Source organism: Alicyclobacillus kakegawensis NBRC 103104, from assembly GCF_001552655.1.
GTDB lineage: Bacteria > Bacillota > Bacilli > Alicyclobacillales > Alicyclobacillaceae > Alicyclobacillus_G > Alicyclobacillus_G kakegawensis.
In genome coordinates this window covers 1-54,945 of the sequence record NZ_BCRP01000017.1, presented here as the reverse complement: position 1 = coordinate 54,945, position 54,945 = coordinate 1, and the positions used below count along the sequence as shown (strand labels likewise).

Annotated in this window: 72 protein-coding genes (1 of these 72 only partly in view); 70 read left to right on the top strand and 2 right to left on the bottom strand. The window is 61.8% G+C overall.

Annotated elements, in window-relative coordinates; genetic code table 11:
• The 60 genes from AK2_RS12590 to salA all read left to right on the top strand — a co-directional run.
• On the top strand, window positions 1-167 hold the end of the coding sequence (locus AK2_RS12590) for a PIN/TRAM domain-containing protein (protein ID WP_067934928.1). It extends 934 nt beyond the left edge of the window; 167 of the gene's 1,101 nt are visible here — the last part of the coding sequence; the start codon falls outside the window, past its left edge; the stop codon is at window positions 165-167.
• Between the two features lie 131 nt (window positions 168-298).
• Window positions 299-814, top strand: a complete 516-nt coding sequence (gene ispF, locus AK2_RS12585; protein ID WP_067934926.1) for a 2-C-methyl-D-erythritol 2,4-cyclodiphosphate synthase — start codon at window positions 299-301, stop codon at window positions 812-814.
• Complete coding sequence (gene gltX / locus AK2_RS12580; RefSeq protein ID WP_067934924.1) at window positions 811-2,256, top strand: glutamate--tRNA ligase; 1,446 nt, start codon at window positions 811-813, stop codon at window positions 2,254-2,256. The genes ispF and gltX overlap by 4 nt, the downstream gene beginning before the upstream one ends.
• A gap of 31 nt (window positions 2,257-2,287) precedes the next feature.
• Window positions 2,288-3,712: a cysteine--tRNA ligase gene (gene cysS / locus AK2_RS12575; RefSeq protein ID WP_067934921.1), complete on the top strand. Its 1,425-nt coding sequence runs from the start codon at window positions 2,288-2,290 to the stop codon at window positions 3,710-3,712.
• Complete coding sequence (locus AK2_RS12570) at window positions 3,709-4,110, top strand: Mini-ribonuclease 3 (protein WP_067934965.1); 402 nt, start codon at window positions 3,709-3,711, stop codon at window positions 4,108-4,110. Before cysS ends, AK2_RS12570 begins: the two co-directional genes overlap by 4 nt.
• A complete protein-coding gene (gene rlmB, locus AK2_RS12565; protein WP_067934919.1) occupies window positions 4,110-4,850 on the top strand; it encodes a 23S rRNA (guanosine(2251)-2'-O)-methyltransferase RlmB in 741 nt (246 codons plus the stop codon). The genes AK2_RS12570 and rlmB overlap by 1 nt, the downstream gene beginning before the upstream one ends.
• Window positions 4,822-5,373: an NYN domain-containing protein gene (locus tag AK2_RS12560; RefSeq protein ID WP_067934917.1), complete on the top strand. Its 552-nt coding sequence runs from the start codon at window positions 4,822-4,824 to the stop codon at window positions 5,371-5,373. Before rlmB ends, AK2_RS12560 begins: the two co-directional genes overlap by 29 nt.
• A gap of 75 nt (window positions 5,374-5,448) precedes the next feature.
• On the top strand, window positions 5,449-6,099 hold the full coding sequence (gene sigH / locus AK2_RS12555; RefSeq protein ID WP_083521166.1) for an RNA polymerase sporulation sigma factor SigH: 651 nt from the start codon (window positions 5,449-5,451) through the stop codon (window positions 6,097-6,099).
• A 180-nt stretch (window positions 6,100-6,279) separates the two neighbouring features.
• On the top strand, window positions 6,280-6,429 hold the full coding sequence (gene rpmG, locus AK2_RS12550; RefSeq protein WP_067934915.1) for a 50S ribosomal protein L33: 150 nt from the start codon (window positions 6,280-6,282) through the stop codon (window positions 6,427-6,429).
• An 88-nt stretch (window positions 6,430-6,517) separates the two neighbouring features.
• Window positions 6,518-6,754, top strand: coding sequence for a preprotein translocase subunit SecE (gene secE, locus AK2_RS12545; protein WP_245632899.1), 237 nt, complete (start codon window positions 6,518-6,520; stop codon window positions 6,752-6,754).
• A 93-nt stretch (window positions 6,755-6,847) separates the two neighbouring features.
• On the top strand, window positions 6,848-7,393 hold the full coding sequence (nusG, locus tag AK2_RS12540) for a transcription termination/antitermination protein NusG (protein ID WP_067928183.1): 546 nt from the start codon (window positions 6,848-6,850) through the stop codon (window positions 7,391-7,393).
• 249 nt (window positions 7,394-7,642) lie between these two features.
• The gene (gene rplK / locus AK2_RS12535) at window positions 7,643-8,071 is read left to right on the top strand and encodes a 50S ribosomal protein L11 (protein ID WP_067928180.1); all 429 of its coding nucleotides are present in this window, start codon (window positions 7,643-7,645) and stop codon (window positions 8,069-8,071) included.
• A gap of 139 nt (window positions 8,072-8,210) precedes the next feature.
• The gene (rplA, locus tag AK2_RS12530) at window positions 8,211-8,912 is read left to right on the top strand and encodes a 50S ribosomal protein L1 (protein WP_067934913.1); all 702 of its coding nucleotides are present in this window, start codon (window positions 8,211-8,213) and stop codon (window positions 8,910-8,912) included.
• 269 nt (window positions 8,913-9,181) lie between these two features.
• Window positions 9,182-9,688 carry a 50S ribosomal protein L10 gene (gene rplJ, locus AK2_RS12525; protein WP_067934911.1) on the top strand — a complete coding sequence of 169 codons (507 nt, stop codon included), beginning with the start codon at window positions 9,182-9,184 and terminating at the stop codon, window positions 9,686-9,688.
• A gap of 52 nt (window positions 9,689-9,740) precedes the next feature.
• Window positions 9,741-10,112, top strand: coding sequence for a 50S ribosomal protein L7/L12 (rplL, locus tag AK2_RS12520; RefSeq protein WP_067934908.1), 372 nt, complete (start codon window positions 9,741-9,743; stop codon window positions 10,110-10,112).
• Between the two features lie 136 nt (window positions 10,113-10,248).
• Complete coding sequence (locus AK2_RS12515; protein ID WP_067934958.1) at window positions 10,249-10,845, top strand: class I SAM-dependent methyltransferase; 597 nt, start codon at window positions 10,249-10,251, stop codon at window positions 10,843-10,845.
• A gap of 195 nt (window positions 10,846-11,040) precedes the next feature.
• Window positions 11,041-14,571, top strand: a complete 3,531-nt coding sequence (gene rpoB, locus AK2_RS12510; RefSeq protein ID WP_067934906.1) for a DNA-directed RNA polymerase subunit beta — start codon at window positions 11,041-11,043, stop codon at window positions 14,569-14,571.
• Between the two features lie 87 nt (window positions 14,572-14,658).
• Complete coding sequence (gene rpoC / locus AK2_RS12505; RefSeq protein WP_067934904.1) at window positions 14,659-18,288, top strand: DNA-directed RNA polymerase subunit beta'; 3,630 nt, start codon at window positions 14,659-14,661, stop codon at window positions 18,286-18,288.
• Between the two features lie 134 nt (window positions 18,289-18,422).
• Window positions 18,423-18,674 carry a ribosomal L7Ae/L30e/S12e/Gadd45 family protein gene (locus AK2_RS12500; RefSeq protein WP_067934901.1) on the top strand — a complete coding sequence of 84 codons (252 nt, stop codon included), beginning with the start codon at window positions 18,423-18,425 and terminating at the stop codon, window positions 18,672-18,674.
• 147 nt (window positions 18,675-18,821) lie between these two features.
• A complete protein-coding gene (gene rpsL / locus AK2_RS12495) occupies window positions 18,822-19,235 on the top strand; it encodes a 30S ribosomal protein S12 (protein WP_067934899.1) in 414 nt (137 codons plus the stop codon).
• 116 nt (window positions 19,236-19,351) lie between these two features.
• The gene (rpsG, locus tag AK2_RS12490) at window positions 19,352-19,822 is read left to right on the top strand and encodes a 30S ribosomal protein S7 (RefSeq protein WP_067934897.1); all 471 of its coding nucleotides are present in this window, start codon (window positions 19,352-19,354) and stop codon (window positions 19,820-19,822) included.
• A gap of 51 nt (window positions 19,823-19,873) precedes the next feature.
• Window positions 19,874-21,949 (top strand): elongation factor G, encoded by a 2,076-nt coding sequence (gene fusA, locus AK2_RS12485; protein ID WP_067934895.1) that lies wholly within the window; start codon window positions 19,874-19,876, stop codon window positions 21,947-21,949.
• A 19-nt stretch (window positions 21,950-21,968) separates the two neighbouring features.
• Complete coding sequence (gene tuf, locus AK2_RS12480; RefSeq protein ID WP_067934893.1) at window positions 21,969-23,156, top strand: elongation factor Tu; 1,188 nt, start codon at window positions 21,969-21,971, stop codon at window positions 23,154-23,156.
• A gap of 280 nt (window positions 23,157-23,436) precedes the next feature.
• A complete protein-coding gene (rpsJ, locus tag AK2_RS12475; RefSeq protein ID WP_026962531.1) occupies window positions 23,437-23,745 on the top strand; it encodes a 30S ribosomal protein S10 in 309 nt (102 codons plus the stop codon).
• A 102-nt stretch (window positions 23,746-23,847) separates the two neighbouring features.
• A complete protein-coding gene (gene rplC, locus AK2_RS12470; RefSeq protein WP_067934888.1) occupies window positions 23,848-24,480 on the top strand; it encodes a 50S ribosomal protein L3 in 633 nt (210 codons plus the stop codon).
• Window positions 24,481-24,501: 21 nt separating this feature from the next.
• Window positions 24,502-25,122 carry a 50S ribosomal protein L4 gene (gene rplD / locus AK2_RS12465; RefSeq protein WP_067934886.1) on the top strand — a complete coding sequence of 207 codons (621 nt, stop codon included), beginning with the start codon at window positions 24,502-24,504 and terminating at the stop codon, window positions 25,120-25,122.
• The gene (gene rplW, locus AK2_RS12460; protein ID WP_067934884.1) at window positions 25,122-25,412 is read left to right on the top strand and encodes a 50S ribosomal protein L23; all 291 of its coding nucleotides are present in this window, start codon (window positions 25,122-25,124) and stop codon (window positions 25,410-25,412) included. Before rplD ends, rplW begins: the two co-directional genes overlap by 1 nt.
• A 36-nt stretch (window positions 25,413-25,448) precedes the next feature.
• Window positions 25,449-26,279: a 50S ribosomal protein L2 gene (gene rplB / locus AK2_RS12455; RefSeq protein WP_067934881.1), complete on the top strand. Its 831-nt coding sequence runs from the start codon at window positions 25,449-25,451 to the stop codon at window positions 26,277-26,279.
• A gap of 83 nt (window positions 26,280-26,362) precedes the next feature.
• Window positions 26,363-26,644, top strand: coding sequence for a 30S ribosomal protein S19 (gene rpsS, locus AK2_RS12450; RefSeq protein ID WP_026962536.1), 282 nt, complete (start codon window positions 26,363-26,365; stop codon window positions 26,642-26,644).
• Between the two features lie 25 nt (window positions 26,645-26,669).
• Entirely contained in the window at window positions 26,670-27,020 is a 351-nt protein-coding gene (gene rplV / locus AK2_RS12445; protein WP_067928130.1) for a 50S ribosomal protein L22, read from the top strand.
• A 6-nt stretch (window positions 27,021-27,026) separates the two neighbouring features.
• Window positions 27,027-27,689: a 30S ribosomal protein S3 gene (gene rpsC / locus AK2_RS12440; protein ID WP_067928127.1), complete on the top strand. Its 663-nt coding sequence runs from the start codon at window positions 27,027-27,029 to the stop codon at window positions 27,687-27,689.
• A gap of 2 nt (window positions 27,690-27,691) precedes the next feature.
• Window positions 27,692-28,129, top strand: a complete 438-nt coding sequence (gene rplP / locus AK2_RS12435) for a 50S ribosomal protein L16 (protein ID WP_067928124.1) — start codon at window positions 27,692-27,694, stop codon at window positions 28,127-28,129.
• Window positions 28,116-28,313: a 50S ribosomal protein L29 gene (rpmC, locus tag AK2_RS12430; RefSeq protein WP_067934879.1), complete on the top strand. Its 198-nt coding sequence runs from the start codon at window positions 28,116-28,118 to the stop codon at window positions 28,311-28,313. The genes rplP and rpmC overlap by 14 nt, the downstream gene beginning before the upstream one ends.
• A 19-nt stretch (window positions 28,314-28,332) precedes the next feature.
• Window positions 28,333-28,593, top strand: coding sequence for a 30S ribosomal protein S17 (rpsQ, locus tag AK2_RS12425; RefSeq protein ID WP_067934877.1), 261 nt, complete (start codon window positions 28,333-28,335; stop codon window positions 28,591-28,593).
• Between the two features lie 30 nt (window positions 28,594-28,623).
• The gene (gene rplN, locus AK2_RS12420; protein WP_067928115.1) at window positions 28,624-28,992 is read left to right on the top strand and encodes a 50S ribosomal protein L14; all 369 of its coding nucleotides are present in this window, start codon (window positions 28,624-28,626) and stop codon (window positions 28,990-28,992) included.
• A gap of 29 nt (window positions 28,993-29,021) precedes the next feature.
• A complete protein-coding gene (gene rplX / locus AK2_RS12415) occupies window positions 29,022-29,342 on the top strand; it encodes a 50S ribosomal protein L24 (protein ID WP_083521165.1) in 321 nt (106 codons plus the stop codon).
• 26 nt (window positions 29,343-29,368) lie between these two features.
• Window positions 29,369-29,911, top strand: a complete 543-nt coding sequence (rplE, locus tag AK2_RS12410; protein ID WP_067934875.1) for a 50S ribosomal protein L5 — start codon at window positions 29,369-29,371, stop codon at window positions 29,909-29,911.
• Window positions 29,912-29,940: 29 nt separating this feature from the next.
• Entirely contained in the window at window positions 29,941-30,126 is a 186-nt protein-coding gene (locus tag AK2_RS12405) for a type Z 30S ribosomal protein S14 (RefSeq protein WP_026962545.1), read from the top strand.
• A 20-nt stretch (window positions 30,127-30,146) separates the two neighbouring features.
• Complete coding sequence (gene rpsH, locus AK2_RS12400; RefSeq protein ID WP_067934873.1) at window positions 30,147-30,545, top strand: 30S ribosomal protein S8; 399 nt, start codon at window positions 30,147-30,149, stop codon at window positions 30,543-30,545.
• A gap of 22 nt (window positions 30,546-30,567) precedes the next feature.
• Window positions 30,568-31,107, top strand: a complete 540-nt coding sequence (gene rplF / locus AK2_RS12395) for a 50S ribosomal protein L6 (protein ID WP_067934871.1) — start codon at window positions 30,568-30,570, stop codon at window positions 31,105-31,107.
• Between the two features lie 29 nt (window positions 31,108-31,136).
• Entirely contained in the window at window positions 31,137-31,505 is a 369-nt protein-coding gene (gene rplR / locus AK2_RS12390; RefSeq protein WP_067934869.1) for a 50S ribosomal protein L18, read from the top strand.
• Between the two features lie 19 nt (window positions 31,506-31,524).
• Window positions 31,525-32,022 (top strand): 30S ribosomal protein S5, encoded by a 498-nt coding sequence (rpsE, locus tag AK2_RS12385; RefSeq protein ID WP_067934866.1) that lies wholly within the window; start codon window positions 31,525-31,527, stop codon window positions 32,020-32,022.
• 13 nt (window positions 32,023-32,035) lie between these two features.
• The gene (rpmD, locus tag AK2_RS12380) at window positions 32,036-32,230 is read left to right on the top strand and encodes a 50S ribosomal protein L30 (protein ID WP_067928100.1); all 195 of its coding nucleotides are present in this window, start codon (window positions 32,036-32,038) and stop codon (window positions 32,228-32,230) included.
• A 13-nt stretch (window positions 32,231-32,243) separates the two neighbouring features.
• Window positions 32,244-32,687: a 50S ribosomal protein L15 gene (rplO, locus tag AK2_RS12375; protein WP_067934954.1), complete on the top strand. Its 444-nt coding sequence runs from the start codon at window positions 32,244-32,246 to the stop codon at window positions 32,685-32,687.
• A gap of 1 nt (window position 32,688) precedes the next feature.
• Window positions 32,689-33,969 carry a preprotein translocase subunit SecY gene (gene secY / locus AK2_RS12370; protein WP_067934863.1) on the top strand — a complete coding sequence of 427 codons (1,281 nt, stop codon included), beginning with the start codon at window positions 32,689-32,691 and terminating at the stop codon, window positions 33,967-33,969.
• A 24-nt stretch (window positions 33,970-33,993) separates the two neighbouring features.
• Window positions 33,994-34,644, top strand: coding sequence for an adenylate kinase (locus AK2_RS12365; RefSeq protein WP_067934861.1), 651 nt, complete (start codon window positions 33,994-33,996; stop codon window positions 34,642-34,644).
• Between the two features lie 14 nt (window positions 34,645-34,658).
• A complete protein-coding gene (locus AK2_RS12360; protein ID WP_067934858.1) occupies window positions 34,659-34,988 on the top strand; it encodes a KOW domain-containing RNA-binding protein in 330 nt (109 codons plus the stop codon).
• Window positions 34,975-35,193, top strand: coding sequence for a translation initiation factor IF-1 (gene infA / locus AK2_RS12355; protein WP_026962555.1), 219 nt, complete (start codon window positions 34,975-34,977; stop codon window positions 35,191-35,193). Before AK2_RS12360 ends, infA begins: the two co-directional genes overlap by 14 nt.
• A 138-nt stretch (window positions 35,194-35,331) precedes the next feature.
• Window positions 35,332-35,445 (top strand): 50S ribosomal protein L36, encoded by a 114-nt coding sequence (gene rpmJ, locus AK2_RS12350; protein ID WP_007505902.1) that lies wholly within the window; start codon window positions 35,332-35,334, stop codon window positions 35,443-35,445.
• A 153-nt stretch (window positions 35,446-35,598) separates the two neighbouring features.
• Entirely contained in the window at window positions 35,599-35,967 is a 369-nt protein-coding gene (rpsM, locus tag AK2_RS12345) for a 30S ribosomal protein S13 (protein WP_067934855.1), read from the top strand.
• A gap of 19 nt (window positions 35,968-35,986) precedes the next feature.
• Window positions 35,987-36,397 (top strand): 30S ribosomal protein S11, encoded by a 411-nt coding sequence (gene rpsK / locus AK2_RS12340; RefSeq protein WP_067934852.1) that lies wholly within the window; start codon window positions 35,987-35,989, stop codon window positions 36,395-36,397.
• 111 nt (window positions 36,398-36,508) lie between these two features.
• Window positions 36,509-37,138, top strand: a complete 630-nt coding sequence (gene rpsD / locus AK2_RS12335; protein ID WP_067934850.1) for a 30S ribosomal protein S4 — start codon at window positions 36,509-36,511, stop codon at window positions 37,136-37,138.
• Between the two features lie 51 nt (window positions 37,139-37,189).
• Entirely contained in the window at window positions 37,190-38,128 is a 939-nt protein-coding gene (locus tag AK2_RS12330) for a DNA-directed RNA polymerase subunit alpha (protein WP_067934847.1), read from the top strand.
• A 55-nt stretch (window positions 38,129-38,183) separates the two neighbouring features.
• Window positions 38,184-38,543, top strand: a complete 360-nt coding sequence (gene rplQ / locus AK2_RS12325) for a 50S ribosomal protein L17 (protein WP_067934845.1) — start codon at window positions 38,184-38,186, stop codon at window positions 38,541-38,543.
• A 44-nt stretch (window positions 38,544-38,587) separates the two neighbouring features.
• Window positions 38,588-39,349: a tRNA pseudouridine(38-40) synthase TruA gene (truA, locus tag AK2_RS12320; protein ID WP_067934952.1), complete on the top strand. Its 762-nt coding sequence runs from the start codon at window positions 38,588-38,590 to the stop codon at window positions 39,347-39,349.
• Window positions 39,350-39,515: 166 nt separating this feature from the next.
• Window positions 39,516-39,956: a 50S ribosomal protein L13 gene (gene rplM / locus AK2_RS12315; protein WP_067934843.1), complete on the top strand. Its 441-nt coding sequence runs from the start codon at window positions 39,516-39,518 to the stop codon at window positions 39,954-39,956.
• Window positions 39,957-39,978: 22 nt separating this feature from the next.
• The gene (rpsI, locus tag AK2_RS12310; RefSeq protein ID WP_067934841.1) at window positions 39,979-40,371 is read left to right on the top strand and encodes a 30S ribosomal protein S9; all 393 of its coding nucleotides are present in this window, start codon (window positions 39,979-39,981) and stop codon (window positions 40,369-40,371) included.
• A gap of 182 nt (window positions 40,372-40,553) precedes the next feature.
• Complete coding sequence (locus tag AK2_RS12305; protein WP_245632901.1) at window positions 40,554-41,282, top strand: N-acetylmuramoyl-L-alanine amidase; 729 nt, start codon at window positions 40,554-40,556, stop codon at window positions 41,280-41,282.
• Window positions 41,283-41,301: 19 nt separating this feature from the next.
• Window positions 41,302-41,757 carry a hypothetical protein gene (locus tag AK2_RS12300; protein ID WP_067934836.1) on the top strand — a complete coding sequence of 152 codons (456 nt, stop codon included), beginning with the start codon at window positions 41,302-41,304 and terminating at the stop codon, window positions 41,755-41,757.
• A gap of 42 nt (window positions 41,758-41,799) precedes the next feature.
• Window positions 41,800-42,885 carry an iron-sulfur carrier protein/transcriptional regulator SalA gene (gene salA, locus AK2_RS12295; RefSeq protein ID WP_067934834.1) on the top strand — a complete coding sequence of 362 codons (1,086 nt, stop codon included), beginning with the start codon at window positions 41,800-41,802 and terminating at the stop codon, window positions 42,883-42,885.
• Window positions 42,886-42,981: 96 nt separating this feature from the next.
• On the opposite strand, the gene gerD is transcribed toward salA, so the two are convergent.
• Window positions 42,982-43,662 carry a spore germination lipoprotein GerD gene (gerD, locus tag AK2_RS12290; RefSeq protein WP_067934831.1) on the bottom strand — a complete coding sequence of 227 codons (681 nt, stop codon included), beginning with the start codon at window positions 43,660-43,662 and terminating at the stop codon, window positions 42,982-42,984.
• A gap of 165 nt (window positions 43,663-43,827) precedes the next feature.
• On the opposite strand from gerD, the gene AK2_RS12285 reads away from it, so the two are divergent.
• On the top strand, window positions 43,828-44,490 hold the full coding sequence (locus AK2_RS12285) for a KinB-signaling pathway activation protein (RefSeq protein WP_067934828.1): 663 nt from the start codon (window positions 43,828-43,830) through the stop codon (window positions 44,488-44,490).
• Between the two features lie 45 nt (window positions 44,491-44,535).
• On the opposite strand, the gene pdaB is transcribed toward AK2_RS12285, so the two are convergent.
• Complete coding sequence (gene pdaB / locus AK2_RS12280) at window positions 44,536-45,216, bottom strand: polysaccharide deacetylase family sporulation protein PdaB (protein WP_083521168.1); 681 nt, start codon at window positions 45,214-45,216, stop codon at window positions 44,536-44,538.
• Between the two features lie 119 nt (window positions 45,217-45,335).
• Between pdaB and AK2_RS12275 the strand changes: the two genes are divergently transcribed.
• From AK2_RS12275 to AK2_RS12235, 9 genes are all read left to right on the top strand, one after another.
• A complete protein-coding gene (locus AK2_RS12275; protein WP_067934825.1) occupies window positions 45,336-45,962 on the top strand; it encodes a stage II sporulation protein M in 627 nt (208 codons plus the stop codon).
• Between the two features lie 158 nt (window positions 45,963-46,120).
• A complete protein-coding gene (locus tag AK2_RS12270) occupies window positions 46,121-46,795 on the top strand; it encodes an SGNH/GDSL hydrolase family protein (RefSeq protein ID WP_067934823.1) in 675 nt (224 codons plus the stop codon).
• A 107-nt stretch (window positions 46,796-46,902) separates the two neighbouring features.
• Window positions 46,903-47,721, top strand: a complete 819-nt coding sequence (cdaA, locus tag AK2_RS12265) for a diadenylate cyclase CdaA (protein WP_067934820.1) — start codon at window positions 46,903-46,905, stop codon at window positions 47,719-47,721.
• The gene (locus AK2_RS12260; RefSeq protein ID WP_067934818.1) at window positions 47,721-48,911 is read left to right on the top strand and encodes a CdaR family protein; all 1,191 of its coding nucleotides are present in this window, start codon (window positions 47,721-47,723) and stop codon (window positions 48,909-48,911) included. The genes cdaA and AK2_RS12260 overlap by 1 nt, the downstream gene beginning before the upstream one ends.
• A 155-nt stretch (window positions 48,912-49,066) precedes the next feature.
• The gene (gene glmM / locus AK2_RS12255) at window positions 49,067-50,407 is read left to right on the top strand and encodes a phosphoglucosamine mutase (protein WP_067934817.1); all 1,341 of its coding nucleotides are present in this window, start codon (window positions 49,067-49,069) and stop codon (window positions 50,405-50,407) included.
• 293 nt (window positions 50,408-50,700) lie between these two features.
• Window positions 50,701-51,033, top strand: a complete 333-nt coding sequence (locus AK2_RS12250; RefSeq protein ID WP_067934816.1) for a hypothetical protein — start codon at window positions 50,701-50,703, stop codon at window positions 51,031-51,033.
• 8 nt (window positions 51,034-51,041) lie between these two features.
• Window positions 51,042-52,871 carry a glutamine--fructose-6-phosphate transaminase (isomerizing) gene (gene glmS / locus AK2_RS12245; protein WP_067934815.1) on the top strand — a complete coding sequence of 610 codons (1,830 nt, stop codon included), beginning with the start codon at window positions 51,042-51,044 and terminating at the stop codon, window positions 52,869-52,871.
• A 557-nt stretch (window positions 52,872-53,428) separates the two neighbouring features.
• Window positions 53,429-53,749 carry a PadR family transcriptional regulator gene (locus AK2_RS12240; protein WP_067934814.1) on the top strand — a complete coding sequence of 107 codons (321 nt, stop codon included), beginning with the start codon at window positions 53,429-53,431 and terminating at the stop codon, window positions 53,747-53,749.
• Complete coding sequence (locus AK2_RS12235; RefSeq protein ID WP_067934811.1) at window positions 53,749-54,612, top strand: hypothetical protein; 864 nt, start codon at window positions 53,749-53,751, stop codon at window positions 54,610-54,612. Before AK2_RS12240 ends, AK2_RS12235 begins: the two co-directional genes overlap by 1 nt.
• Window positions 54,613-54,945 lie beyond the last annotated feature (333 nt).

Genomic DNA, 54,945 nt, shown 5'->3' with positions numbered 1-54,945 from the left:
AGCACAACCAGGGCGTGGCCTATTTGGACGACGGCACGATGATTGTCATCGAGGGGGGGCGCGAGTACATCGGCGGCCGTGTTGAGGTGCTGGTCACGAGTGTCTTGCAGACCTCGGCCGGGCGGATGATTTTCGCCAAACCGAAGCTGCTGGAAAAGGCGCTGTAGGCGTTTTTCCGGGCCCAGGTTGGTGTGCGGCGGGACAATGTGGTATATAATCAGGTACGTACGCAATGTGGGATGCAGATTGGGACCGGCGCTGTGTGTGCCGGTCCTTTCGTAGGTGAGGAGGCATTCGGGTGCGAATTGGCATCGGTTTTGATGTGCATCCGCTGGTGGAGGAGCGACCGCTCGTCCTCGGTGGCGTGGCCATCCCGTATGAACGCGGCCTGGACGGCCATTCCGACGCGGACGTGGTGCTGCACGCCGTCATGGACGCCATGCTCGGCGCCCTGGCGCTTGGGGACATCGGGCAACACTTTCCCAACACAGACCCGCGCTTTCGCGGTGCCGACAGCCGCCGGCTGGCGCGCGAGGTGTACGGGCAGGTGCGCGAGCGGGGTTACCGGCTGGGCAATCTGGATGTGATGGTGTTGTGCGAGCGCCCCAAGCTGGCTCCCCACATTCCGGCTATGCGGCAGGTCATGGCCGAATTGTTCCAGGTGCAGACGGGGCGCATCAGCGTCAAGGCCACGACGACCGAGCGGTTGGGCTTTGTCGGCCGCGAAGAAGGGATAGCGGCGCAGGCGGTGGCCCTGTTGGAACCCATGCTGGCGGATGGCGGCAGCGACGAGGCGGGGGATGGGGAACGATGACCGTCCGCGTACGCTATGCGCCCAGCCCAACCGGACACTTACATATCGGCGGGGTCCGCACAGCCCTGTTCAACTGGCTGTTTGCCCGCCACCACGGCGGCCAGTTTCTGCTGCGTATCGAGGATACCGATACGGAGCGGCACGTCGAAGGGGCGGAGGCCGAGATGCTGGACGGCTTCCGCTGGTTGGGCATCGATTGGGACGAAGGACCGGACATCGGCGGACCGCACGGTCCCTACCGATGCACCGAACGGTTGCCCAGGTATCAGGCCGCGCTGGCGCGCCTGGTCGAGACGGGCTGGGCGTACCCGTGTTTTTGCACAGCCGAGGAGTTGGAGGCGGACAGGCAAGCGGCGCTGCGCGAAGGGGTGGCCCCGCGTTACAGCGGGCGCTGCCGGCGCCTGCCGGAACGGGAGCGGCAGCGGCGCCTCGATGAAGGCCTGGCGCACACCTGGCGGTTGGCCGTGCCGAGCGGACAGACCTTGACTGTCACCGATGCGATTCGCGGCCGTGTGGAGTTTGCCAGTGATGACTTGGGCGACTTTGTCATTGTCAAGACGAACGGGATGCCGACCTACAACTTCCAGGTGGTCGTGGACGACGCCGAGATGGAGATCACGCACGTTATCCGTGGCGAAGAACACCTCTCCAACACGCCCAGACAGTTGTTGGTGTACCAGGCGCTCGGTTGGCCGGCGCCCGTATTCGCTCACCTGCCCCAGGTGCTCAACGAACACCGGAAGAAATTGAGCAAGCGCGATCCGGACGTGCTCCCGGTTCACGTCTACCGGCAGCAGGGCTACCTGCCGGAGGCGCTGGTCAACTTTCTCGCGTTGCTCGGTTGGTCGCCGGGGGACGAGCAGGAGATCCTGCCGTTGGCGGAGCTTTGCCGGCGCTTTGACCTCGACCGGGTGGGGGCCAGCGGTGCTGTTTTTGACGCGCAGAAGCTGCATTGGATGGCCAATCAGTACTTCAAGTCGGCCGATTTGGACCGGGTGTCAGACCTGATTGCGGCGCGGCTTCGCGAGCGCGGGGTGGCGTATCCGCCCGGCTGTGGCCGCGAGTGGTTAGCCGCGGTGGTGCGGCTCTACCAGGAGCAATTGGCGTGCGCGGACGAATTTGTCGATTTGGCGTCCGGGTTCTTTACGCAGAGGGTCGAACTCTCCGCAGAGGCGGAGGCCGTGCTCGCAGAGGAAAGCGCCAGGGCGGTGGCGCGTCGCTACCTGGAGTTGGTCCAATCCGGAGTGGAGCCTTGGACACCCGAGGGCAGCCACGCCCGTTTTCGCCGCATCCAGGAGGAAATGGGTGTGCGCGGCCGGGGATTGTACATGCCGGTGCGGGCGGCCCTGACCGGCACCGTGCACGGACCGGATTTGCAGCAGACGGTCAGCCTGCTGCCGCGGGAATGGGTGGAGGCACGACTGGCGGACGCACTGGCATAGGATGCTGTCGGGAGTGGGAGGAGGTCAGAATGTGGCGATTTGGCTATATAACAGCCTGACTCGCAACAAGGAGCCGTTGGAGACGCTGGAGCCGGGCAAGGTGAGGTTCTACGCCTGCGGCCCGACCGTATACAACCTGTTTCACATCGGCAATGCGCGGATGTTCGTCGTGTTTGATATGATTCGCCGCTATCTGGAGTACCGCGGGTACGAGGTGCGCTACGTGCAAAACTTCACAGATGTCGACGACCGTATCATCCAGCGCGCCAATGAGCTGGGAATCGGGGTGCGCGAGGTGGCCGACACGTACATCCGGGCCTACTTCGAAGACGCGGAGCGGCTCGGCATCCGCCGCGCCAGCGTGCACCCGCGGGTGACTGAGTGCATTCCCGAGATCATCCGCTTCATTGAGGACCTTGTCGCCAATGGGCACGCGTACGTGGAAGGCGGGGACGTCTACTTTGACACCTCCTCTTTTCCCGAGTACGGCAAGCTGTCGCACCAGTCGATTGACGAAATGCAGGCCGGGTTCCGCATTGAGATCAATGAGCGCAAGAAAAATCCCGCCGACTTCGCGCTCTGGAAGGCGGCCAAGCCGCACGAAGAGTTTTGGGACAGCCCGTGGGGCCCGGGGCGCCCCGGGTGGCACATTGAGTGTTCGGTGATGAACTACATCTATCTGGGGGAGCAGATTGACATTCACGCGGGCGGCCGGGATCTCGTCTTTCCCCACCATGAGAACGAGATCGCCCAGAGCGAGGCTCACAATCACAAGCCGTTTGCCCGCTACTGGCTGCACAACGGAACGCTCAACATCAACGGCGAGAAGATGTCCAAGTCGACCGGCAATTTCATCATGACGCGCGATCTATTGGAGCGCCGGCCGGGCTTGGCCATCCGGTTTTTCCTGCTGTCCGCCCAATACCGTCACCCGCTCAACTACACGGAAGAGGCGATGGACCAGGCGGAGCAGGCGCTGGAGCGCATCCGCCGTTGCCTGCGCAACCTCGACCACCGCGAGCAGGGATTGGCCAATCTGCCGCAGTATCTGGTCGTCAACCTGCCGGACGACGAGGCGGAGGTGGCCGCCCGGGCAGACGCCGTACGCAGCCAGTTCATCCGGGCCATGGACGACGACTTCAACTCGGCCGACGGCATCGCCGCGATTTTTGAGGGCGTCCGCCAGGCCAATCTCTACCTGGAGCAGGACTTGGTCTCATCCGCCGGCATTCGCCACTGGCGGAGGGTGCTCAAGGAACTGCTCGACGTGCTGGGCATAGCGCCTGATTTCGGGCCAGAACTGCTGGAGGCGGACATCGCGGCGCTGCTCGAGGAGAGGCGGGAGGCCCGCGCGCGCCGGGATTTCGCCCGCGCCGACGCTATCCGCGACAAACTGGCCGCCATGGGCGTGGCGATTGAAGATACGCCCCAGGGGACGCGGTGGTACCGGCGGTGAACGCGGACGTTCCGTGGCAGGAGCTGTCCCCCTTGGCGCTCGCCTATTTGGGTGACGCGGTCTGGGAGTTGATGGTGCGCCAGCACGTGATGGGCCGCGGCCGGCGTAAACCCGACGACCTACACAAGGCGGCCGTCCGCTACGTCCGCGCAGATACCCAGGCGCGCTTGGCGGAGGCGCTATGGCCGGAGTTGACGGATATGGAGCAGTCGTTCCTGCGCCGCGGCCGCAACGCCAAGGCCGGGCATGTGCGCAAGAGTGCGGACGCGCTGTCCTATCGCCACAGCACCGGGTTCGAGAGCCTGCTCGGCTACTTGTACGCCAGCGGCCAAGACGAGCGGCTGCACGCCGTATGCGAGCGGGCGCTGGCGCTGACCGATGAATGGGAGGTTGAGTGATGACCACGGACAAGCCGTCCCACCTACTGGCAGGCCGCCGTCCTGTGCTGGAGGCGCTCAAGGCCGGTCGGCCGATTTCCCGAATCGTCGTCGCCGAAGGGGCTGAGGGCGGCAGCCTGCAGGAGATCCTCGCCCGCGCTCGGCGGGCCGGGATTGTCGTGCAGCGGGCGCCCCGCGCGAGCCTGGCCCGTTTGGCAGGCGTCCAGCATCAAGGGGTGGTGGCCTACGCGGCCGCCCACACCTACGCGGAGTTCGACGAGGTACTGGCTCCGCGGCCGGGATCGACGCCGCTTCTGGTGCTGCTCGACGGTGTGGCCGATCCGCACAACCTCGGCGCCATCCTGCGCACAGCGGACGCAACCGGGGTACAGGGGGTGGTGGTCGCCAAGCGCCGCTCCGCTCCCCTGTCTGAAGTGGTGGCCAAAGCGGCAGCGGGGGCGCTTGAGTACGTGCCAGTGGCGCGCGTCAGCAATCTGGTGCAGGCGATGGAGCGGCTGAAGGCGGCCGGCTATTGGCTGGTGGGGACGGATGTGGCCGCGGCAACGGGATACACCCAGGTCGATTACACGGGGCCGACGGCGGTGGTCATCGGGGCGGAAGGCAAGGGGCTCAGTCGGCTGGTCAAGGAGCACTGTGACTACCTTGTGCGCCTGCCGATGCAAGGAAGTGTGCAGAGCCTGAATGCATCGGTCGCGGCGGGGGTGCTCCTGTATGAAGTCGTTCGGCAGCGCCAGGGCTAGCGCCCCTGGCCGGCGACACAGCACCTGCCTGATTGTCGACGGTTACAATGTCCTGGCGCGCCAGGCACAGCAGCCGTTGGGAGCTATTTCTAACCTGGAGGCGAAACGTGACGAGTTGGTCGCGGACCTGTCCGAATACGGGGCGTTTTCCGGGCAGCAGGTGGTGGTCGTGTTTGACGCGGGCCGCACGTCGGACAGGGCGGTGGACGAGCAGCACAGTTGGGGGCGCACTATCTACACCGCTCCTGGGGAGACCGCGGACGAGCGGATTGAGCGGCTGGTTTACGAGTTGCGTGACCAGTTTCACCACATCACGGTGGCGACCTCGGACGCGGCGGAACAGCAGGTCGCCTTCGGCGGGGGAGCCTTGCGCATCAGCGCGGGGGAGCTGCTCAAGCGCCTGCGCGAAGCCAAACAGCAGATTTCCCGCCGGGCGGCCGAGGTGCAGGCGGCTCCTCCGCGTTTGGATGAGGCTTTGAGTGCGGAAGTGGCAAAAAAGCTGGAAGACTGGCGGCGGCAGTAAGTCTAGCGTTGATTCTGCGAGATTACATAATGTATAATGTCCACACATCCAGAGCCGGATTCGGGGTGATTCGCTTTGTCTACGCAGGCGCACACGGGGCCGCTCAAACGCTACGAGGACATGACTGACGAGGAATTGGTCGCGGCCGTCCACCGAGGGGACAATGCAGCCCTGGAGTTTCTTGTCCACAAATACCGCAACTTCGTCCGGGCCAAAGCCCGATCTTACTTCCTCATCGGGGCCGACCGGGAAGACATCGTCCAGGAAGGCATGATAGGCCTGTTTAAGTCTGTGCGCGACTACCGGGAGGACAAGCTGACGTCGTTCAAGGCGTTCGCCGAACTGTGCATCACCCGTCAGATTATCACCGCTATTAAAACTGCGACAAGGCAGAAGCACATCCCTTTGAACTCCTATGTCTCCCTTGACAAGCCCATCTATGACGAGGATTCGGACAGAACGTTGCTGGATGTCCTCTCGACTGTGCGCGTTTCCGACCCGGAGGATATGGTCATTCACCAAGAGGAGTTCGACGCCATTGAGGTCACGATGTCGGAATTGCTCAGCGACTTGGAACGCAAGGTGTTGATGCTGTACTTGGACGGGCGTTCCTATCAGGAAATCGCGGTCGATCTCGATCGGCACGTGAAATCCATCGACAACGCGTTGCAGCGGGTGAAGCGGAAACTGGAAAAGTACCTCGCTTACCGCAATGTCTACGCTTGAGTGAACGGCTGCGCGGGCGAGCATCCACCTGGCGTCCAGCTGTCAGAACCGCTAAATCTGCCCTCTCGTTATGTTGACACTTGTCATCCCCTGTGCTAAGGTATTAAAAGTCTGCCAAGGTTCGTGTCTGCTTTACAGCGGTGCCGCCTGGCAACGTGTCGGCGAGGGAGGTGTCCCAAAGTGCGTGTCGTCATTACCCTGGCTTGCACCGACTGCAAGCAACGCAATTATACGACGGTGAAGAACAAAAAGAACGACCCGGACCGTCTGGAACTCCGGAAGTTTTGCCCATACTGCAAAGGTCACACGGTGCACCGCGAGACCCGCTGAGCGTTCTCGACGGCGCTCCAGTGTTCGGATGGCGGAAGCGGATGCCGCTGCGGGGCGAAGAGCATGTCGGCGAAGAGGGGTCTGACAGGTGGCGGAACAGCACATCACTCCGGAAAACGGAATCCAGCCCAAACGGCGCCGGACCGGCGTCATCTCGTTTTTTGCCGAATCGATTGCGGAACTAAAGCGGGTGCGCTGGCCGCGGCGCAACGAGGTTGTGGTCTACACGGCCGTCGCCTTGGCGACCTGTCTGGTGATGGGGCTGCTGGTCTGGCTCTTTGACATCCTCGTCGGCTGGGCGGCGTCCCGTGTCGGCATCCTCTGAGGGCCAGGCGCCATGTCGGCGGTCTGTGGAGTGCCGCCCGGACGAGTTGGAAACGACTTGGGATAGGGGGGTGCGGGGCGGTCCGCCCTCGCCATGGAGAATCTCGAGAAGCAGTGGTATGTGATTCACACCTACTCGGGTTACGAGAACAAGGTGAAGAATAACCTGGAGAGCCGCGTGCAGACGATGGGCATGGAGGATAAGATCTTCCGCATCGTCGTGCCGACCGAGGACGAGCTGGAGGTCAAGAACGGGAAACGCCGCGTTGTCCAGCGCAAGGTGTTTCCAGGCTACGTCCTGGTCGAGATGATTATGACCGACGACTCTTGGTACGTCGTGCGCAACACGCCGGGCGTCACCGGATTCGTCGGCTCCGCCGGCGGCGGCTCCAAGCCGGTGCCGCTCCTGCCGTCGGAGGTCAACGCCATTTTGGCGCAGATGGGAGCCGTGGAGGTCAAGCCGCGCGTGGATTACGAGATCGGCGAGGCGGTGCGCATCACCCACGGCCCGTTCGCGGACCTCGTGGGCACTGTGGAAGAGATCAACCTGGACCAAGAGAAGCTGCGTGTGCTGGTTTCCATGTTCGGGCGGGACACCCCACTGGAGCTGGATTTCACGCAGGTGGAAAAGCTCGTCTGAGTTCTGCGGACCTACGCTGGACAACTTCCTGGAGCCGAAATTAAGGCAGAAACAGGGTTCGCCCCGCGCACGTGCCGGGACGGCCCGTTCTGTGCTGCGGCACGCGTCAAGGCGCTGCCTGCGGCTGATAGATGTGGACCGTATGAGGGGTTTGCCCCGCTCCGTCACGGGCGGGTGGCCGTTTGGCCGGTCCACGTGGGAGGGCGGACGCCCGCATCACCACAGCATGTGGCAAAGGAGGTGGACAGGTTGCCGAAGAAGATTATCAAAGTTGTCAAGCTGCAGATTCCTGCAGGCAAGGCCACCCCGGCGCCGCCGGTCGGTCCGGCTCTCGGCCAGGCCCAGGTCGGCAACATCATGGGTTTTTGCAAAGAGTTCAATGCGCGTACCGCAGATCAGGTGGGGCTCATCATCCCGGTCGTGCTGTACGTGTATGAAGACCGCTCTTACACGTTCGAGCTGAAGACACCGCCGGCCGCGGTGCTGTTGAAGAAGGCGGCCGGAATTGAGTCCGGATCGTCCGAGCCGAACAAGAAGAAGGTCGCCACGCTCAAGCGCGCGAAAGTGCGCGAGATTGCGGAGCAGAAGATGCCGGACCTGAACGCTGCGTCGGTGGAAGCGGCAATGCGAATGGTCGAGGGCACGGCTCGCAGCATGGGAATTGTGATTGAAGATTGACGGGCAGCCGTCTCAGGCCGCCCCAACAGGCCTGGGGACTGCCCGTTCTCTGGCATAGCGGGCGCGGGGGCATCTCCGCGCGGGTTGGAGTTCCCTTGTGGGAGGTCTTGCACCGCATCACCACATGGAGGTGAAATGGATGGCTCGGAAATCGAAACGGTTCCAAGAGGCAGTCAAACGGGTGGATCGCACGCAAGAGTACGATCCGCGCGAGGCGATTGAGCTGTTGAAGCAGGTCGCCACTGCCAAGTTTGACGAGACGGTGGAGGCTGCGGTCCGGCTCGGCGTGGACCCGAAGAAGCAAGACCAGCAGATCCGTGGCGCCGTGGTCCTGCCGCACGGTACGGGCAAGACGGCGCGCGTGCTGGTGTTCGCCAAGGGCGAGAAGGCCAAGGAGGCCCAGGCTGCGGGTGCCGACTTTGTCGGTGACGACGACCTGATTCAACGGGTCTCCCAGGGGTGGATGGACTTCGATGTGGTCGTCGCGACGCCCGACATGATGGGGTCGGTCGGCCGGTTGGGCCGCATCCTCGGTCCTAAGGGCCTGATGCCGAATCCGAAGACCGGCACGGTTACGTTTGACGTGGCCCGCGCGGTCCAGGAGATCAAAGCCGGTAAGATTGAGTATCGGTTGGATAAGGCCGGGAACATCCACGTCCCGATTGGCAAGGTGTCGTTTGACGTGGAGCAGTTGCTCGGCAACCTGCGCACACTGGTCGACGCCCTGCAGAAGGCCAAGCCGGCCGCGTCGAAGGGGCAGTATTTCCGCAACCTGTCGGTCTCCAGCACGATGGGGCCTGGCATTAGGGTGAGCGTGCAGCGCTTGTCCGGGGCGGAGTAAGTGCGGGATCGGCCCGCGCGCGGGTTTGACCGTCGGGCGGCTGCCCGTTACTATGAGAACCAGGGTATACACAACGACATAACGGATGGACCGTAGACAGCAGGCCCGCTTGGGTGCGGCTAATGAAAGGCGCAGAGCCTTTCACCTGCCGAGGTTCGCGATTCGTTGGCTCCACATGGATGGGAATCGCGCCCTGCGTCTGCGGCGGCGCGTTTTTTATAGCTTGCGGCCGCGGGTCATCCGAATTCAACAAGGGAGGTGGGGTTGTCATGACGACAGTGCGCCAAGAGAAGGAACAGCTGGTGCAGGAGATTGCAGACAAGTTCAGCCGCAGCAAGGCGGTCATCGTGGCCGACTACCGCGGCTTGAACGTGGCCGAGTCGAATGAGCTGCGCAAACAGCTGCGCGAGGCCGGCGTCGAGTTCAAGGTGCTCAAAAACACCATGACGCGCCGGGCTGCCGAGAAGGCTGAGGTGCCGGGCCTGCAGGAGTTCTTCGTCGGGCCGTCGGCGCTCGCCTTCGGTTACGACGATCCGGTCGCGCCCGCGAAGGTGCTGCACGAGTTCGCGCGCAAACACAAGGCGCTGGAGCTGAAAGGCGGGCTGGTCGAGGGCCGCATCATTTCCGCGTCGGAAGTCGAGGGGCTGGCGAATCTGCCGTCCCGCGAAGGGCTGCTGGCGATGCTGCTCAGTGTCATGCAGGCGCCGCTACGCAACCTGGCGTACGCCGTGAAGCAGGTGGCGGAGCAGCAGGGCGGCGAAGCGGCGGCGGAATGAGCCGGCAAGCCGCAACCACCCATCTCTGTATACCAAGGAGGCGCTCAACAAGATGACGAAAGAGGAATTCATCGAAGCCCTGAAGGGCATGACGGTTTTAGAGCTGAACGATTTGGTCAAGGCTATTGAGGATGAGTTCGGCGTGACGGCTGCGGCGCCGGTCGCTGTGGTCGGCGGCCCGGCCGCCGGCGGTGCCGAAGAGGCGGCCGAACAGACCGAGTTCGATGTCATCCTGGCCAACGCCGGCGCGTCGAAGATCGGTGTCATCAAAGTGGTCCGCGAAATTACCGGTCTCGGCCTGAAAGAGGCGAAAGAGCTGGTGGACAACGCGCCGAAGCCGATCAAGGAAAAGGTCTCCAAAGAGGACGCCGAAGCCATCAAGGCGAAGTTGGAAGAGGCCGGGGCGACGGTCGAAATCAAGTAAGTCCGCCCGTCTGTCAATGGCGGTGGATAGGAGTGTGCGCGGTGGGCGTCAGCCGGATTCCCGGCGACGCCCACTCGGCGTCTCGGCCGTGGCGTTTGTCGCTGCGGCTCACTGAGGGGAGACAGGAGTGCTCGCTTTGAACGACCATTATTTTTCGACCCAGCCGAGCAGCCAGCACAGGCACCGCACCATCTCCGTCCGGGCGCGCGGCCAGGCGCTGCACCTGGTCACCGACAGTGGCGTCTTTTCCAAACGCGGTCTCGACTTTGGCACGCGCGTTCTGGTGGAAGCGGCCGTGCTGCCGGAGCACGGGCTGATGGTGGACCTGGGCTGTGGCTACGGGGCGGTGGCGGCAGTGCTGGCAAGGGTGTATCCGAAGACGCGCTGGCTGCTGCTGGATGTCAACCAACGGGCGCTGGATCTGGCGCGGCGCAACCTGGCATTTGCGGCGGACAGGGTCCAGGTGGTGGAGAGCGATGGTTTTGCAGGCGCAAAGGGGGTGCTGGCCGACGCGGTGCTGCTCAATCCGCCGGTGCGCGCCGGCAAGGCGACCGTGTACCGCTTGTTCCGCGAATCTTTTGATCACCTCAGCCAGGGTGGGCAGCTCTGGGTCGTCATTCAGAAGAAGCAGGGGGCTGACAGCGCCCGGGCCGAGCTGGGCCGGACCTTTCCACAGGTCGAGACGGTCGACAAATCGGGCGGATACCACGTGATTTGCTGCACGAAATATTGACATCCAGAATTGGCTATGATAAAGTCTTTTAATGCAAATTCTATCGTATGGACGGGGGATGTGTGACCATCAAACGTATCGACGATAGATGACCATAGATGAATAGCGCAGCGAAGAAAAATGTGGTTCAAAGCAACCTCATTTTATTTTTGTATTGTCTAGGGCATGTTGAAATCGGCATGAGAGGTGACGGCTTTGCGAGGACACATGGTCAAGTATGGGTGGCGCGAACGTCGGTCGTACGCCCGTATTCACGAGGTCTTGGATCTGCCGAATCTGATTGAGATTCAACAGAAGTCCTACCAGTGGTTCCTTGAAGAAGGGCTGCGCGAAATGTTCGCGGACATCTCTCCCATCCAGGATTTTACCGGCAATCTCGTGCTGGAGTTCATCGATTACAGCCTCGGCGAGCCCAAGTACGACGTGGAGGAGTCCAAGGAGCGTGACGTGACCTACGCGGCTCCGCTGCGGGTCAAGGTGCGCCTGCTCAACAAGGAGACGGGCGAGGTCAAGGAGCAGGAAGTGTTCATGGGCGACTTCCCGCTGATGACCGAGACCGGCACCTTCATCATCAACGGCGCCGAACGCGTGATTGTCAGTCAGCTTGTCCGTTCCCCCAGTGTCTATTTTAACAGCAAAATCGACAAAAACGGCAAGCAGACGTTTGCGGCGACCGTCATTCCAAACCGCGGCGCTTGGCTTGAGTTCGAGACCGACGCCAAGGACATCGTCTATGTCCGCATTGACCGCACCCGTAAACTGCCGATTACCGTCCTGCTGCGCGCGCTGGGCCTTGGCACCGACCAGGAGATCATCAACTTCCTCGGCGAGGACGAGTACCTGCGCAACACCCTGGACAAGGATACCACGGATTCGACCGAACGCGCGCTGATTGAAATTTACGAACGATTGCGGCCAGGCGAGCCGCCGACGATGGAGAACGCGCGGGCGCTTCTGGCCTCCCGGTTCTTTGACCCGAAGCGCTACGACTTGGCCAACGTCGGCCGCTACAAGATGAACAAAAAGCTGCACATCAAGAATCGCCTGCTCAACCAACGCTTAGCAGAGACCTTGGTGGACGCGGATACCAATGAAATCATCGCCGAGGCCGGCCAGATTCTCGACCGCCGTACGCTCGACAAGCTGCTGCCGCGCCTGGAGGGCAACGTCGGCCGCGTGCGCCTGCGGGCGACGCCGGAGTTGACCGACGAAGACGAGATCCCGGTGCAGGTGGTGAAGATCTTCGCCCCCAATGAGGACGGGCGCATCCTGCACGTGGTCGGCAACGGAGACGTGCCGAAAAACGTCAAGCACATCACGCCGGCGGATATCCTGTCCGCGGTCAGCTACTTCTTCAATCTGTTGCACGGTGTCGGCACCACCGACGACATCGACCACCTGGGCAACCGCCGCCTGCGCTCGGTCGGCGAGCTGCTGCAAAACCAGTTCCGCATCGGTCTCTCCCGCATGGAGCGGGTGGTGCGCGAGCGGATGTCCATCCAGGACGCCAGCGCCATCACGCCGCAGGCGCTCATCAACATCCGGCCGGTGATTGCGGCGATCAAGGAGTTTTTCGGGTCCAGCCAGCTGTCCCAGTTCATGGACCAGACTAACCCGCTGGCGGAGTTGACGCACAAGCGGCGCCTGTCGGCCCTGGGGCCGGGCGGCCTTACGCGCGAGCGCGCCGGCTATGAGGTGCGCGACGTACACTATTCGCACTATGGCCGCATGTGCCCGATTGAGACGCCGGAGGGGCCGAACATCGGGCTCATCAACTCGCTGTCGACGTACGCGCGGATCAACGAGTACGGGTTCATCGAGACGCCTTATCGCCGGGTCGATCCGGACACCGGCGTGGTCACGGACCACATCGACTACCTCACGGCCGATGAGGAAGAGAACTATGTCATCGCGCAGGCCAACGCGCCGCTGACGGAAGACGGCCGGTTTGCGGCGGACGAAGTGGTGGCCCGGTTCCGCGAGGACGTCATTACGGTGCCCTGGCAACGTGTCGATTATATGGACGTCTCGCCGAAGCAGGTGGTCTCGGTGGCGACGGCGTTGATTCCGTTCCTAGAGAACGACGACGCCAACCGCGCGCTGATGGGCTCCAACATGCAGCGGCAGGCCGTGCCGTTGCTGGTGACCGAGGCGCCGCTGGTCGGCACCGGCATGGAGCACCAGTCAGCCAAAGACTCGGGCGTGTGCGTGGTGGCCCGCCGCGGCGGTGTGGTCGAACGCGTGACGGCGCGCGAGATCTGGGTGCGGACGGAGCACATTGTGGACGGCAAACCGGTCGCCGGCGATTTGGATAAATACAAGCTGCTCAAGTACACGCGGTCCAACCAGAACACCTGCATCAACCAACGCCCAATCGTGCGCGAGGGGCAAAGGGTGGAGGCGGGCGATATCCTGGCGGATGGTCCCGCGACGGAGAATGGCGAACTGGCCCTGGGGCGCAACGTGCTGGTGGCGTTCATGACCTGGGAAGGCTACAACTACGAGGACGCGATCTTGCTGTCCGAGAAGGTGGCCAAGGAAGACATCTACACCTCGATTCACATTGAGGAGTACGAGCTGGAGGCGCGCGACACCAAGCTGGGTCCGGAGGAGATCACGCGCGACATCCCGAACGTCGGCGAGGATGCGCTGAAGAACCTGGACGAGCGCGGCATCATCCGCATTGGCGCCGAGATTCAGGCGGGCGACATCCTGGTCGGCAAGGTGACGCCCAAAGGCGTGACCGAACTGACGGCGGAAGAGCGGTTGTTGCACGCCATCTTCGGCGAGAAGGCGCGGGAGGTGCGCGACACGTCGCTGCGCGTGCCGCACGGCGGCGCCGGCATCGTGGTCGACGTCAAGGTGTTCACGCGCGAGAACGGGGACGAGCTTCCGGCTGGCGTTAACCAGCTGGTGCGGGTCTACATCGCCCAGAAGCGCAAGATCTCTGAAGGCGACAAGATGGCCGGCCGGCATGGGAACAAGGGTGTCGTGGCGCGCATCCTTCCGGAGGAAGACATGCCGTTCCTGGAGGACGGGACCCCGGTCGAAATCGTCCTCAACCCACTGGGCGTGCCCTCGCGCATGAACATCGGGCAGGTGCTGGAAACGCACCTGGGCATGGCGGCCAAGGCGCTCGGTGTGCACATCGCGACCCCGGTGTTCGATGGCGCGACCGCCGAAGACGTGTTCGATACCCTGGAGGAGGCCGGGTTTGCCCGCGACGGCAAGCAGGTGTTGTACGACGGGCGCACGGGTGAACCGTTCGACAACCGGGTCACGGTCGGTTACGTGTACATGCTGAAGCTGGCCCACCTGGTCGACGACAAGATTCACGCCCGCTCCACGGGTCCCTACTCGTTGGTTACGCAGCAGCCGCTCGGCGGCAAGGCCCAGTTTGGCGGGCAGCGTTTCGGCGAGATGGAGGTGTGGGCGCTGGAGGCTTACGGGGCCGCCTACACCCTGCAAGAGATACTCACCGTCAAGTCGGACGACGTGGTGGGCCGCGTGAAGACTTATGAAGCCATTGTCAAGGGCGAGAACGTGCCGGAGCCGGGTGTCCCAGAGTCGTTCAAGGTGCTCATCAAGGAGCTGCAGAGCCTGGGCATGGACGTGAAGATCCTCAGCGAGGACGAGCAGGAGATTGTCATCCGGGAGAGCGATGATGACGAAGACGCGGGTGAAAAGCTGAACCTCAACCTTGAGGTGCGCGAAGTCGGGGACTGACGTAACGCAGGCACCGGCGCGCCTGTCCGGCCGGGCCTGCGGCCGAATGTGCGCAACGACGAGTTTGCCGAAAGGGAGGATTCCCCTTTGTTAGACGTCAACAACTTCGAGTTTATGAAGATTGGTCTCGCCTCGCCGGAGAAGATCCGCTCCTGGTCGCATGGGGAAGTCAAAAAACCGGAGACCATCAACTACCGCACGCTGCGCCCGGAGAAGGAAGGGCTGTTCTGCGAAAAGATCTTCGGTCCCACCAAGGACTGGGAGTGCCACTGTGGCAAGTACAAGCGGGTTCGCTACAAGGGCGTCGTCTGCGACCGCTGCGGCGTCGAAGTGACGCGTTCCAAGGTGCGCCGCGAGCGCATGGGCCACATTGAGTTGGCCGCCCCTGTGTCGCACATCTGGTACTTCAAGGGCATTCCCAGCCGCATGGGCCTGGTGCTCGACATGTCGCCGCGGGCGCTCGAAGAGGTCATCTATTTCGCTTCCTACGTCGTCACCGATCCGGGCGATACCCCGCTGGAGAAGAAGCAGTTGCTCAGCGAGAAGGAGTATCGCTCCTACCGGGACAAATACGGCTACGCCTTTGAAGCCGGCATGGGCGCGGAGGCGATTAAGAAGCTGCTGGTCGAGATTGACCTCGACCGTGAGGTCGAGTCGCTGAAGGAAGAACTGCGCACCGCCCAGGGCCAGCGCCGGAACCGGGCTATCAAACGCCTGGAGGTGCTGGAGGCGTTCCGCAGTTCGGGCAACCGGCCGGAGTGGATGATTCTCGAGGCGCTGCCGGTCATCCCGCCCGACCTGCGGCCGATGGTGCAGCTGGATGGCGGACGGTTTGCCACGTCGGACCTGAACGACCTCTATCGGCGGGTTATCAACCGCAACAACCGGCTGAAGCGGCTGCTGGACCTGGGCGCTCCCGACATCATCGTCCAGAATGAGAAGCGGATGCTGCAGGAGGCGGTCGACGCCCTGATTGACAACGGCCGCCGCGGTCGTCCGGTGACCGGTCCCGGCAACCGCCCGCTCAAGTCGCTCTCGCACATGTTGAAGGGCAAGCAGGGCCGGTTCCGCCAGAATCTGCTCGGTAAGCGCGTCGACTACTCGGGCCGGTCCGTGATCGTCGTGGGACCGGAGCTGCGCATGTTCCAATGCGGCCTGCCGAAGGAAATGGCGCTGGAACTGTTCAAGCCGTTTGTGATGAAGGAACTGGTGGCCCGCGGCCTGGCGCACAACATCAAGAGCGCCAAGCGCAAGGTGGAGCGCGTCTCGCCGGAGGTCTGGGACGTGGTGGAGGACGTCATCAAGGAACACCCCGTTCTCCTCAACCGCGCCCCGACGCTGCACCGCCTGGGCATCCAGGCCTTTGAGCCGGTGCTCGTGGAGGGCCGCGCCATCAAGCTGCACCCGCTCGTGTGCACGGCTTACAACGCCGACTTCGACGGCGACCAGATGGCGGTGCACGTGCCGCTGTCGGCCGAGGCGCAGGCCGAGGCGCGCCTGCTCATGCTGGCTGCGCATAACATCCTGAGCCCAGCCTCCGGCAAGCCGGTTGTCACGCCGACGCAGGATATGGTCCTGGGGCCGTATTACCTGACCATCGAACTGCCCGGCGCCAAGGGTGAGGGCCGTGTCTTCGCGGACCCGGCCGAGGTGCAAATGGCCGTGCAGCAGCGAGAGGTCAGCCTGCACGCCCGGATTGTCCTGCCGGCCGCAAGCCTGGGAAAGGTGTGGCCGGACGAGCGTCAGCGGCAGGCGATGCTGATCACGACGCCCGGGAAGCTGATCTTCAACGAGATCTTCCCGAGCGACTTCCCGTATTTGCACTCGGGCGCCCGGTCCAACCTGATCGACGGGACGCCGGACGAGACGTTCGTCTTCGAAAAGGGCGTGAACCTGCGCGGAGCCGCGGTCCAGAGGCCCATAGCCAAGGCCATCATCAAGAAGGACCTGGGGAACATCCTGGCCGAGTGCTTCCGGCGCTACGGCACCACGACCACGTCGGAGATCCTGGACAAGGTCAAGCGGCTGGGCTTCCACCACTCGACCTTGGCCGGCATCACCATCTCGGTCGCGGACATCATCGTGCCGGAGGAGAAAAAGACCATCATCGCCGAGGCGGACGAGCGCCAGCACAAGCTGGAGGTGCAATACCGCCGCGGTCTGATCACGGACGACGAGAAGTACATCTCCTTCAGCCAGATCTGGACCGAGGCGAAGGAGCGGGTCACCGATACGCTGATGCGGAGCATGCACGAACTGAACCCGATTTACATGATGGCGACATCGGGGGCCCGCGGCAGCACGTCGCAGATCACACAGCTGGCCGGCATGCGCGGCCTGATGGCCAACCCGTCCGGCCGCATCATCGGGCTGCCCATCAAGTCCAATTTCCGCGAAGGACTGACGGTGCTGGAGTATTTCATGTCGACGCACGGTGCCCGCAAGGGCTTGGCCGACACGGCGCTACGCACGGCAGACTCCGGGTACCTCACGCGCCGCCTGGTGGATGTCGCGCAGGACGTCATCGTGCGCGAGGAGGACTGCGGCACCGACAAGGGGCTCAAGGTGATGGAGATCCGCGACGGCCGCGAGGTCATCGAGGAATTGCGGGACCGCCTGGATGGGCGCATTGCCTTCCAGGACGTGTACCATCCGGAGACGGGCGAGAAGCTGGTCGGCAAGAACGAGATGATTGACGCGGAGACCGCCACTCGCATCGAGGAGGCGGGCATCAAGGAGGTCGTCATCCGCTCCGTGCTGACCTGCCGCACCCGCCACGGCGTATGCGTGAAATGCTACGGCCGCAACCTGGCCACCGGCAAAGAAGTCGAGATTGGCGAGTCGGTCGGCATCATCGCGGCTCAGTCCATCGGCGAGCCGGGTACGCAGCTGACGATGCGCACGTTCCACACCGGCGGCGTGGCCGGCGACGACATCACCCAGGGTCTCCCTCGCGTGCAGGAACTGTTTGAGGCCCGCAATCCGAAGGGCCAGGCTGTCATCACCGAGTTTGACGGCAAGGTCGTCGACATCCGCGAGGGCAAGGACAAGCGCGAAATTGAGATTGAGGGCGAAAGCGAGACGAAGGTGTACGCCATTCCGTACGGATCGCGCATTCGCGTCAGTGTCGGTGAGACGCTGGCGGCCGGCGACGAGCTGACCGAAGGCTCGGTCGATCCGAAAGAAATGCTGCGGGTGCGCGGCCTGCAGGGCGTGCAGAACTATCTGCTGCGCGAGGTGCAGCGCGTCTATCGGATGCAGGGCGTGGACATCAACGACAAGCACGTGGAGGTCATGGTGCGGCAGATGCTGCGCAAGGTGCGCATCCTCGACGCGGGCGACACAGACCTGCTGCCCGGGACGTACGTGGACTTGCACGAGTTCGAACAGGCCAACCAAAAGGTTCTGCTGGAGGGCCGCGAGCCGGCCGTCGCCCGCCCGGCCTTGCTCGGCATTACGAAGGCCTCCCTGGAGACCGATTCGTTCCTGTCGGCGGCCTCGTTCCAGGAGACAACCCGGGTGTTGACTGAGGCGGCCATTAAGGGCAAGGTGGACCGGCTGCTCGGCCTGAAGGAGAACGTGATTATCGGCAAACTGATTCCGGCTGGCACCGGCATGGCCCGCTATCGCCGGCTGCGCGTGGAATCGGATGATGACGTGGCGCCGGCAGAATCGATGGAGGAGCAGGAAGCGACCACGGTCTCGGTCAGCGAGTGAGTGAAACGCGGGGCGCGGGCCGCCCCGCGAGTCCGCCTCGACCCGTCCGCCGCTTGTTGACAGCCCGCTTTTTGCGGTGATAGAATCGTTGAGTGTGCCTTGAGCATGGTCGTTATTTTGGGGGAGGCTTTGCCATGTCTCTCGAACGCATACGCCTCGCGAGGAAACGTATCATCGGGACCAACCAGACGACGAAGGCACTCCAGCAGCAACAGGTGGTACAGGTCTTTGTCGCGAAGGATGCGGAAGAACGGGTCACCCGTCCGGTGGTGACGCTGGCCCGTGAACGCGGAATTCCCGTAGAGTGGATTGAATCCATGAAGGAACTCGGCAAGGCTTGCGGTATCGAGGTGGGAGCGGCCACAGCAGCCATCCTCGAAGAGTGAAGAGAGCCTGTGGCTGCGGCTTGCAAAAAGCTTTGCGCCGTGCATCGCAGCGCAGGTGTCTGTCTGCGCGGACACGGACCACCAGGCACTGTGGACATGACAATCGCGTCTCGCGTCGCGGTTGGATCTTTGGAAGGAGGTGCAACGATGCCGACCATCAATCAATTGGTCCGGAAGGGCCGCAAAGTGATGGTGAAGAAATCGACCGCACCGGCGTTGCAGAAGGGGTACAACAGCTTTGAGAAGAAGCTGACCGACCTGCCTTCGCCGCAGAAGCGCGGGGTCTGCACCCGCGTGGGGACGATGACCCCCAAGAAGCCGAACTCGGCCCTGCGGAAGTATGCCCGTGTGCGTTTGACGAATACGTATGAGGTCACAGCCTACATCCCGGGTGAAGGCCACAACCTGCAGGAGCACTCCGTCGTGCTGGTCCGCGGCGGCCGTGTCAAGGACCTGCCGGGCGTGCGCTACCACATCATCCGCGGCGCCCTGGACACGGCAGGCGTCAAAGACCGCCAGCAGGGCCGTTCCAAGTACGGGGCGAAACGCGCCAAGAAGTAAGGAGAAGTCATTCTGATGCAACGCCAACACAGCGGACGGCGCAAGCCGGCGGGGTGGCGGAGTGAGTTGCGCCCTGGTTCGGTTGCGCGCGCAGATTGAGGAAGGGGGGCGCATGCATGCCACGGAAAGGTCCGGTTCCGAAACGGGACGTTATGCCGGATCCTGTTTACGGGAACAAAATGGTCACCCGTCTCATCAACAAAGTGATGGTGGACGGCAAGAAGGGCACAGCCCAGCGCATCGTCTACTCGGCGCTTGAGGGGGTGCGCGAGCGTACCGGGAGAGACCCGATGGAGGTCTTTGAGGAGGCGCTGCGCAACGTGATGCCGGTGCTCGAGGTCAAGGCGCGGCGCGTGGGCGGATCGAACTATCAAGTGCCGGTGGAGGTCCGCCCGGAACGGCGGATCACGCTCGGGCTGCGGTGGCTTGTTCAATACGCCCGCGAGCGTGGCGAGAAGACGATGATTGAACGCCTGCGCAACGAGCTGATGGACGCCGCCAACAACACGGGTGGGGCTGTCAAGAAGAAGGAAGACACGCACCGCATGGCGGAGGCCAACAAGGCGTTCGCACACTATCGTTGGTAAGAGCCTGAACGCCGCAAGCAAGAGAGCACAGAGGCGGAAGGAGGGTGTTCATTGGCTCGGCAGTTTCCTCTGGAAAAGACGCGCAACATCGGCATCATCGCGCACATCGACGCGGGCAAAACGACGACGACGGAGCGCGTGCTTTTCTACACTGGCCGCGTGCACAAGATCGGCGAAGTGCACGAGGGTGCCGCGACCATGGACTGGATGGCCCAGGAACAAGAGCGCGGCATTACGATTACGTCGGCCGCGACGACCTGTCAGTGGCTCGGCCACCGCATCAACATCATTGATACGCCAGGCCACGTAGACTTCACGGTCGAGGTGGAGCGCTCGCTGCGCGTCCTCGACGGAGCCGTCGGGGTGTTTGACGCGAAAGGTGGCGTCGAGCCCCAGTCCGAGACGGTCTGGCGGCAGGCGGACAAGTACCACGTGCCACGCATCGCGTACGTCAACAAGATGGACATCATCGGCGCAAACTTCCTGGATTGCGTCGAACAGATGAGGACGCGGCTGGGTGCCAACGCGGTGCCGATTCAACTGCCGATTGGCGCCGAGGACTCGTTCGTGGGGCTTGTGGACCTGGTCGAGAACCGGGCCATCATCTACACGGATGACCTGGGCACGACCTCGGAGACGCGCGAGATTCCCGATGACATGAAGGAGTTGGCGGCGGAGTACCGCACGAAGCTGATTGAGGCGGTCGCCGAGTTGGATGAGGACCTGATGATGAAGTACCTCGAGGGTGAGGAGATCACCGTCGAGGAGCTGAAGGCGGGTATCCGCAAGGGCACCTGCTCGGTGCAGCTGTTCCCGGTGTTGTGCGGATCGTCCTATCGCAACAAGGGTGTGCAGCCGATGCTTGACGCGGTGGTGGACTATCTCCCCGCGCCGACCGATGTGCCGGCTATCAAGGGGACAACCCCTGACGGAGAACCGGTCGAGCGCCACTCTTCGGACGACGAGCCGTTCGCAGCGTTGGCGTTCAAAATCATGACGGATCCGTTCGTCGGCAAGCTGGCCTTCTTCCGCGTGTACTCGGGCACGCTGGGCAACGGATCGTACGTGCTCAACTCGACGAAAGGCAAGCGGGAACGCATTGGCCGCATCCTGCAGATGCACGCTAACCACCGCGAAGAGATTGACATGGTGTACGCCGGCGATATCGCGGCCGCGGTGGGCCTGAAGGACACGACGACAGGGGACACGCTCTGCGACGAGAAGAATGTCGTCATCCTGGAATCGATGGAGTTCCCGGAGCCGGTCATCAACGTCGCCATCGAGCCGAAGACCAAGGCCGACCAAGACAAGATGGGCCTGGCGCTGGCGAAGCTGGCCGAGGAAGACCCGACGTTCAAGACCTGGACGGACCAGGAGACGGGTCAGACCATCATCGCGGGCATGGGCGAGCTGCACCTGGAGATCATTGTCGACCGTTTGCAGCGGGAGTTCAAAGTCGCCGCCAACGTGGGTCAACCCCAGGTGGCGTACAAGGAAACCATTACCCAGCCGGTCGACCAGGAGGGCAAGTTCGTCCGCCAGTCGGGCGGCCGCGGCCAGTACGGACACGTCAAGATTACTCTCGAGCCGCTGGAGCGCGGCGCGGGCTACGTGTTCGAGAACAAGATTGTCGGCGGCGCCATCCCGAAAGAGTACATCCCTGCGGTCGACGAGGGCATCCGCGAGGCGATGCAGAACGGCGTCCTGGCCGGGTACCCGATGCTCGACATGAAGGTGACGCTCTACGACGGGTCGTATCACGAGGTGGACTCCTCGGAAATGGCGTTCAAGATCGCCGGATCGATGGCGCTCAAAGCAGGCGCCCAGAAGGCGGGGCCCGTACTGCTCGAACCGATCATGCGGGTCGAGGTGACGGTGCCCGAGGAGTACATGGGCGACATTATGGGCGACATCAATTCTCGGCGCGGCCGGGTCGAAGGCATGGAGGCGCGGGCCGGAGCCCAGGTGATTCGCGGGTATGTACCGCTGGCGGAGATGTTTGGGTACTCGACCAGTCTGCGGTCGCGGACCCAAGGCCGCGGTACCTATACTATGGAATTTTCTCGGTACGAGGAAGTTCCGAAGAACATCGCCCAAGAGATCATCGCCAAACACAAAGGCGAATGAGAAAAAGGAGTGAATCTTGATGGCAAAAGAGAAGTTTGACCGCAGCAAGCCCCACGTAAACGTCGGGACGATTGGTCACGTTGACCACGGCAAGACCACGCTTACGGCCGCCATCACGACCATCCAGGCGCAGAAGGGCAAGGCCCAGGCGCAGAAGTACGAGGAGATCGACAAGGCTCCGGAAGAGCGCGAGCGCGGTATCACCATCAACACGGCGCACGTGGAGTACGAGACGGACAAGCGTCACTATGCGCACGTGGACTGCCCTGGCCACGCCGACTACGTGAAGAACATGATCACCGGCGCAGCGCAGATGGACGGCGCCATCCTGGTTGTCTCGGCTGCTGACGGTCCGATGCCGCAGACCCGCGAGCACATTCTCTTGGCCCGTCAGGTGGGTGTGCCGTACATCGTCGTGTTCCTGAACAAGTGCGACATGGTCGATGACGAAGAGTTGCTCGAACTGGTCGAGATGGAAGTCCGCGAGCTGCTGAACGAATATGAGTTCCCTGGCGACGACATCCCGGTCATTCGTGGGTCGGCCCTGAAAGCCCTCGAAGGCGATCCGGAGTACGTCAAGAAGATTGAGGAACTGATGGACGCCATCGACGATTACATCCCGACTCCGGAGCGCGACACGGAGAAGCCGTTCCTCATGCCGGTCGAAGACGTGTTCACCATCACCGGTCGCGGCACGGTGGCCACTGGCCGTGTGGAGCGCGGTGTGCTCAAGGTCGGGGACGAGGTCGAGATTGTCGGCCTCCGCGACGACGCCCTGAAGACGGTCGTCACCGGTGTCGAGATGTTCCGCAAGTTGCTCGACCAGGCGCAGGCCGGCGACAACATCGGCGCCCTGTTGCGTGGTATTGAGCGCAAGGACGTCGAGCGCGGCCAGGTCATTGTGAAGCCTGGCTCCATCAAGCCGCACACGAAGTTCAAGGCTGAGGTGTACGTCCTGACGAAGGAAGAAGGCGGCCGCCACACCCCGTTCTTCAACGGTTACCGCCCGCAGTTCTACTTCCGGACGACGGACGTGACCGGTGTCGTGAACCTGCCGGAAGGCACCGAGATGGTGATGCCTGGTGACAACGTGACGATGGCGGTGGAACTGATTTCGCCTATTGCTCTCGAGGAAGGCACCCGCTTCGCGATTCGCGAAGGCGGCCGCACGGTCGGCGCGGGCGTCGTAAGTTCCATCGAGGCGTAAGAAGACGCACCGCGAACCGGTCGGCCACCGGCCGGGAAGGCGCAAGAAAGAAGGCGAGGGGAGCCCCCTCGCCTTCTTTCCATGCAGGCTTCTCTGCGACGGCTTAGCCTGGCGGCAGGCTGGTCTTGTGTTCCCGGCGGTCCTTTAGTATAATTTCGCATGTTGGTCTCTTACGGCGATGAGGCCGGAGGTTGCCTATGTGCCCATGGCCATATGGGGCACCACTAGGGTTGCTTCGGGGGAGCCAGTCCACGAGATTGGGCGACGAGGGGGGAAACATATGGCGAGGCAGAAAATCCGCATTCGATTGAAGGCGTATGATCACGAAATTCTCGATCAATCGGCCGAGAAGATTGTCGAGACGGCGCGGCGGTCGGGCGCTGGAGTGTCCGGGCCGATTCCGCTGCCGACGGAGAAGCAGGTCATCACGATTCTGCGCGCTCCGCACAAGTATAAGGATTCGCGCGAGCAGTTCGAAATGCGTACGCACAAGCGGCTGATCGACATCCAGAATCCGACGCCGCAGACGGTCGATTCGCTCATGCGTTTGGATCTGCCGTCGGGCGTGGATATCGAGATCAAGCTGTGAGTTGAATCCACGGCGTAAGATGCACAAAATTGGCCTGCGGCATGCGCCGGCGCCTGCGCGCGGTGCGCCGTGGGAGTGGACTTGTTTGTAGGGGGTGCAGACATGAAGGGCATCTTGGGTCGCAAGCTCGGCATGACCCAGGTCTTTGACCAGGAAGGCCGAGTGGTGCCGGTCACCGTGATTGCGGCTGGGCCGTGCATCGTTCTCCAAAAGAAGACGCCCGAGACCGACGGCTACAGCGCCATCCAAATTGGCTATGGCGATAAGAAGCCAAACCGCGCGACCAAACCGGAGCAGGGGCACGCGGCGAAAGCAAACACGGCGCCGAAACGGTACGTCCGCGAGCTGCGCGGCGTCGATGTGGATGCCTATGAGGTCGGGCAGCAGCTGCGCGCGGACGTGTTTAGCGAAGGAGACGTCGTGGACGTCATCGGGGTCTCCAAAGGCAAGGGGTATGCTGGCCCCATCAAACGGCACAATCAGGCGCGTGGACCGATGGCGCACGGCTCCAAGTACCATCGCGGGGTCGGATCGCTGGGTTCGATTGCGCCCAACCGCGTGTTCAAGGGCCAGACCATGGCTGGCCGGATGGGCGGTGAGCGGACGACGGTGCAGAACCTGACGGTGGTGCGCGTGGACGCGGAGCGCAACCTGTTGCTCATCAAGGGTTCCATTCCGGGGCCGAAAAACTCGTTCGTCACGGTGCGCAGTGCTGTCAAGGCGACTACGAAATAACCTTTGAAAGGAGGCAGACCGATGCCGAAGGTGACCGTGTACAACATGGCCGGCGAACAGGTGGGCGAGATCGAGCTGTCGGAGAAAGTGTTCGCTGCGCCGGTGCGCTCGGATTTGATGCACCAAGTTGTGTTGATGTACCTGAACAACGCCCGCCGTGGCACGCACAGCAGCAAGGGGCGCTCGGAAGTGCGGGGCGGTGGCCGCAAGCCGTGGCGTCAAAAGGGAACCGGCCGCGCCCGGCAGGGGAGTATCCGCGCGCCGCAGTGGAAAGGCGGTGGCGTGGTGTTCGGGCCCAAACCGCGCGAATACACCATGAAGCTGCCTAAGAAGGTGCGGCGGGCGGCGTTGTACAGCGCGCTGAGTTCGAAGGTGGGCGAAGGCAAGTTGGTCGTCCTCGACAACCTGGAGCTGCCGGAGATTAAGACGAAACACGTGGTGGCGTTGCTGCAGCGGTTGGAACTGAACAAGCCGCTGATTGTCGACGCGCAGGTCGACGAGAAGGCGTTGCTGTCTGCCCGCAACCTGCCTGACGTGAAGTATATCTCGGCGGGTAGCGTGAACGTGTATGACGTTCTCCGTCACGACCACCTGGTCCTGACCCGTGACGCCGTCGAGAAGGTCCAGGAGGTGTTCGCGTAATGGACCCGAGAGACCTCATCAAGCGTCCGGTCATCACCGAAAAGTCCACCGAGTTGATGGAGCAGAACAAGTATGTGTTCGAGGTGGACAAACGGGCCAACAAGACGGAAATCCGCCAGGCGGTGGAAAAGCTGTTTGGCGTCAAGGTATTGAAGGTCAACACCCTGCGTGTGCCGGGCAAAACCAAGCGGGTGGGGCGTTTCGTCGGCCGCACCCCGGAATGGAAGAAGGCTATCGTGACCTTGCGGCCGGATTCGGAACCGATTCGCATCTTTGGCGAAGAGTCCTGATCCGCGACCAATCGGCAACAGAAGGAGGTTGGAACGGTGGGTATCAAAAAATATCGGCCGACGTCTCCCGGACGCCGCTTTATGTCGGTGTCGACGTTCGAGGAGATCACCACAGACAGGCCGGAGAAATCCCTGTTGGCGCCCTTGAAGAAGCGCGCCGGGCGCAACAACCAGGGCAAAATTACGACCCGCCACCACGGCGGCGGCCACAAGCGCCGCTATCGCATCATCGACTTTCGTCGCAACAAGGACGGGATTCCCGCCAAGGTTGCCACGATTGAATACGATCCGAACCGCAGCGCGCGCATTGCGTTGCTTCACTACGCGGACGGGGAGAAGCGCTACATTGTCGCGCCGCACGGGGTGAAGGTCGGCGACGTGCTGATGAGCGGGCCGGACGCGGATATCCGTCCTGGCAACGCGCTGCCGCTGGCCAATATCCCGGTCGGCACGGTGATTCACAACGTGGAGCTCAAGCCGGGCCGGGGTGCTCAGCTGGTGCGGGCAGCCGGGGCGTCGGCGCAGCTGATGGCCAAGGAAGGCGACTACGCGCACGTCCGTCTGACCTCGGGTGAGGTGCGCCTGATTCGCCTGGAATGCCGGGCCACCGTGGGACAGGTCGGCAACCTGGATCATGAGAACATCCGCATCGGTAAGGCGGGTCGATCCCGCTGGTTGGGCCGGCGCCCGACTGTCCGCGGTGTCGTGATGAACCCGGTCGACCACCCGCACGGTGGTGGTGAAGGCAAGGCGCCCGTCGGCCGTAAGTCGCCCATGTCTCCCTGGGGCAAACCCACTCTCGGCAAAAAGACGCGCAAGAAGAACAAGCCGTCTGACAAGTATATTGTCCGCCGCCGCAAGAAGTAAGGTCCTGGCTTGGCCGTCGACGGCGGCCGGGCGGACTCGGTCATATGGAAAAGACTTCGGCTATGCGGAAAGGAGGCTGCACCTTGGGACGTTCGTTGAAGAAAGGGCCGTTCTGTGACGCGTATCTGCTTAAAAAGGTGGAGGAGCTGAACAAGACCGGCGAAAAGCGGGTGATCAAGACGTGGTCGCGCCGTTCGACCATTTTCCCGCAGTTTGTCGGCCATACCTTCGCCGTTCACGATGGGCGCAAGCACGTGCCTGTGTACATCACGGAAGACATGGTCGGTCACAAGCTGGGCGAGTTCGCCCCCACCCGCACGTTTAAAGGACACGCCGGCGACGACCGCTCGTCTCGCTCGCGTTAACCGGAATTGAAAGGATGGTGACATCATGGAAGCGGCACAGACTCGTGCGCGTGCCAAATACATCCGCATCGCTCCCCGCAAGGTGCGCTTGGTCGTGGACCTGATTCGCGGGAAGCGTGTCGGCGAGGCTTTGGCCATCCTTCGCCTCACCCCGCGCGGCGCCTCGCCGGTGGTGGAGAAAGTGGTGCGTTCGGCCATTGCCAATGCGGAGAACAACCACAATATGGACGTCAATCGTCTCTACATCAAAGAGGCCTATGTCGATCCGGGCCCGACCTTGAAACGGTTCCACCCGCGGGCGCAGGGTCGTGCGTACAGCATCATGAAACGGACCAGCCACATCACGGTCGTGGTGGCCGAGAAAGAGGAGGGATAAGACGGCATGGGTCAAAAGGTGAATCCGGTCGGTTTACGCATTGGCATTATCCGGGACTGGGAATCCAAGTGGTACGCGGATAAGAAAAACTATCAGGATCTGCTGCACGAAGACCTGAAGATTCGCGAGTACATCGCCAAGCGCCTAAAGGACGCGGCGGTGGCCGAGGTTGACATCGAGCGTGCGGCTAACCGCATCAACGTCATCATCCACACCGCGAAGCCGGGCATGGTGATTGGCAAGGGCGGATCGGAAGTGGATGCCCTGCGCAATGCGCTCAGCGCCTTGACCGGCAAGCGGGTGCACATCTCCATCTCCGAGATCAAACAGCCGGATCTGTCTGCCCGTCTGGTGGCGGAAAACATCGCGAGCCAGTTGGAGCGGCGCGTCGCCTTCCGCCGCGCCATGAAGCAGGCCATGCAGCGCTCTCTGCGCGCCGGTGCGAAAGGTGTCCGCGTGCAGGTGTCGGGCCGTTTGGGCGGTGCGGAAATCGCGCGCACGGAGGGCTATTCGGAAGGGACAGTGCCTTTGCACACGCTGCGGGCGGATATTGACTACGCGTTGGCGGAGGCGCATACGACGTACGGGCGGATTGGAGTGAAGGTGTGGATTTACCGCGGCGAAGTGCTGCCCAAGCGCCGCCGGACCACTGAGGAAGGGGGCAACTGACAATGTTGATGCCAAAGCGCGTGAAGCACCGCAAGGAGCACCGCGGCCGCATGAAGGGTGTCTCCAAGGGCGGCAACGAGGTGACTTTCGGCGAGTACGGGCTGCAGGCGCTGGAACCGGCGTGGGTGACCAACCGCCAGATTGAGGCGGCCCGTATCGCGATGACCCGTTACATCCGGCGCGGCGGCAAGGTCTGGATTAAGATCTTCCCGAGCAAGCCGGTGACGCAGAAGCCAGCCGAAACCCGCATGGGCAGCGGCAAGGGCTCGCCGGAGAAGTGGGTCGCGGTGGTGAAGCCGGGCCGGGTGCTGTTTGAACTGGCCGGGGTGAGCGAAGAGGTCGCGCGGGAAGCGATGCGTTTGGCCGCACACAAGCTTCCCATCAAGACGAAGTTCGTCAAGCGCGAAGAAGTGGGTGGTGAAGCGGATGAAAGCCAGTGAGCTGCGCAACTTGTCCACCGAGGAGATTGAGAACAAGGTCAACGAGTTGAAGGACGAACTGTTCAACCTGCGTTTCCAGCTGGCGACCGGCCAGTTGGAGAATCCGATGCGCATCCGCCAGGTCCGCAAAGACATCGCGCGCGCGAAGACGGTTCTCAAAGAACGCGAACTCGGAATCGGTTGATTCGAAAGGGGGATGTCGGATGGAGCGGAACTTTCGCAAGGTGCGCGTAGGCAAAGTGGTCAGCGACAAGATGGACAAGACCATTGTCGTGGCCGTGGAGGAACGCGTCATGCACCCGTTGTACGGCAAGACGGTGCGCCGGACGAAGAAGTTTAAGGCGCACGACGAGAACAACGAGGCGAAGGTAGGCGACGTGGTGCGCATCATGGAGACGCGCCCGCTCTCCAAGGAGAAGCGCTGGCGCTTGGTCGAAATCGTGGAGAAGGCTGTTATCCTGTAAGGATAGTGGTCGCTGGGAGGAGGTCGGACGATGATTCAACCACAGACCCGATTGGTCGTGGCGGACAACACCGGCGCGAAGGAAATCATGTGCTTCCGCGTGCTGGGCGGGTCCAACCGCAAGACGGCGAACGTTGGCGATGTGATTGTCGCTTCTGTGAAGAGCGCAACACCCGGTGGCGTTGTCAAGAAGGGCGACGTGGTCAAGGCTGTGATTGTGCGCAGCAAGCGCGGCCTGCGGCGTCCGGACGGATCGTACATCCGGTTTGACGAGAACGCGGCCGTTATCATCCGGGAAGACAAAAGCCCGCGCGGAACCCGCATTTTCGGACCGGTGGCACGCGAATTGCGCGACCGAGACTTCATGAAAATCATCTCCCTGGCGCCGGAAGTGCTGTGAGCCAGGGGCGCAGGATTGGGGGTGCCAGGATGCCGAAGCTGCACGTGAAGACCGGCGACAAGGTGATTGTCATCGCCGGCAAGGACAAGTCAAAGACGGGCAAGGTGCTCAAGGTGTTCCCGAAACGGGGCCGAGTGCTGGTGGAGGGCGTGAACATCGTCAAGCGTCATACGAAGCCGAACTTCAAGTACCCGGAGGGCGGCATTATTGAGAAGGAGGCGCCGATTCACGTCTCCAACGTGATGCACGTGGATCCCAAGACTGGAGCGCCTACACGCATTGGGCACAAGGTGCTGGAAGACGGGCGCAAGGTGCGTTACGCGAAAAAGTCTGGCGAAGTGATTGACTGAGTAGCCAGGTGAAAGGAGGGACCCCGGTGGCCCGTTTGCAGGAGTACTACAAGAACCACGTGGTCGGCGATTTGATGAAGCAGTTCAACTACAAGTCCATCATGCAAGTCCCGCGGATTGAAAAAGTCGTGGTCAACATGGGACTGGGCGAAGCGGTGCAGAACCCGAAGGTCATCGACGCTGCAGTGGACGACCTGACCCGCATCACCGGGCAGAAGCCGGTTGTCACGCGGGCGAAGAAGTCGATTGCCCAGTTCCGCATCCGCACCGGCATGCCGATTGGCGCCAAGGTGACGCTGCGCGGCGAGCGGATGTACCACTTTCTCGATAAATTGATGAACGTCGCCCTGCCGAGGGTGCGTGACTTCCGCGGCGTGTCCCCGCGCGCGTTTGACGGCCGCGGCAACTACACCCTGGGTCTGCGCGAACAGTTGATCTTCCCGGAGATCGACTACGACAAGGTCGACAAGGTGCGAGGGCTGGAAGTGGTGGTTGTGACCACGGCGAAGACGGACGAAGAGGCGCGGGCGCTGCTGACCGCGATGGGAATGCCGTTTCGACGTTCCTGAGTCAAATTGAACTTGGGAGGATTGATGACGTGGCAAAGAAGTCGATGATTGCCAAGGCCCAGCGCAAGCCGAAGTTCAGCACACGGGCGTACACGCGCTGCCGCATCTGCGGGCGGCCCCACTCGGTGCTGCGCAAGTTTGGCATCTGCCGCATTTGCTTCCGCAACCTGGCCTACAAGGGTCAATTGCCGGGCGTGAAAAAGGCGAGCTGGTAAGAGGAAGGAGGTATTTGACGATGGTGATGACGGACCCAATCGCTGACATGCTGACCCGTATCCGCAACGCCAACGCGGTCGGGCACGACAAAGTTGAAGTCCCGGGTTCCAATCTGAAGCGAGCGGTGGCGGAGATCCTCAAGCGCGAAGGGTACATCCGGGACGCGGAGTTCATCGCGGACGACAAGCAGGGCATCATCCGCCTGTTCCTCAAGTACGGACGCAATCAGGAACGGGTGATCACGGGCCTGAAGCGGATCTCCAAGCCGGGGCGACGGGTGTACGCCTCGCGGGACGAGATTCCTCGCGTGCTGGGCGGCCTCGGCATCGCAATCCTGTCGACTTCCAAGGGCGTTGTGACGGACAAAGAGGCGCGCAAGTTGGGGGTCGGCGGCGAGGTTATCTGTTACATCTGGTAAACTGCAGGACGGAGGTGCAAACATGTCCCGAATTGGCCGGAAACCGATTCAAATCCCGTCCGGTGTGGAGGTCACCTGCCAGGGCCAGGAGGTTGTGGTCAAGGGCCCCAAAGGCACGTTGACCCGGCGCATCCACCCGGACATGAAGGTGGTCGTGGAGAACGGGCAGATTGTCGTCGAGCGCCCGAGCGACAACAAGTTGCACCGCAGCCTCCACGGCACCACGCGCAGCGTCCTGGCCAACATGGTGGAGGGCGTGACGAACGGATACAGCAAGAGCCTGGAACTGGTCGGCGTCGGCTACCGTGCGGCCAAGAGCGGCAACAAGGTGACTCTGTCGCTGGGCTTCTCCCACCCTGTCGTGCTCGATCCGGTCGAGGGCATTGAGATGGATGTGCCCGCGGCGAACAAGCTGGTGATTCGCGGCATCGACAAGGAGCTGGTCGGCGAGTACGCGGCCAAGGTCCGCAGCATCCGCAAGCCGGAGCCGTACAAGGGTAAGGGCATCAAGTACGAGGACGAAGTGATCCGGCGGAAAGTCGGTAAGACTGGTAAGAAGTAAGCGGACGTTCGCAGGAAGGAGGGGCTGGCATGATAAGCAAGGAAGATCGGAATCTGGCTCGCAAACGCCGGCATTTGCGGGTGCGCAAGCGCGTCTCCGGGACCCCGGAGCGTCCCCGTCTGAATGTGTACCGCTCCAACAAGCACATCTATGCCCAAGTCATCGACGACGTGGCCGGCCACACGCTGGTGAGCGCGTCCACGCTCGACCCGGAGCTGCGTGAGCAGGTGCACAACGGCGGCAACGTGCAGGCGGCCGAGAAGGTCGGGAGCCTGGTCGCGAAGCGGGCGCTGGAAAAGGGCATCGAGAGCGTCGTGTTTGACCGCGGCGGCTATCTCTATCACGGACGGGTGCAGGCGCTGGCGGAAGCGGCGCGTGCGGCTGGACTGAAATTCTGAGCGAAAGGAAGGTGTCGTTGTGCGTATAGATCCGAATCAACTGGAACTGTCGGAGAAGCTGGTCACGGTCAATCGCGTGTCCAAGGTGGTCAAGGGCGGCCGTCGCTTCTCGTTCTCCGCTCTGATTGTCGTCGGCGACGGCAACGGACACGTGGGCGCTGGCCTGGGCAAGGCGTCGGAAGTGCCGGAGGCCATCCGCAAGGCGGTGGAAGACGCGAAGAAGAATCTGATCCAGGTGCCGATGAAGGGCACCACCATCCCACATGAGGCGATAGGCCACTTCGGCGCGGCGCGGGTGCTGATTAAGCCGGCTCCGGAAGGCAGCGGTGTGATTGCCGGCGGCCCGGCACGCGCGGTGCTCGAATTGGCAGGCATCAAAGACATCGTCACCAAATCGTTGGGATCGCGCAACCCAATCAACATGGTGCACGCGACGCTGGACGGCCTCATGCAGCTGAAGCGGGTGGAAGAGGTGGCGCGCCTGCGCGGCAAGAGCATCGAAGAAATCCTGGGATAAAGGAGGGTCAGCGATGGCGAACAAACTGGCGATCACCCTCAAACGCAGTCCCATTGGTCGACCGGAGCCGCAGCGCCGCACCGTGCGTGCTCTGGGCTTGCGCAAGGTGAATGAGACGGTTGTGCACGACGACAGCCCGACCATACGCGGTATGGTCGACAAGGTGGTCCATCTGGTGGACGTCAAAGTTGTCGAGTCGAATGGATGAGGAGGTGGCTTACGTGCAGCTTCATGAACTGAAGGGGAACAAAGGCGCGCGCCACAGCCGCAAGCGTGTGGGGCGCGGCAGCAGTTCGGGCATGGGCAAGACCTCGACGCGCGGCCAGAAAGGTCAGTGGGCCCGTTCGGGTGGCGGCGTCCGGCCCGGTTTTGAGGGCGGTCAGACGCCGCTGTTCCGGCGCCTGCCCAAGCGCGGCTTTTCAAACGCCAGGTTCCGCAAGGAGTACGCTATCGTGAACCTGGCGCAGCTGAACGATCTTCCGGAGGGCACCGTGGTCACGCCGGAGTATCTGCAGGAACAGCGGATTGTGCGTGACCTCAAGGACGGACTGAAGGTGCTGGCCAACGGAGACCTGACGGTGAAACTGACGGTGCGGGCGCACGCGTATTCGGCTGCTGCCAAGGCGAAGATTGAAGCGGCAGGCGGCACCGCTGAGGTGATCTGAGTTGCAGACCTTCCTGAACCTGTGGAGGCTCAAGCACCTGCGGCGGCGTATTCTGTTCACTCTGTTCATGATAGCCGTCTATCGGATTGGCACTTACATTCCGGTGCCGGATATGAACACGGCGCTGTTGAACAATCCTAGCAACCAGAACCCGCTGTTCGACCTGTTGAACATGTTTTCGGGCGGTGCCTTTTACCGCTTCTCAATCTTTGCGATGAGCGTGACGCCGTACATCACGGCGTCCATCATCGTGCAGTTGTTGCAGACCGGCGTAATTCCCCGGTTTGAAGAGTGGAGCAAGGAGGGGGAGGCGGGTCGGCGCAAGCTCACGCAGGTGACGCGCTACCTGACCGTAGCGTTGGGTTTGGTGCAGGCCGCAGGGCTGACATTCTCGTTCCACAGGGGAGGCCTGCTTTACGAGGACACTTGGTGGTGGTACATCCTCATCGTCATCGCGCTGACAGCCGGAGACACCCTGTTGATGTGGTTTGGCGAGATGATCACGGAAAAAGGGGTCGGCAATGGCATCTCCATCATCATTTTTGTCAGCATTATCGCGCGTCTTGGCCAGCTTGGCCAGGAGATCTACTCGAACTGGTTCGTCCCCAATCCCGGCGAATGGTTCATGAACGGGCTCAAGGTGCTTCTGCTGGCGGCTGGGGTCGTGTTGATCTTCGGGTTGATCGTGTTTGTGCAACAGGCGGAACGCAAGATTCCGGTGCAGTATGCGAAGCGGGTGGTGGGCCGCACGGTCTATAGCGGCCAACAGACGCACATTCCGCTCAAGGTGAACGCGGCCGGCGTGATCCCGGTCATCTTCGCCAGCTCGTTGCTGATGCTCCCCTATATGGCGGCGACGTTCTTCCAGCACCGGGCGTGGGCGGAATGGGTCATGCGCTACTTGTACCCGAACTCAGGGTGGTTTATCGCGGCGGAGGTCGTGTTCATCATCCTGTTCACGTTCTTCTACACGCACGTCCAGATCAATCCGCAGCAACTGGCCGAACAGCTGCAAAAGCACGCGGGGTACATCCCGGGGGTGCGGCCGGGAGAGGACACGGAGCGGTACATTGTGCGGGTGGTCAACCGGATCACAGTGTTTGGCTCTGTCTTTTTGGGGGGCATCTCGGTCTTGCCGTTCCTGCTGTTGTCAGGGGCGGGTCTAACCTCTGTTTACTTCGGCGGCACATCGCTGCTCATCCTTGTCGGTGTCGCTTTGCAGACGCTGCAGCAGTTGGAGGGGCAGCTGTTGCAACGCCACTATCGCGGGTTCATCCGTTGATCAATTCTGGGAGGAGAGACGGGGATGCAAATCGTCTTGCTGGGAATGCCCGGGGCGGGAAAGGGCACCCAGGCTGCCCGTATTCACGACGACTACGGCCTGGTGCACATCTCGACCGGCGACATGTTTCGCGCCGCGGCCGCGATGGGAACGCCCTTGGGCGACAAGGTCAAAGGGTACCTCGATAGTGGGAAGTTGGTTCCTGACGATGTTACGATTGAGGTGGTGCGCGAGCGGCTGCGCCAACCTGACGCCGAACGGGGATTTTTGCTGGACGGGTTTCCACGTACGCTGCCGCAGGCGGAGGCGCTGGACGCGATGCTCGAAGACATCGGCCTGGGGTTGAGCGCGGCGTTGTACATCCACGTGCCGCAGGAGGTCTTGCTGTCCCGCATGACCGGCCGCCGCATCTGCCGCGAGTGCGGCGCCACGTATCATGTGGTGTTCCAGCCACCCCGCCAGGAGGGCATCTGTGACCGCTGTGGAGGCGAGTTGTATCAGCGCAGTGATGACACGGAGGAGGCCGTCAAGACCCGCCTGCAGCAGTATGCGCACACCGCGCCCCTGGTCGAATATTATCGGAAGCGGGGACTGCTGCGACAGGTGGACGGGCAACGCCCGATTGATGAAGTGTATGCCGAGGTGCGTAGCATCCTGAACGAGCTCGGCGCTTGAGGTGAGACACGACATTGAGGCAGCCTGAGTTGCCTGAAATCGGCCGCATTGTAGAGGTGGCGAAAGGCCGCGACAGCGGCTTGTTCGCCATCGTCATCGGGCACGTCGGAGACCGCTTTGTCCTCATCTCCGACGGCCGTATGCGCAAGGCGGATAAACCCAAAAAGAAGAATGTCCTGCACCTGAGACGAACGCCATACGTGGCGGAAGAAGTACGGACCGCGATGCTGAACCAAGGGCGCGTGACCAACGCCCAACTGCGCCATGCCTTGCGCGTGGCGCTGCCGGAGTTGCTGACAATGCATGGAGATGAGGAAGGAGGCGCAGCGGATGGCGAAGGATGATGTGATTGAAGTCGAGGGCACGGTGATAGAGCCCCTGCCGAACGCCATGTTTCGCGTGGAGTTGGAGAACGGGCACAAGATTCTCGCCCACGTCTCAGGCAAGATACGCATGCATTACATCAAAATCTTGCCTGGAGACCGGGTGACAGTGGAACTGTCGCCGTACGACCTGACCCGTGGTAGAATTACCTACCGGTACAAGTAACTGATGCTGGAGATTTTACGGGATTTCCGGTATCATGGAGTGGTTGAAAGTGGACCCTGGTCCACAACCGCCTCCCGGAGTCCCACACGGCCCCGGAACGGCGGACAGGCCGGGACCGGGATGGAGGAGGGATCTGTCGTGAAGGTTCGCCCATCGGTCAAACCGATCTGCGAGAAATGCAAGGTGATTCGGCGTAAGGGCACCGTCATGGTGATCTGCGAAAACCCGAAGCACAAGCAGCGTCAAGGCTGAGGCGCCCGGTGGGCGCATACGGTTTGTAGGTCTACGGACTGTCGGATTCATCGCGGTGCAGCGCGGCTGCCTGAGGGGACAAGTGTGTCCACTTGGGGCTGTCATCGTGTGGATATAGATGTAACAGCACACAAGTTGGAGGTGGAAGGCCGAATGGCTCGTATTGCAGGCGTGGACTTGCCTCGCGACAAACGAGTGGAGATCGGTTTGACCTATATTTACGGCATTGGCCGTACCACGGCGAACAAGATTCTCCAGGAGACTGGCATCAACCCGGACACGCGCGTGCGCGACCTGACGGAGGACGAGGTCGTCCGTCTGCGCGACACGATTGACCGCAATTACAAGGTGGAGGGCGATCTCCGGCGCGAGGTGGCGCTCAACATCAAGCGGTTGATTGAGATTGGTTCCTATCGGGGTCTCCGGCACAGAAGGGGCCTGCCGGTGCGCGGACAGCGGACCAAGACGAACGCGCGCACACGCAAAGGGCCTCGCCGTACGGTGGCAGGCAAGAAGAAGTAATCTGTGAGGGGGTAAGACGATGCCGAAAGGGAATCAACGCCGGACGTCGGGCAGTGTCCGCACGAAGCGGCGGGATCGGAAGAATGTGGAATTCGGGGTCGCGCACATCAAGTCGACCTTCAACAATACGATTGTCTCCATCACCGACCAGAGCGGCAACGTGATCTCCTGGTCGTCGGCCGGCAATGTGGGCTTCAAAGGCTCGCGGAAGAGCACGCCCTTCGCTGCCCAGATGGCGGCAGAAGCGGCCGCTCGCACCGCGATGGAGCACGGCATGAAGCAGGTGGAAGTGGCGGTGAAAGGTCCGGGCGCGGGCCGGGAGGCGGCGATTCGTTCGCTGCAGGCTGCCGGCCTGGAGGTCACGGGCATCCGCGACGTCACGCCGATTCCGCACAACGGCTGCCGCCCGCCCAAGCGCCGGCGCGTCTGACGCGTGGGCTACGGATGGTGGCGCATGTCGCCAAGTGGTTGCAGGCTGAGGAGCAAATGAGAAGCTACGGCTATAACGGGTATAGATGAAAGTGGAGGTGTCAAGACTAGAATGGCAAGATATACCGGACCGGTCTGCCGGCTGTGCCGCCGTGAAGGTGTGAAATTGTACCTGAAGGGCGAGCGCTGCCTGGGACCAAAGTGTGCGATTGACCGCCGTGCGACTGCGCCGGGCCAGCACGGCCAGGGGCGGCGGCGCAACCCGTCCGAGTACGGGCTGCAGCTGCGTGAAAAGCAAAAGGCGCGGCGGTTCTACGGCGTATTGGAGAAGCAGTTTGAACGTTACTACGAGGATGCGGCGCGTCGGCCCGGCATCACCGGCGAGACCCTGTTGCAGACGCTGGAGAGCCGTTTGGACAACGTGGTCTATCGTCTCGGCTTTGCGGCCTCGCGTCCGGAGGCGCGCCAATTGGTGCGTCACGGCCACTTCGAGGTGAACGGACGACGTGTGAACATCCCGTCTTTCTTGGTGAAGGCTGGCGACGTCATCACCATCCGTGAGAAGAGCCGTTCCCTCGCTCGCTTCAAGGAGCTGTTGGAGGCGGCTGAGTCCCAGACCGTCGGCCCTTGGCTGGAGCGCGACCTGGCCAACTGCAGCGGCAAGGTCCTGCGTCTGCCCGCGCGCGAGGAGATTGATGCGCCGGTCGCCGAGCAGATGATTGTCGAGTTCTACTCGCGGTGATGGGCTTGACCGGGGCGGTGAGGCTGCCAGGCAAAGCGAGGGGGGTTACGGATGATCGAAATGGAGAAGCCGAACATTGAGGTTGTGGAGAGTTCCAATGGGTACGGCAAGTTTGTCGTCGAACCGTTGGAGCGGGGATACGGTACGACTCTGGGCAACTCGCTGCGCCGCATCCTGTTGTCTTCCATTCCTGGCGCCGCTGTGCGTTCGGTGAAGATTGAAGGGGTATTGCACGAGTTTTCGACCATCCCCGGTGTGGTGGAAGACACCACAGAGATCATCCTGAATCTCAAGCGGCTCTCGCTGAAGATACATTCCGACGAGGAAAAAGGGCTGGTGATTGACGCCGAAGGCCCCGGCGAGATCAAGGCGGGAGACATCCGCGGGGATTCCGACGTGGAAATTATCAACCCCGACCTGCATGTCGCCACCTTGACGGAGGGGGCGCACCTGTATGCCGAACTGCGAGCCGGGCGCGGCCGGGGCTATGTGCCGGCCGACCGGAACAAGGAAGAACAGCAGGAGATCGGCGTCATTCCGATTGACTCCATCTACTCGCCGATCACGCGGGTCAACTTCACGGTGGAGAACACCCGTGTCGGACAAGTCACCGACTACGATAAACTCACCCTCGAAGTCTGGACGGATGGCAGCGTAGCACCGGAAGAAGCGGTGAGTATCGGGGCGAAAATCCTGACCGACCACCTGGCCCTGTTTGTCGGGTTGACAGACAAAGCGCGCGATACCGACCTCATGACGGAGACTGAAGACGCGCCGGCCGACAAGTCTCTAGATGTCCCGATTGAGGAGCTGGACCTGTCGGTGCGTTCCTACAACTGCCTGAAGCGCGCCGGCATCAATACGGTCGGGGAATTGTGCGCGAAGACCGAGGACGAGATGATGAAGGTCCGTAACCTGGGACGCAAGTCATTGGAAGAAGTGATTGAGAAACTGGCGGCGATGGGGCTGAGCCTGCGCCAGGAGGACTGAGGCGCCGCAGTCCCCACGCCGTGGCAACGATATCTGGTATGAGGAGGCGAACACGGTGGGGTATCGCAAATTGGGACGGCCCAGCGGTGCGCGCAAGGCGCTCTTGCGCAGCCTGGTCACGGATCTGTTGATGTACGGACGCATTGAAACGACGGAGGCCAAAGCGAAGGAGATCCGTCGCCTGGTGGACAAGATGATCACGCTTGGCAAGCGTGGGGATCTGCACGCGCGCCGTCAAGTGGCTGCGTTTGTGCGCCGCGAGCGGGCCGAGAACGAGGAGCGCGATGTCATCCAGAAGCTGTTCGATGAGATTGCGCCTCGTTTTGCGGAGCGCAATGGCGGCTACACGCGCATCGTGAAGATTGGACCGCGCCGCGGCGACGCTGCACCGATGGTCTACATCGAGTTGGTGTGACGGAGGGTTATGCGGTCTGCCGATGAGCCTGGGCGGGGATGCCGATGGCCAAGATTCGCATGGTAATCGCTTATGACGGAACGGACTTCCACGGGTTCGCCAGGCAGCGAAACCTAAGGACGGTGCAGGGTACGCTGGAGGCGGCGCTGCAGCGGGTCTTGGGGCGACCCGTGGAAGTCTTTGGTTCTGGGCGGACGGACGCGGGTGTGCACGCGCGCGGTCAGGTGGTTCACTTCACGCAATCCTATGGTCCCCCTGCAGAACGGTATCCGCGGGTGCTGGGGCGGCTTTTGCCCAGGGACTTGATGGTGGTGGCCGCCGATTCGGTACCGGAGGAGTTTCACGCGCGCTTTTCGGCCACCGGCAAGGTCTATCGCTACACGCTGCAACGGGCGGACGAGGAGGACATCTTCACGCGCCGATACGCATGGCACGTGCCTGGGCGGTTGCACGAGGCGGCGATGCGAGAGGCGGCTCAGCACCTCCTGGGCGAGCACGATTTCACCAGTTTTTGCGCCGCAGCCACGCCTATCGAGGACAAACGACGGACCATCCGCGCCATTGATTTTGTCGAGCGTGGGACTTACCTCGATATCTACTGCTCCGGCAACGGCTTCCTGCAGTACATGGTGCGCATCATCGTGGGCACGCTGGTGGATGTGGGTCAAGGACGGCTGAGCCCGCAGGACATCCCGTTCATCCTGGCGGCGCGAGACCGGCAGCGCGCGGGGCAGACAGCGCCTCCCCACGGCCTGACCCTGTGGCAGGTCGAATACGCTCTTGACGCACGCCCGAAATTATCATAAAATGTAGTTTAGTGTCTCTTACCCACTGCCCCCCGTTACAGTGAGGAAAGATGAATCGGTTGTCTACCATCGCACACACGATGGGCACGCGGTTATGGTTTGCGCGAGGAGATGATCCGCTGCGTCCAGCGGCGCGGCGGTTGCGACGCAATCGGGAGGGACTGGCATGCGAACGACGTACATGGCGAAGCCGAACGCCGTGGAGCGTAAGTGGTACGTGATTGACGCTACTGGCTGGCGCGTGGGGCGTTTGGCTACGGAGATCGCGCGAATTCTGCGCGGCAAACATAAACCGGAGTTCACGCCGCACGTGGACACCGGTGACTTTGTGATTGTCACCAACGTGGAGAAGGTTGTCTTGACCGGCGACAAGTGGCAACAGAAGTTGTATCGCCGTCACTCTGGGTATCCCGGAGGGCTAAAGGAGACCCGCGCCATCGATATGCTGCACACGCATCCCGAGCGCATCCTGGAGAGCGCGGTGCGCGGAATGCTACCGCACAATTCCTTGGGCCGGAAGCAGTTTACCAAGCTGAAGCTGTATGTGGGACCGGATCACCCGCATCAGGCGCAGCAGCCCATTCCCTGGGAGCCTGCGGGCAAATAACGACGGAGGAGGACTCTGATTTATGGCACAAGTCCAGTATCTCGGCACGGGCCGGCGCAAGCACTCGGTGGCGCGCGTGCGTCTTCTTCCGGGTGATGGTAAGTTTGTGGTCAATCACCGTGACATGAACGAATACTTCCCGTTGGAGACGCTGCGGCTGATCGTGAAGCAGCCGCTGTTGTTGACCGATACACTCGGCCGCTACGATGTCTACGTGAACGTCTACGGCGGCGGCATTTCGGGTCAGGCGGGCGCGGTCCGCCACGGCATTGCCCGCGCCTTGTTGCAGGTGAATCCGGATCTGCGGCCGACACTGAAGAAGGCCGGGCTGCTGACCCGCGATGCGCGCATGAAGGAACGGAAGAAATACGGCCTGAAGGCGGCCCGGCGCGCGCCTCAGTTCTCGAAGCGCTAGGCCAGCTTTCACACTGGATATTCACCCCCCTGCTTGGCCGTCACTCCGGCAGGCAGGGCGCAGGGCACCCCGTGAGCGGGTGCCTTTTTTCATGAATTGGGCTTGGGCCAGGTTGCATACACTGTACGGGACGAGTACTGAGTCCGGGCGCGAGGCGCCCGCAGGGGGAGGTCGGCGTGAAGATGAGAGCCACTCGCCGCTGGCGGCTGAGTTGCGCGGCCGCCGCTTGCAGCTTCACGCTGTTGGCCGCATTCTCCCATCCAGTTGCGGCGGCGTCTGATCCCGAACCCAACCTGGTCGGGCGCGTCATCGTGCTCGACGCAGGTCACGGAGGTCCGGATGGCGGTGCCCGAGCGGCCAATGGCGTATGGGAAAAGACCATTACTCTGGCCATCGCCAAACGCACAGCGGCATGGTTGGAGCAAGCCGGCGCCCGCGTCTACCTCACCCGCACGGAGGACACCGACTTGGCCACAGACGAAGACAGGGCGGCCCGGCGCAGGCATCAAGGAGACCTACGCGAACGGGTCCGGTTCATCCGTCGTCATCACCCGGATGTGTGCCTAGTCATCCACTGCGACGCTGTCCCGTCGTCCAAGTGGTCGGGGGCCACCACCCTGTATCACCGCGGCAACGAGGATGGGGAGCGTCTGGCTGCGGTGATGCAGGACACGTTCCGAGAGGCACTCCTGCCCACCAAGCGCGATCCGAAGGCCAACGATACCCTGTACATCCTCCGCCGGGTACCCGGAGCTACGGCGCTGGCCGAGGTAGGCTTCCTTTCCCATCCATACGAAGCGAGCCAACTGCAGACACCGGCTTACCAGGAGCGGGTGGCGTTGGCGCTGTACCTGTCTGTCGTCCGTTACTTGGGTGGGGAAGGCAGTCCGCCGGAAACGCCTGACGATTGAGGCCTGGGAGGGATACGGGTTGACGCGTGGGCGCATGCTGGGGGCTGCCTGCCTGTTGGCGCTCGCCGTCTGGCTGTGTCTGTCGATCCTCGCCAGTTGGCGCCGCCAGCCGGTAGAAGCGGTGCAGGGCAAGCCCCAGTCGACCGTTGGCCGGCTCTACGTGACGGACGCGAACTGGCGCGGCCGTCCGGTCTATCGCCTGCAAAACGAGTCTCAGCAAACGCTCCGCCACATTCGCTTGCAAAGCCTGGCTGGCGATTCCTTGCCCATTCTCGCCATCACCGCGCGTGGGCAGGCCGCCCCGCCCCAGTTGACAGATCCTCTCGCCCAACCGCCCTACACGCTGCCACCCGGGGCCTGCGCCTGGTTCGTCGCTCCCAAACCCCCACCGCTCCAAATAGTGCTCTACTGGCAGGGCGCCGACGGGCACATCCGGCATGAATTCGACGCCTTCCCTCTCCCTGGTGTACACTAGGGAGAGGGGAACACATCCCTTTGCCATAAAGGGGGTAGACCAATGGTCGATGCACAGAGCATACGCGACGCGCTCCGGGACGTCGAGGACCCGGAAATCCATAAAAGCATCGTCGAATTGGAGATGGTGCGCCGTATTGACATTCAGGGATCGCATGTCAGTGTGGAGATTGCCTTGACCATCGGCGGATGCCCACTGCAAACCACCATCGAGCAGGCTGTGCGGGAGAAGCTGTTGGCGCTCGAGGGCATCGAGAGTGTCGAGGTGAAGCTCGGCACCATGACCGATGAGGAACGGGCGGCCTTCGCCGCCAAGCTGCGCGGTCCCCAGGCGGGCGAACAGAAGATGCCGGCCTTGCTGAAACCGGATGCCGGGGTGGAGTTCATCGCCGTGGCCTCCGGCAAGGGGGGCGTCGGAAAATCCACTGTCACAGCCAACGTGGCCAGGGCCCTGGCGGCGGCGGGGCTGAAAGTCGGGGTCATCGACGCGGATATCTACGGTTTCAGTCTCCCGCGCATCTTCGGCGTCCAGGGGCAGCGCCCGACCGTCATCGACGACCTGATCATCCCGATAGAGGTGGACGGGGTAAAAATCATGTCCATGGACTTTTTCGTCCCGGCCAACAATCCGGTCGTCTGGCGCGGACCGATGCTAGGGAAGATGCTGCGTAACTTCTTCGCCGAGGTGCACTGGGGCGAGATAGAGGTCATGCTGCTGGACCTGCCGCCCGGCACCGGCGATGTGGCCCTAGACGTGCATCAATTGCTGCCAAAAAGCAAGGAAATTCTGGTCACAACGCCGCAGGCGGACGCGGCAGCGGTCGCCGTGCGGGCCGGTCTGATGGCCGTGCGGACGCAGCATGAGGTCATCGGGATCGTCGAGAACATGGCTTGGTACGAATGCCCTGGCTGCGGTGAGCGGACCTACCTGTTTGGCCGCGGCGGTGGTGAGCAGGTGGCCAGCGAGGTGCGCAGCCAAGTGCTTGCCCAGGTCCCCATCGCGGCGCTGGAGCCGGGCGAGTCGTCGTTGTTTGCGCCCGATAGCCCACAGGGGCGCGCGTATATGGAGTGCGCCCAAAAAATCCTGGCCCGCCTGTCCCTGCGCGGGCGCAATGCCATCGCGCGCTGAACCGAACACACGGCAACAGCTGTGCCGCATCGCAGCACAAGGCCCCGCTCAGAGAGCGGGGTCTTCTCTCTGTAAGGACGCGCTGCCTAGGGGCGATTAGGTCGCGCCTCCCATGCTACCGCCTTGTCCTGCTTGTCCTCCTCCTTGGCTTCCCTGGCCTCCAGCTTGGCCGCCTGATTGACCGCCCTGCTGTTTTCCAGCCTGCTGTATCTGGTCGGCCACGGCCGATTTCAGGGATTGCTCAAACTGCATGCGGAAGCTCGGCGTCTGCAGTGCATCCGACATGATTTTCATGATCTGCCCGCGAAACTGCGGGGTCTGCAGCAGGCTTTGCAGATGGCTGGTGAACTCGGGCGACTTGAGCAGCACCAGCATGTCTTTTTGATACTCCGGATCTTTCATCAGCTGCTTGTTGATGGACACCAATTCCGGCTTAGCGGCCTGGGCGAGCGCCGCAGCAAATTTCGGGTCCTTGGCCTGTTGGGCCAAAAACGACTGATTCTGTTTGGACGCCAGTTGCTTTTCCAGGGCCTGTCGGATATCGGCGTCGGACACCGCCAGCTGTTGTCTGGTCTGTGGGTTCTGCAGGGCCTGAGTGATGGCTTCACGGCCTTCATTGGAGTGCAGGATGTCCACCACCATCTGTTTGGTCGTCCCATAATCTTGACCGCCTCCGCCGCCTCCCGACACCTCCGCCTGGGCGCCCGTGTTCGATCCGCACCCGGCCCCGATGGCGGCCAGCAGGGCGAGTGTTCCGACCATCGCTTTCCGTTTCATAGGCCACACACCCCCTCGCCTCGCGGGCGTCGCACCGCTTCTCGCCGCTAGTATGCCGACGCAAGGTGGCGCTTATTCTTTTGCCAGAGGCGATTGAATCATTGGAATTGATTGTTGAATGCCTGGGGCTTGCGGTATCATGGGGGCAAACGGAGGGACGGACGCATGAGACTCAATCAACTCACCTTTTTGGTGGCCAGCACTGTGCTGGTGGGAGCTGTATTCGGCTTGGTCAGCGCGGTCGCCGGGATGGTGGATGTGGCTTGGTACCGCGGGCTGACCGAAGGCGCTTTCTTGGCGACGACCAGCCTTATGGGATTCTGGGCGTTTCTGACACTCAACTTCGTCGCCCGCATCAGCCTGCCTTGGCGCGTGTGGCGATGGGCGCAGGGTCTCATCCTGCTCTTGGTGGTGTTTGACATGGTGTGGTACCGGTATCGGCTGGAAGTGCTCGCCCATCCACACTTGGCCGCTCCTTACGGGACCTACCTCGCGCAGGCGCTGTGGCCGCTCGCGGTGAGCCTCGCCGGCGGCTGGGCGAAACGACGGTTGTCCGGTCCGGGCAGTTTCCTGCCGACCGTTTTCTACCTATACGTCTTCACGATTGTCGATTGGTTGCTGGTCATCAAGTCCCAGGCTGATGCCGCGATTGTGAATCAAACCGGGATGGTGATGATGGCCTGCAACGTGTACATGATTTTGATCTTCGGCCGGCTCCTGACGCCGGTTCCTCAACGTGAACCCACTCTGGGCCAGTCCCAGGAGCGGAGCCGGGGCGACCGCGCTGGAGTGGATGCGGCGGGTGCGGGGCCTTCCACGCCCAGCTGAGCCCGCATCCCGCCGCATAGCCCCCCTTCTTCGCACCAAGGGGCATCATTCAACTTTCGACTGCACCTTGGCCTGGGCCAGCAGCTCCGATACCGTGACGAACTGGTAGCCTTTGGCTCGCAACCCCGATATAATCTGAGGCAGCGCCTGCACTATCTGTTTGGACGAATCGCTGGCGTGCATCAGGATGATGTCGCCCGGTACCACCCGCGTCAACACTCGCTGGGTAATGGCCTGTGCACCCGGGTTCTTCCAGTCCAACGAATCGGTGTTCCACTGGATGACGGTGTAGCCCATGCTGTTGAGGCACTTGATGACGCGCGGGTTGAAATCCCCGTTCGGGGTGCGGATGAGCCGCGTCTTGACTCCGGTGACTTGGTAAATCGCCTTTTCCGAGAGTGTCACCTGCTGGCGAATCCAGCCGTCCGGGTAGTTGGAAAAGTCCTTGTGGAGGTGGCCGTGGTTGCCAATCTCATAACCCATGTCGTGGATCCGTTTGGCTATCTTTGGGTGCCGTTGGGTCCACGGGCCGCTCAGAAAGAAGGTCGCTTTGTCCACCTTCTCCCGTTGCAGCAGGTCCAGGACGGGTTCGGGGACTTTCTCTCCCCACGAAATGTCGAAGGTCAGCGCCACCACCTTCTGGTTGGTGTCAACTTTGTAAATGGCGCTCGGCTTTTCCGCCGCAAATGCCTTGAATTCTCCCGAGGCCGCGAACAAAACGGCCATGAACAGGGCGATAATACTGCTGATGGCCAGAAATCGTTTGGCGTCGCGCACGCTGTTTTCCCTCCTGTGGACAGGTTCTGGTCTGTGCCCAGTGTATGCGTCGAAAGTGAGGTCCATACATGTTGAAATCCGAGGCGTCTTGGCGCCACAATTCGTTCCCGTGGTTCATCGCATTGGCACTGTTGTTGCTGGTCGTGGGGTATATCAGCGGCATGGTTTGGCCGCACCACTTTCAGGAGGCCTTGGGTCCGGCGATAGACAAATTGAAACGGACGGCCGAAGGGATCTCCTCGACATCGCTGGCTGGGGCCATCTGGACCATCTTCTTCAACAATGCGCTGGCCGCCCTGGAGCTTATCATCCTGGGCGTGTTCCTGGGTGTGTTCCCGGCCTTGATGCTGTGGCTGAACGGGGTGCTGCTCGGCTACGCGACGTCGCTGGCGGTGGCTCAGGCGCACGTGCCGTGGTGGAAGGTGCTGTTGTTCGCGGTGTTGCCGCACGGGGTGTTCGAATTGACCGCCATCGTCTGGGCCGGCGTGCTTGGGTTTCAGCTCGGCTTTACCGCCGTGCACAGCGTGACACGGCGACTCTCGGTCTCACCGCAGACAAGATCGCATTCGTTGTCCCTGCGCCGCGAATGGGCGCGGGTGATTCATCAATTGCCGTGGATCTTGGGGCTGCTGCTTGTCGCCGCCTGCATCGAGGTGGCCGTGACGCCTCGTCTCATCGCCACGGTGCACTTGTAGCCCTGGGTGTCCGAACGCGTGCGGATGGGCATACTAACGCTGGAACCGCCGGTGACGCGACAGGATCGCAATCAAGCTCCGCAAGCGGCCTTGGCCGCCGTCACGTCGCACAACCGGTCGAAATACAGTTGAAGTATGACATACCGGGAGGACAGCCGATGCTGTATGCAGCCCTAGGAGACTCCATCACGTACGGATACTGCGCCAGTTCGGAAAAGGCGCGCTACGTCAACCGCATTCAGGCCGCGTTGTCCAAGCAGGAGCGAGTGAACATGTTTGTCCGGGCCAAACCCGGTTGGACCTCCCGTCAGCTGCTCAAGTCCTTGAAGGATGTGCCGGAGTGCATCTGGGGGGAGGCGCGGCTGGTCACCATTCTGATTGGTGGCAACGACTTTCTCAAAGCCATGCCCTGGCTGCTGGACGGCAACCATGGGCGCCTGTTGCGCGTGGCTGGACAGGTGCAGGATAATTTGACCGAGATTGTGCAGACCGTTCGCTCGCCCGATTCCACCATCCTGATTGGAACGATGTACAATCCGTTTCCCAACTCGCTGGTGGCCAAGGAGTGCATCGACACCTTGAACCAGGTGATTGGTCACGTCGCTACGCGTGAACGCCTCATCCTGGCGGATGTGCGCGGCCGTTACTATGGCAACGAGCACGAGTTCGTGGATTGCTACCGGCGCGGGCAGCTGCGGGATTTTCGCATTCGCAACAACCCGATTCACCCGAACGACAAGGGGCACGCGGCTATCTCAAGCGTGTTCCTCGCGGCTTACCGGCGTTCGCTCGCACAGACCCGCCGCACCACTCGCCGCAGCAAGACCCGCTGAAATGCATTTGCCGCCAAATGCCAGACGTGACTTGACGTGGACAAACGAGTAGGAAACAATGGTTAGGAAGGGAATGGCTCCACTTTTCCGGCGAGTTGGTGGCGAGAATGGCGGCATGGTTGGACATCCTGCGACACTTTGGCATACTCGACGCGCTCGACATTGTGATTGTCGCGTATGTAATCTATCGTCTGCTTATCCTCATTCGCGGCACCCGGGCAGTGCAATTGCTCAAGGGGGTTGTTGTCATCCTGCTGGCCACTGCGGTCAGCAACTTTCTCCACCTTCAGGCGTTGAATTGGTTGTTGAATAAAATCATCACCCTCGGGTTGTTCGCCATTCCGGTGGTGTTTCAGCCAGAGTTGCGGCGGGCTCTGGAACAGCTTGGCCGCGGCGGATTCTTCTGGTTTTCTTTCACGACCACCGACAACGAGGATGTCAAACGAGCCGCCTCGGAGATTGTGAAGGCCAGCCAGGTGCTCTCCAAGACAAAAACCGGCGCCCTGATTGTCATTGAACGCAATACGGGCTTGAGTGAATATATCGAGACGGGGACCCTCGTCGAAGGGAAAGTCAGCACGGAGTTGCTGCTGAACACCTTTATTCCCAACACGCCATTGCACGATGGGGCGGTGGTGGTGCGCGGTGACAAGATGGTCGCCGCTGGCTGCTTTTTGCCGCTCACCGAGAGCCGCGAGTTGGACAGGCAGTTGGGAACCCGCCACCGTGCCGCACTCGGCGTCACGGAACAGTCGGACGCGGTGGCCGTGGTGGTGTCCGAGGAGACAGGGCGCGTATCCCTGGCGGTGGATGGGGTGCTCACTCAGGACCTTGGCGAAACCGCCCTGCGCGAGCTGCTCGACTCGCTGCTCACGCCCAAACGCCCAAACACCTTCAAGTTCCTCAGCCGAAAGGCGGAGTCGTAGTGAACCGGTTTTGGTCCAACAACAACGTTCTGCGCGTCATCGCCCTCGTGCTCAGCTGCATCCTCTGGTTCGCGGTGCAGCCAAGTCCCGACTCCGGGGCTGCCACCGACAACGTCAGCGTCTCCAAGTTCCCCATGGCGGTACACGTGGAGGCCTCGGACGATACAGTCGTCACCGAGGTGCAGCCGTCCACCGCCATCGTGGCTGTGCACGACAGCACCCTCAGCGTCGAGTCGCTGGCCGAGCAGATGCTCGGCGTGCAACTGGTCGCCAATGTCCGCGGCCTCAGGCCTGGGCAGCATCAGGTGCCGTTGACCGTCCAGCACATGCCGCTGGTGCAGTACAGCATCAGCCCCAGCAGCGTGACCGTCGTCATTGCTGACCGAAAGACCACGGAACAATCCGTCCGCGTCATCGTCCGTGGCCAGCCCGCCGCCGGTTACACCGTCGGCGCCCCCGAGTGCGACGTCGCCACCGTCAAGGTGGTCGGCGCCCAGCAGGCGCTGGACAAGGTGGCGTCGGTCGCCGCCTTTGTCTCTGTCCAGGGGGCCACCGACGCTGTCTCCCAGGAGGTGACTCTGGCCGCCGTCGATGGGCGGGGAAATCCGGTTGAGGGGGTCATCGTGGAGCCGTCCACCGCGCACGTGACTGTACCCATTTTAGCTCCGCACAAAAACGTGCCCGTGTCCGTCAGCGCGAGCGGATCTCCCGCCGCCGGCTACGATGTGGTGAGCCTCACGCCGGCCGTGCCGTCGGTCACCCTGTACGGGACCCACCTGCCCACGCGTCTCACGGTGCCGGTGAATGTGTCTGGGCTCAACCACAGCCGCACCGTCTCGGTCAAGGTTCCGCTGCCTGCTGGCGTGAAGCGGGCGACTCCGTCGGTTATTCAGGTCCATGTCCAGGTGGAGCCGAGCGCGGTCCGCTCATTCACGGTTCCGGTTGGCGTGCGCAACGTCCCGGCGGGTGTGAGTGTGAGGGTGGTGTCACCGGACAGCGTGAGGGTGCAGGTGAGCGGCCCGAAATCAAACCTGGCCGATTTGTCGTCCGCCGACATCGCGGCGTATGTGGACGCCAAGGGGCTCAAGGCTGGCAGCGAGAGCGCCGATATCCAGGTGGATGTACCCGATGGAATGCGCGTGGTCCAGATCTCGAAGTCCCAAGCGAAGGTGGAGGTCGGCCCGTCGTAGACGGTTGCCCAGGCGGATGTCCGTGTGGCAAAATGGTTTGGGTTGCTGCGGCTGCCGGCAGCGAGTCCAGGCAGCCGTTTTTCTGTTTGCAACGGCTGGGTTTTTCATGGCGAATCTGTGAGAGGCTTTTTTGGCAGTGGAAAGGAGCGGTGGGATTGTCCCGCTTGTTTGGCACAGACGGGGTGCGTGGCGTGGCCAACCGCGAATTGACACCGGAGCTGGCGTTCCAGCTGGGCCGGGCGGGGGCGCACGTGTTGACGGGCGGCCGCCGCGGGGTGCGCATTGCGGTCGGGAAAGACACCCGCATCTCGGGCGACATGTTGGAGGCTGCGCTCATCAGCGGCATTCTCTCAATCGGAGCGGACGTCTTGCGGCTGGGGGTCATCACGACGCCGGGGGTCGCCTATTTGACCCGCCACCTGGGAGCGCAGGCTGGGGTGATGATCTCGGCCTCGCACAATCCGGTTGAGGATAACGGGATCAAGTTTTTCAGCGACGCTGGCTTCAAGCTGCCCGACGAAGTGGAAGATGAGATTGAGCGGACGATTCGGGACGGAATGGATGCGTTGCCACGGCCTGTCGGCGCCGCGGTTGGCCGCATTCACGATGAACCGGCGAAGGAGACGTACATCGACTTCTTAATCAGGACGGTCCAGCACCGGTTTGACGGCCTGCACGTGGTTCTCGATTGTGCTCACGGCGCCGCCTGTGAGATTGCGCCGGACGTGTTCACGCGCCTGGGAGCGCGCGTGAGCGTGCTCAACAATCGCCCGGACGGCGTGAATATCAATGTCGGGTGCGGATCGACCCATCCGCATGTGGTGCAGAAAGCGGTCCTGGAACTGGGCGCCGACGTGGGATTGACGTTCGACGGGGACGCGGACCGATTGATTGCCGTGGACCACACAGGCGCGGTTGTCGACGGGGATTACGTGATGGCCATCTGCGCGCGGGCGCTCAAGGAGCAGGGACAGCTCAGCCACGACACGGTGGTGGCAACGGTGATGAGCAACCTCGGGTTCCTCAAGGCGATGGAGCGGCTCGGCATCCATGTAGAGCGCACGCAGGTGGGCGACAGGTACGTGATGGAGGCGATGCGCCGCGGGGGGCACACGCTTGGCGGCGAGCAATCGGGCCACATCGTCTTCCTCAACCACACCACGACAGGCGATGGCATCCTAACCGCGCTGCAGTTGGTGGACATCATGGTGGGGAGCGGCCAGCCTCTCGCTGAACTGCGCAAGGTGATGACGCGCTACCCGCAGATTCTGGAGAACGTGCGCGTGCGCGACAAACGGGCATGGTCGGCCAATGAGCGCATCCTTGCGGCGCTCGCCGAGGCGGAGCGGCAGCTGGGCAGCGACGGTCGCGTGCTGGTGCGTGAATCGGGCACGGAGCCGATTGTGCGCGTGATGGCGGAGGGGCCGGAGGAGCAATTGTTGCAGGAGTGCGTCGGCCGCATCGTGCGCGTGGTCCGGGCCGAGCTGGGCGCCTGATGTGTCCATCCGCTGCGCCAAAGCGGGGCCCGAAAGCGGCCGCCCGGGGTGGAATCCACGGGCGGCGGAGGCGGGAACTGTGTCGACAGGCGGCGGATTGCGGCAGGTGATCTGACATGTGTGTGGCAAACGGCGTCTATCCCATTGACTGCATACATTGCTTTCACATATAGTGAGCTTGCGTGGAATCGCGCCACAAGCCGGCCGCCCGTTGAGGTGTCGATCCGCTTGTGTCACGTGGTTTTGCGCCTTGTCAAAACCGGAGAGAGGGGGGATGCCACGGTTGGTCGGGCGTGGGACGGATCGGCCAGCCAAAGAATCAGCTGCAGGGCCGCACTGGAGCGGCCGTTGCGGCAGACAAGGGTCTGCCAGAGACGCGCGGGAGTGAATCTGGGACACTCTCCGGCGAGAAGCGCCTGGACTGGATGGGGACGCGGAGCAACCGGATGCGGCTTGCCAGAGACCAGTGGGCCGGCCGCAGAGGGCACCATCCAGTTGACGCGGTGGAGGTTGGCGAAACATTCGGCGGGTGCCTCCCGGTGTGCGGGCCGCACTGTGACGCGAAGCTCGAAAACCAGCGGGTGACCGCTGCGGACAAGAGCGAGCAGGCCCATGAAGGAGGATAAAATTTCATATGTGTGGAATCGTGGGCTACATCGGGCCACGCGACGTGCAGGGTGTCGTGATGGGCGGGCTGCAGAAGCTGGAGTACCGGGGGTACGACTCGGCCGGCATCGCGGTGTTGGCCGATGGGCGGCTGCAGGTGGCCAAATCGGTCGGCCGGCTAGCCAATCTGGAGGACATCCTGGCGACGGATCCGCTCGTTGGTCACATCGGTATCGGCCACACGCGCTGGGCCACGCACGGGCGGCCGTCCGATGAGAACGCGCACCCGCACCAGGACTGCCACGGCAGGTTCGCGGTCGTGCACAACGGCATTGTCGAGAACTACCTGAGCCTGCGCGAGGAGCTTCTGCAAAAAGGCCACACGTTCCAGTCCGAAACGGACACGGAAGTGGTCGTGCACCTGATTGAAGAGCTGTACGACGGCGATTTGTTCCAGACGATGGTCAAGGTGGCCGGGCGCATCCGCGGCGCGTACGCCCTGGTGGTATTGAGCCGCGAAGACCCTGACACCCTGGTTGCGCTGCGCAAAGCCAGCCCGCTGGTGGTCGGCCTTGGGGAGGGGGAGAACTTCATCGCCTCCGACATTCCGGCCATCCTGGAGTACACCCGCGACGTGTACGTGTTGGACGACGGTGAGATGGCGGTCGTATGCCGCGACAGCGTGGCGTGCTTCACCCTGTCCGGACAGCCGGTCGCCAAGCAGCCGCTGCATGTGACCTGGGACGCCGTCTCCGCGGAGCGCGGGGGCTTCCCGCACTTTATGCTCAAGGAGATTCACGAGCAGCCAAAGGCCATTCGCGACACGCTGGCGGGGCGGATTGCACCCGATGGGGCGCATGTGGACTTGCAGGAGCTGCGGCTCAGTCCGGAGTTCATCCGCGACATGGATAGGGTACACATTGTCGCCTGCGGCACCTCATGGCACGCCGGGTTGGTTGGCAAGGCGTGGATGGAGCAGCTGCTGCGGATTCCGGTGGACGTGGAGATTGCCTCCGAATACCGGTACCGCGATCCGCTCGACACCGAACGCACGCTCATCATCGTGATGAGCCAGTCGGGCGAAACGGCCGACACCCTGGCTGCGCTGCGCGAGGCGAAGGCCCGTGGACGCCGGGTCCTGGCCATCACCAACGTGGTGGGCAGCTCGGTGGCCCGTGAGGCGGACGATGTGCTTATCACCTGGGCGGGACCGGAGATTGCGGTGGCCTCGACCAAAGCGTACACCACCCAGTTGGTGGTTTTGTTCCTGCTGTCGCTCTACTTCGCCCAGGTGCGGGGGGCGCAGAGCGAGGAGACTATCCGCGACGCACTGGCCGGGCTCGACGCTCTCCCGCAAGCGGCTGAGCAGGTGCTCGACGCGGCGCCGCAGGTGGAGCAGTTTGCCCGGCGTTACGCCGAGGCCGAGCACGCGTTTTTCATCGGCCGCGGGCTCGACTACTCGCTGTCGCTGGAGGGCGCGCTGAAGCTGAAGGAAATCTCCTACATTCATGCCGAGGCCTACGCGGCAGGCGAGCTGAAGCACGGGACGCTGGCCCTTATCACCGAAGGTGTGCCGGTCATCGCCATGGCTACACAGGAGCAGCTGTATGACAAGACGTTGAGCAACATCAAGGAGGTCAAGGCCCGCGGCGCGTTTGTGCTCGGGGTGACCTGGGCTGGCAACGAGGACTTGGCCAAGTCGGTGGACGAGGTCCTCCACCTGCCGCGATTGCACCCCCTGTTGGCGCCTATTGTGGCGGTGATTCCGCTGCAGCTCTTGGCCTATTACGCTGCGGTGGCGCGCGGCAACGACGTCGACAAGCCGCGCAACCTGGCGAAGAGCGTGACGGTGGAATAGGGCAGCGGGCCGAGTGCAGTAGTTGTTGTGTTCGCAAAATAATCTCCTTCCCTGCGCCAAATAAGTTGTTCCCTGAGTAGAATTGGTTGTTCCCTACAACACGGGTGAATCTGGGTGGAAAGCCTGGATTCGCCCGTTCTTTTTTGATGCGGGGGAGCGAAAGGCGGGGAAAGGCAGGGCGTAGGTTTGAAGGGAGAAAGGAGCGAAAAAGTCCGATATATCAAGGATTTCTCGACCTTGCCTGAACAAAAATGCGAAAAAATACATGACAAAAAATCTTGTCCCTGTGCCCAAATCCCCGCTCTTGCCCTGCTACACCAGGGAACAAATTGATTTTACGCAAGAACGCAATTTCTGGAAAATAGCGGATAAGATCGGGTGAAAAAAGGCGTGATCCAGAGAAGGATCGAATTTGACGGCAGAAAGTGGGAGAGAGCAGGAAAAGTCGAGAAAAGCCAGGCGGGGCAAGGGATTGATCCATCTTGACAGAGGTGATTGGACGACGTATTATTCAGATCAACTTAGTAAGTTAATCGTAATATATTGGGGGAACGCTCATGAAGCAAAATGATTTAGGACGGTTCTCAGACGCATCTTTTCTTATCCTTTCGAGCTTGGCGACTGGGCCAAAACACGGGTATGCGATGATGGAGGATATTTTGGAGTTCAGCGGTACGCGACTGGAACCAGGAACCCTTTACGGTGCCATCACACGGTTGGAGAGGCACGGTTGGATAGAGGCTCTTCCCTCGGAGGATAGGCGGAGACCATATCGCATCACCGCCGAGGGTGTAATGGTCCTTCGCAAGCAAGTGGCAACATTGGAGCAGGTGGCTTCAGTTGGGAAAAAGCGATTGGCATCGTTGGAGGGATTCTGATGCATTGGTTACTCCGAATTTATCCTCGTACGTGGCGAGAGCGGTACGAAGAAGAAATGTTGGCTTTACTCGAAGAGCATAAGATCACACCCGCTACGGTGCTTGATTTATTGATTGGTGCTTTGGACGCACATTTGAATTATAACGGCGTTACAGAAGGGGTGAGCTATATGGTGAATCGACTTCGCTCTGGGGTTGTGATGATTTTTTGTGCATTCATGTTATTTGGTGTCGGATGGAGTATGCTCCAACGATTTACTGATCCACTAAATAAGTTTAATGCAGTGGCGACGTTTCATCCTGAGTTTAGAGTGCTTTTCGATGCGGATTTTATTGCTGGATGCCTCGCGTTTCTGGCTTTCCTGGTTGGTGGATTACCCGTATTCATTATCTCTCTGAGACGGGCGATCAGACACAAGCAAAAAAATGTATTGATACCCTTTGGAGTGGCATTATCCTGTTTGCTTATAAGCGTACTGGCTACGGCAATTTTGGCGAATTGGCATCATATAGGCTACGCGATGACCCACACTTATGTCTTCTTAGGTGGATATTTCGTTCTAGTTGCTTTTCTGTTGGTCGTTGGTACGGTTGCAGTTTCCCTTATGATCACCAGGACAGACTTCCAGTTCTCAGAACTCAAGTTTGTATTCATACCTGAAATCGTCATCTTGTTCTGCATGGTTGTATCGGTTGTGTTGTCGACCACACTCATCATCACGATTACTGCTTATGCGCCACAATTGTTCAACACCCAGGATGTGGGTAGCCCCATGTTTATCACAGGGATCTTCCTCATGTCTCTCGGAACAATCTTTGGGGCGATGGGCTTTAAGCGAGGGTTGGTTTATCATATTAATTAGCCTTGGCATTACCTCTTCGAGTTGAAATGATCTCGGACTCGACAAATGAGTCCCGTTTAGAGCATTTAGGAAGCCTTACTCACTATCAAAGGAATGTGATAGGTTCAAAAGCGTCAATACGAGTCGATGCGAGGCAATCTTGTCCTGCATTCCCTATGTAGGCTTTTCACAGGTGATAAATGAGATGACGGATGACGATTACAAAAAGGTATTTAGTAAACGTGAGTTCATGACAACACCCGTCGGAATCTCCAAGGGGGAGGGTGTAAAATATTTTGTGTAAACTCCCAATCCCCATATGGGAGTACGAGATTGGGAGGATATGCAAATGGC

Excerpts from the sequence above, each read along its gene's own strand:
- gltX (WP_067934924.1), top strand. The coding sequence starts at position 811 with ATGACCGTCCGCGTACGCTATGCGCCCAGCCCAACCGGACACTTACAT.
- rlmB (WP_067934919.1), top strand. The coding sequence starts at position 4,110 with ATGACCACGGACAAGCCGTCCCACCTACTGGCAGGCCGCCGTCCTGTG.
- AK2_RS12560 (WP_067934917.1), top strand. The coding sequence starts at position 4,822 with ATGAAGTCGTTCGGCAGCGCCAGGGCTAGCGCCCCTGGCCGGCGACAC.
- nusG (WP_067928183.1), top strand. The coding sequence starts at position 6,848 with ATGGAGAATCTCGAGAAGCAGTGGTATGTGATTCACACCTACTCGGGT.
- rplA (WP_067934913.1), top strand. The coding sequence starts at position 8,211 with ATGGCTCGGAAATCGAAACGGTTCCAAGAGGCAGTCAAACGGGTGGAT.
- rplJ (WP_067934911.1), top strand. The coding sequence starts at position 9,182 with ATGACGACAGTGCGCCAAGAGAAGGAACAGCTGGTGCAGGAGATTGCA.
- rplL (WP_067934908.1), top strand. The coding sequence starts at position 9,741 with ATGACGAAAGAGGAATTCATCGAAGCCCTGAAGGGCATGACGGTTTTA.
- AK2_RS12500 (WP_067934901.1), top strand. The coding sequence starts at position 18,423 with ATGTCTCTCGAACGCATACGCCTCGCGAGGAAACGTATCATCGGGACC.
- rpsL (WP_067934899.1), top strand. The coding sequence starts at position 18,822 with ATGCCGACCATCAATCAATTGGTCCGGAAGGGCCGCAAAGTGATGGTG.
- rpsG (WP_067934897.1), top strand. The coding sequence starts at position 19,352 with ATGCCACGGAAAGGTCCGGTTCCGAAACGGGACGTTATGCCGGATCCT.
- tuf (WP_067934893.1), top strand. The coding sequence starts at position 21,969 with ATGGCAAAAGAGAAGTTTGACCGCAGCAAGCCCCACGTAAACGTCGGG.
- rpsJ (WP_026962531.1), top strand. The coding sequence starts at position 23,437 with ATGGCGAGGCAGAAAATCCGCATTCGATTGAAGGCGTATGATCACGAA.
- rplC (WP_067934888.1), top strand. The coding sequence starts at position 23,848 with ATGAAGGGCATCTTGGGTCGCAAGCTCGGCATGACCCAGGTCTTTGAC.
- rplD (WP_067934886.1), top strand. The coding sequence starts at position 24,502 with ATGCCGAAGGTGACCGTGTACAACATGGCCGGCGAACAGGTGGGCGAG.
- rplW (WP_067934884.1), top strand. The coding sequence starts at position 25,122 with ATGGACCCGAGAGACCTCATCAAGCGTCCGGTCATCACCGAAAAGTCC.
- rplV (WP_067928130.1), top strand. The coding sequence starts at position 26,670 with ATGGAAGCGGCACAGACTCGTGCGCGTGCCAAATACATCCGCATCGCT.
- rpsC (WP_067928127.1), top strand. The coding sequence starts at position 27,027 with ATGGGTCAAAAGGTGAATCCGGTCGGTTTACGCATTGGCATTATCCGG.
- rplP (WP_067928124.1), top strand. The coding sequence starts at position 27,692 with ATGTTGATGCCAAAGCGCGTGAAGCACCGCAAGGAGCACCGCGGCCGC.
- rpmC (WP_067934879.1), top strand. The coding sequence starts at position 28,116 with ATGAAAGCCAGTGAGCTGCGCAACTTGTCCACCGAGGAGATTGAGAAC.
- rpsQ (WP_067934877.1), top strand. The coding sequence starts at position 28,333 with ATGGAGCGGAACTTTCGCAAGGTGCGCGTAGGCAAAGTGGTCAGCGAC.
- rplN (WP_067928115.1), top strand. The coding sequence starts at position 28,624 with ATGATTCAACCACAGACCCGATTGGTCGTGGCGGACAACACCGGCGCG.
- rplX (WP_083521165.1), top strand. The coding sequence starts at position 29,022 with ATGCCGAAGCTGCACGTGAAGACCGGCGACAAGGTGATTGTCATCGCC.
- rpsH (WP_067934873.1), top strand. The coding sequence starts at position 30,147 with ATGGTGATGACGGACCCAATCGCTGACATGCTGACCCGTATCCGCAAC.
- rplF (WP_067934871.1), top strand. The coding sequence starts at position 30,568 with ATGTCCCGAATTGGCCGGAAACCGATTCAAATCCCGTCCGGTGTGGAG.
- rplR (WP_067934869.1), top strand. The coding sequence starts at position 31,137 with ATGATAAGCAAGGAAGATCGGAATCTGGCTCGCAAACGCCGGCATTTG.
- rpmD (WP_067928100.1), top strand. The coding sequence starts at position 32,036 with ATGGCGAACAAACTGGCGATCACCCTCAAACGCAGTCCCATTGGTCGA.
- AK2_RS12365 (WP_067934861.1), top strand. The coding sequence starts at position 33,994 with ATGCAAATCGTCTTGCTGGGAATGCCCGGGGCGGGAAAGGGCACCCAG.
- infA (WP_026962555.1), top strand. The coding sequence starts at position 34,975 with ATGGCGAAGGATGATGTGATTGAAGTCGAGGGCACGGTGATAGAGCCC.
- rpsM (WP_067934855.1), top strand. The coding sequence starts at position 35,599 with ATGGCTCGTATTGCAGGCGTGGACTTGCCTCGCGACAAACGAGTGGAG.
- rpsK (WP_067934852.1), top strand. The coding sequence starts at position 35,987 with ATGCCGAAAGGGAATCAACGCCGGACGTCGGGCAGTGTCCGCACGAAG.
- rpsD (WP_067934850.1), top strand. The coding sequence starts at position 36,509 with ATGGCAAGATATACCGGACCGGTCTGCCGGCTGTGCCGCCGTGAAGGT.
- AK2_RS12330 (WP_067934847.1), top strand. The coding sequence starts at position 37,190 with ATGATCGAAATGGAGAAGCCGAACATTGAGGTTGTGGAGAGTTCCAAT.
- truA (WP_067934952.1), top strand. The coding sequence starts at position 38,588 with ATGGCCAAGATTCGCATGGTAATCGCTTATGACGGAACGGACTTCCAC.
- rplM (WP_067934843.1), top strand. The coding sequence starts at position 39,516 with ATGCGAACGACGTACATGGCGAAGCCGAACGCCGTGGAGCGTAAGTGG.
- rpsI (WP_067934841.1), top strand. The coding sequence starts at position 39,979 with ATGGCACAAGTCCAGTATCTCGGCACGGGCCGGCGCAAGCACTCGGTG.
- AK2_RS12305 (WP_245632901.1), top strand. The coding sequence starts at position 40,554 with ATGAGAGCCACTCGCCGCTGGCGGCTGAGTTGCGCGGCCGCCGCTTGC.
- salA (WP_067934834.1), top strand. The coding sequence starts at position 41,800 with ATGGTCGATGCACAGAGCATACGCGACGCGCTCCGGGACGTCGAGGAC.
- gerD (WP_067934831.1), bottom strand. The coding sequence starts at position 43,662 with ATGAAACGGAAAGCGATGGTCGGAACACTCGCCCTGCTGGCCGCCATC.
- AK2_RS12285 (WP_067934828.1), top strand. The coding sequence starts at position 43,828 with ATGAGACTCAATCAACTCACCTTTTTGGTGGCCAGCACTGTGCTGGTG.
- pdaB (WP_083521168.1), bottom strand. The coding sequence starts at position 45,216 with ATGGCCGTTTTGTTCGCGGCCTCGGGAGAATTCAAGGCATTTGCGGCG.
- AK2_RS12275 (WP_067934825.1), top strand. The coding sequence starts at position 45,336 with ATGTTGAAATCCGAGGCGTCTTGGCGCCACAATTCGTTCCCGTGGTTC.
- AK2_RS12270 (WP_067934823.1), top strand. The coding sequence starts at position 46,121 with ATGCTGTATGCAGCCCTAGGAGACTCCATCACGTACGGATACTGCGCC.
- cdaA (WP_067934820.1), top strand. The coding sequence starts at position 46,903 with ATGGCGGCATGGTTGGACATCCTGCGACACTTTGGCATACTCGACGCG.
- glmS (WP_067934815.1), top strand. The coding sequence starts at position 51,042 with ATGTGTGGAATCGTGGGCTACATCGGGCCACGCGACGTGCAGGGTGTC.
- AK2_RS12240 (WP_067934814.1), top strand. The coding sequence starts at position 53,429 with ATGAAGCAAAATGATTTAGGACGGTTCTCAGACGCATCTTTTCTTATC.
- AK2_RS12235 (WP_067934811.1), top strand. The coding sequence starts at position 53,749 with ATGCATTGGTTACTCCGAATTTATCCTCGTACGTGGCGAGAGCGGTAC.